Here is a 57,671-nt window from a genome sequence, read left to right on the forward strand (position 1 = left end):
TACAGTAAATTAACGCTATCTTAAATTTGTGAGTCACTTGCTTTTTTTTTATAGATGAAGTACAATCTATATATAAGATTTAAATTACATATTTACTACATCATGTCAAACATACCAAAACATATTAATTTAATAAGCCTTAATTCATTTCTATATTAATAATTTAATCATTATCTATGTTACAAGTTTATATTAAAAAAATTAAATGTTACGTTTATTTGTTGTATTTAAGGGAGGTTTTTTTATGCAAAATATAATAAGTGTAACACAAAACAAATGTAAGCAATGCTATGCATGTGTAAGGAACTGTCCAGTTAAAGCAGTGCAAATTAAAAATGGTCAAGCTGAAATACTCTATTCAAGGTGTATTAATTGTGGTAGCTGTATTAATAGTTGCCCGCAAAATGCTAAAATTGTTTTGGATAGTGAAACAAAATGTTTGGACATTTTGAAAAATAACAAGAAGGTTATTGCTTGTTTAGCACCATCTTTTGTTGTTAGTTTTCATACATTTTCATATAAAAGAGTAATAAGAGCTTTAAAAAAACTTGGATTTGATGAAGTTTGGGAAACTGCTTTTGGTGCTGAAGAAGTTTCTAATAGGATAAAACATTATATAGATGAAAATGATAAAAAAACATACATTAGTACTGCGTGTACTGCTTTTACTACTATGATAGAAAAACATTATCCTGAATTAATAAAATATTTATTACCATTTGTTTCGCCAATGATAAGTGTGGGTAAAATAATAAGAAAAAAATATCCTGATACAGATACTAAGGTAGTATTTATTGGTCCTTGTGTAGCAAAAAAAGCAGAAGCTATGGAATTTCAATATGAAGGAATAATAGATTGTGTTTTGACTTTTGAAGAAATTAAAAGATTGTTTATAAAACAGAAAATAAATATAAGAGAAACTACTGAAAGTGAATTAGATGTTACAGCAAATAAAAATGGCAGACTATTTCCATTGTCAGGTGGTATGATAAAAAATGTATTTGCAAATTCTAATTCAATAGATAATCAATATATATATATTGATGAAGCAAAGGATTGTTTTGAACTAATAGATTCATTACTAAACAAGAAATTTACTTTTAAATTTATTGATGTTTTAATGTGTAAAGGATGTATTAACGGATGTAAGATTGATAGTGATTTAAGTATGTTTGAAAAAATTCATACAATAAAAAAATTTTATAATGAAAGAGAACCTGTGAATAATAGTAAATATATAGATACAGATGTGGATTATAATAGAACATTTACAAATAGAAGAAATATATTACCATATCCTTCAGAAGAAGAGATAAAAAAAGTATTAATAATGACAGATAAATATTCGCAGGAGGATGAGCTTAATTGTGGGGCATGTGGTTATAACACTTGTAGAGAAAAAGCTATTGCTGTGTTACAAGGTATTGCTGAGGTAGAAATGTGTTTACCATATTTAATTAGTAAAAAAACTAAATTGCTTAGGGAATTGTCAACGAAATTGAACGAAATTACTACTTTAAAGGAAGAACTTGAAACAATAATTGAATCATCATATGATGGAATGATGGTTACTGATGGCGAAGGTAAAATATTAAAAATAAATAAGGCATGGAAAAGGATAATTGGGTTTAATGAAAATAAAGATAATGTTTTGGACATGGAGAATAATAATATTATCTTTCCTTCAGGAACATTATTAGTATTAAAAGAAAAAAGAAGATTATCATTCATACAAAATACATTGAATGCTAGACAACATTTAGCAACTGCAACACCTATTTTTGATGAAAATGGTGTAATAACTAGAGTTGTAACCAATATAAGAGATATAGAAGAATTGAATAAACTAAGAGATCAATTATATGAAACTAAGAAATTACAGAAATATTTTTCAAATGGAAAAGATAGACAAGAATCTAATTTAGACATTGTAGGCAATAATAATTTAGTTGCTAATAGTATAGAATTTGGTAGAATACTTCAAACTGCTAGTAAAGTGGCATGTGTTGATTCTACGATATTAGTACTTGGTGAATCTGGAGTTGGTAAAGAGGTTATTGCTAAATTTATACATGGGCTAAGCAATAGAAAGAATAAATCTATGGTTAAAATAAACTGTGGTGCAATTCCTGAAAGCTTAATAGAGTCTGAATTATTTGGTTATGAGACAGGTGCATTTACAGGTGCATCAAAAAGAGGAAAGCCTGGATTAATTGAAGTAGCAGATGAAGGCACCTTATTTTTGGACGAAATAGGAGATTTGCCTCTTAATATTCAAGTGAAATTGCTAAGAGTAATTCAAGAAAAAACACTAACTAGGATAGGAGGAACTAAGGAAATAAATATAAATGTAAGAATAATAGCTGCAACTAATAAAGACCTTTTTAAAATGGTACAAGAAAGTACATTTAGATCGGATTTATACTATAGATTAAATGTTGTTCCAATCAATATACCTCCATTGCGTGATAGAATAGACGATATTTTACCATTATGCTATCATTTTTTAAATATATACAATAATAAATACAGCTGTAACAAAAATTTTACAAGTCATGCAGAGGATGCATTAAAGAATTATTGTTGGCCAGGGAATGTTAGAGAATTAGAAAATCTTATTGAAAGATTAGTAGTAACAGCTAGAAGCGATGTTATTGACAGAGACGATTTACCAGCATTTTTGTTTGCGAATAGTTCTTGTGAATATAGTAAAATAGAGGTTAATGGTATAGTTCCTTTAAAAGAAGCTACAGAACAGGTTGAAAAAATGTTAATAGAGAAAGCTTATAAAAAGTATAGAACTACATATGAGATTGCACAAGCATTAAAGGTTAATCAATCAACAATAGTAAGAAAGATACAAAAATATTTTAAACATAATGCATTTATGCATGATTAAATGCAAATAAACATTTTAGTCCATTTATTTGGGCTTTTTTTTATTCATAAAATTAGTAATAAAATTAAATTTAGTATAAGCTAGAAGCTAGTAAATAACACAATAGAGCATTAAATAATAAAAAAAATCTACAAATATAACAATAAAACCAATATATGGCACAGGTTTTGCAATTTATATATACAAATTAAAAAGGAGGTATATAGCATGTCTGTAGTTAAGTCGTATGAAGAATTAAGAAATTCAGCATTAGAAGCTATAGATAAGAAAAGACCCTCAGGCAAATTTAGAGCGGTGTTAGGATATGCAATTTGTAGTATAAGTGTAGGTGCAGATAATGTACTTTGTAGTATGCAAGAAACTGTAAAACAAGCACAGCTAGATAATATTATTATCGAAACTACAGGTTGTATTGGAATGTGCTGTAGAGAACCATTGTTAGATATATTTACTCCTGAGGGCAAACAGTACACATATGAGTATGTTAATGAAAAAATGGCTAGAGCAATAATAATATCACATAGCATGTATAATGAACCAATTAAAGAATGGTTAATAAAAGATTGAAAGGGGGATTTTTTAAATGCAATCTAAAATAGTTATGGATGCAATTAACAAAGTAGGAGATACTCAAGATAAGTTACTAGAAGTATTAATTGAGGTTCAAGCACAAGCGCCTGGTAATTATATTTCAGAGACTTCATTAAGAGATATTGCACAAGGGTTAAATATTCCATTAAGTAAAGCATACAGTGTTGCTGGTTTTTATTCTATGTTATCAACTAAAGAAAGAGGTAAATATTTAATACAAATTTGTAACAGTGGTCCGTGTTATATAAATAGAGGTAAAGCTATTGCACATGCATTTGAACAAGTATTAGGTATAAAAATGGGTGAAACTACAACTGATAAATTATTTACATTAGAATATACTAGTTGTTTTGGTGCTTGTGATGTTGCACCAGCAATAAAATTAAACGACAAAGTATATGGAAATCTAACTGTTAATAGAGCAATTCAAATTATTAATGATTTGAAAGAAGGTGAAAAGTAATGGTAAATTTATTATCTAAGCTTTGTGGTAAGATTAATCCCTTATCTATTGATGACTATGTAAATAATGAAGGATTTAAAGCAATAAAGAAAGCATTGTATGATATGAGTCCCCAACAAGTTTTAAGTGAAGTTAAAAATTCTAACCTAAGAGGTAGAGGAGGAGCAGCGTTCCCTACAGGATTAAAATGGTCTTTTACTGCATCTGAAAAATCACCTATTAAGTATGTTATATGTAATGCAGATGAAGGTGAGCCCGGAACTTTTAAAGATAGGATTTTATTAGATGGCAGTCCGTTTCAAATCATAGAGGGAATGATGATATGTGGTTATGCAGTTGGAGCAACTAAAGGATATATATATATAAGAGGAGAATACTCAAAGACTAAAGAAATGCTAATAAAAGGTATAGAAATATTAAGAGAGGCAGGTTGTTTAGGAAATAATATATTTGACTCATCATTTGATTTTGATATTGAAGTAAGATCTGGTGCAGGAGCATATGTGTGTGGTGAAGAGACTGCATTGATAGAATCGATAGAAGGTAAGCCTGGACGTACTAGATTTAAGCCTCCTTATCCACCAGTTGCAGGATTATGGAATAAACCAACGCTAGTTAATAATGTTGAAACTCTAGCGAATATACCAGTAATATTAAATTTAGGAGCAGAAGAGTTTAAACAGTATGGTACACCTTCAAGTAGTGGAACAAAACTTATATCTGTTTCAGGCAGCATTGTTAATAAAGGAGTATTTGAGATTGAGTTTGGTATAAGCATCAGAGAAATAATAAACAATCTTTGTGGAGGTATAGATACTGATAAAAAGGTTAAATTTGTACAGCTAGGAGGTTCATCAGGAGCATGTATTCCAGAAAGTATGTTGGATATAAAAATAGATTTTGATTGTTTGAAAGAAAATGGTGTTAGTTTAGGTTCAGGTGCAATGTTTATTGCTGATGAGGATGTGTGTATTGTAGATTTTCTAATGGCAACTATGGAATTCTTTAAACATGAATCCTGTGGTAAGTGTACACCATGTAGAGAGGGTAATAAACATATAGTTCGTATATTAAATAAAATAACTAAAGGTGTTGCAACTCAAAAAGATTTAGAGATATTATATGAAATATGTAATGTAATGAAAACAGCATCACTTTGCGGATTAGGTCAAGCAGCTCCAACAGCTGTTATATCTTGTTTGGAGCATTTTAGAGATGAAATAAATGAACACATTAATAAACATTGTAGAGCTGGAAATTGTTTGTTTAATAAGGGGGTGTCTGCAAATGAATAAAGTCAATTTGTTCATCGATGGTATGAAAATAAGTGTAAATGAAGGTACAACAATATTAGAAGCTGCTAAAAAAGTTAATGTTAAAATACCAACACTTTGTTATCATCCAGATCAGCATGTCAAAGGAAGTTGTCGTGTTTGTGTAGTAGAAGTAGAAGGGCAGAATACACTTGTAGCTTCATGTTGCACACCCGTTAAAGAAGGTATGGTTGTAAAAACTAACACTAAAAAGGTTCGAGAGGCAAGAAAGTCAATAGTTGAGATGATTATATCAAATCATAATGCTGAATGTTTAACATGTGTTCGTAATGGCAACTGTGAATTACAAAATTTATGTAATGAGCTTAATATTAGAACTACTAAATTAGATAAGACTGTTGAATTATTACCGATTGATGATTCTAACCCTGCAATAGTTAGAGATTTGAGTAAATGTATTAAATGCGGTAGATGTGTTGAAATTTGCCATGAAGTTCAAGGAATTGGTGCTATAGATAATGTTCATAGAAGCAGTGAAATGAGAATTGATACTCCATTTTCATTGGGGCTTGCAGATACTAAATGTGTTTACTGTGGACAGTGTGTAAGTGTGTGTCCAGTGGGAGCTTTATATGAAAAAAGTGATATTGATATTGTTTGGAGAGCTTTAGATGATGATAAAAAACATGTTGTTGTTCAAATAGCACCAGCTGTTAGAGTTGCTTTAGGTGAAGAATTTGGTATGGCTCCTGGAAGTATAGTTACTGGAAAAATTGTTACTGCATTAAGACATTTGGGTTTTGATGCTGTATTTGATACTAATTTTACTGCAGATTTAACAATAATGGAAGAAGGTAATGAACTCCTTCATAGGATTCAAAATAACGGAAGGCTGCCAATGCTTACTTCATGTAGCCCAGGGTGGATTAATTTTGTGGAACAATTCTATCCAGAGTTTTTGGAGAATGTTTCTACTTGCAAATCTCCTCAACAAATGTTTGGTGCATTAGCTAAAACGTATTATCCAAATAAGAAGAATTTAGATCCTAAAGATGTTTATGTAGTTTCAATTATGCCTTGTACTGCAAAAAAAGCAGAAGCTGCAAGGAAAGAAATGAATGACAGTGGATACCAAGATGTAGATGTTGTATTAACTACTAGAGAATTTGCAAAAATGATTAAACAAGCTGGGTTAGATATAAATACATTAGTAGAAGATGAATTTGATAAACCATTAGGAATTTCAACAGGTGCAGCTGTTATATTTGGAGCATCTGGAGGAGTTATGGAAGCGGCATTAAGAACGGTTTATGAAGTTGTTACTGGAGAAGAACTTGAAAATATAGAATTTAAAGGGGTTAGAGGCTTAAAAGGTATTAAGAAGAGTACTGTAAAAGTTGGTGATTTAGATGTAAAAGTTGCTGTAGCAAATAGTTTAAGTAGTGCAAGAGAAATACTTGAATTAGTAAAATCAGGTAAAGAAGAATTTCATTTTATAGAAATTATGTGCTGCCCTGGAGGTTGCATAGGCGGCGGAGGTCAACCAATACCTGTTAATAATCAAATTAGAGAAAATAGGATAAAAGGTGTTTATAAAATTGATGATAATTCTAAGATAAGAAAATCACATAAAAACCCTGCTATTAAGGTATTATATGACGAATTTTTAGAAAAACCTTTAAGTCATGTATCTCATAAATTATTGCATACACATTATACAGATAGAAGCTGAGTTTATAAAATTTGCCCATATTAGGAAATTAAAAATTTTCTAATTTTTATATCCTTTACCTAACCTGAATTATATATGGCAGATATGAATTTAAGAAATTGTAAGCTTAGATTTAATGTTTGTCATAATAATTCAGGCTTTTTATATATAGTTATTCTAGTAAATAGATAAAAGCTCCACATATAAAATAATGGGAGCTCCTTAAAGTTGTTCAATCTAAGCTTCTGCATCAGCTGTTTGTTCTTCATTAATTTTCTTTACTTCATCAATCTTCTTTTCTTTACCCAAATACTCAGGTAGTTCCATACCAGCCATATCAAACATATCTTTCATAGGAGGAATGGATTTCATCATACCTGATAAGAAATTAGCTGTAGTTGGGGTACCATCTTTGGACATACCGTCCCATACAGTGACCTTATCAATTTTAAGGTTCTTGATAGCTTCAACTTGTGTTTCTATAAGTTTTTCCATTTTATCAGCAAGCATAAGTTTAATGGCATCGTTTGCATTACCACCAGCTGATTCAACTATTTCTTTAAAACCTGTTGCCTGTTTGCTGAGAACTTCTTCTATACCACGAGCCTGTGCTTCCATTTTAGCATAAATAGCATCAGCTTCTCCTTTTGCTTTTCTTCTAGTTCTTTCAGCTTCTGCTTCAGCTTCAATCTCAGCTTTTCTTTTATCGATTTCTGCTTGAACAATAATATCAGCTTCTTTAGTGGCCTTTTCTCTTTCTGCCCTTGCTATTTCGGCAATTTTTTCTGCTTCATAAGCTTCTTCTAAGGCACGTGCAGATTGAACTTTTTCAGCTGCAGTAGCTTTTCTAAGAGCTTCAGCTTCTTTTTCTCTTCTTTCAGCTTCTGAATTAGCTACAGTTACCTTAGCTTCATTTTCACCTTTGATAGCTATGGAATTGGCTTCAGCAACTCTTACACGTTGGTCTTTAAGAGCATTAGATTCGCCGATTGATCCATCTCTATTTTTTTCAGCAACTGATTTTTTAGCATCATTAATAGCTTTAGCAGCGGCCTCTTTACCTAGAGCAGCTATGTATCCTGATTCATCATTTATGTCTGTAACGTTAACGTTTATAAGTCTTAAACCTATTTTTTTGAGCTCTGATTCAACGTTTCTAGAAACAGCATCCAGGAACTTATCTCTATCAGTATTAATTTCTTCAATGTCCATAGTTGCAACTACTAAACGTAATTGACCAAAGATGATGTCTTTAGCTAATTCTTGAATATCGCTAAGTGGTAATCCTAAAAGACGTTCAGCTGCATTCTGCATAATACCAAGTTCTGTAGAAATTCCAACAGTAAATCGTGAAGGAACATCTACTCTAATATTTTGTTTAGATAAAGCATTAGTTAGATTAACTTCTATTGATATAGGAGTTAAATCTAAAAATTCGTAATGTTGAAAAATCGGCCATATAAAAGCAGCACCACCGTGTATACACTTAGCAGATCGTTGTCCACCTTCATTACTCTTTCCTACCTTACCATATACTACCATAATCTTGTCTGATGGACATTTTTTATAACGTGATAGTAAGGCTAATATTGTTGATAGTATTAGAATAACAACAACAATAATAGTAATCATAGTTTCATCAAATGGCATATAAATCCCCCTCTTAGAAATAATTTCAGTTATTTATTAATCATAGTCTAATTATAAAGTTAGAAATATTATTAATAAATATTTCTTTTTACAATTAAATTATAAATTAATCATAATTAGATAATATCTTTCTCAACAACTAATATACTATTGTTAGATATATCAATAACTCTAACAATAGTTCCAGTGGAAAGTTTTTGTGATTCATCAGTAATAGCATCAAGTTCTATATATCTGTCTTGAACTAAAATACTAACTTTACCAACTCCTTTTCTTTTAGAAGGTATAGTAAGATAAACTTCACATGTTTTCCCTAAAGTATTTCTTAAATCTAGTAAGCCGTTTGATTGGAGTTTAGTTATCCAGTAAAATAAAAGTGCAATACAAACCATTCCAATTACACCAGAAAAACAAGCTATAAATATAATAATTGGCTTTGATAAATTTGTATTGCACAGAGATATACCAACCCAACCAAATAAAGTGAAGAAAGCAATCAATCCTCTAATTGAAAAAAATCTTATCCCATGTGTAAAACCTGTAAGCTCATTGTCCATATCTACATCAATATCTGAATCTACATCTAAGTCTCCTTCAATATCCATATCAGTTTCTGCAGAAAATCCTATAAGTGTGAAAATTGTTTGAATAACTAATACTAAGGTTGCAGGTATAGCGATATAATAAAATAATTGCTTCAAAGTTATTGAATAAAAAATATGCATATATAAATCACCTCATTATTAATAAAAATGGTAAATTATATTCACCCTCTATATAATATAATATCTGGGTATTAATGTCAAGTAGTTAGGATATTGATTTATTTTACACAAAATGCTATACTGTATAGCATAAAAGTGAATATAATTCACCATTAATTACATTTGAACATGAGAAAGTAGAAGGAGAGGTTTTTTTGAATAGCATAGGGAAAAAAGTTAGAGAAGCACGGTTAAATAAAAAGATGACTCAATCTGAAGTTGCGGGTGATTTCATAACAAGAAATATGCTAAGCAAGATTGAAAATGATGCAGCAATGCCTTCTATAAAAACTATTGAATATTTAGCATCTGTATTAGATAAAAATGTTAGTTATTTTTTAGATGTATGTAATAATAGGTGTAATGAAAAAGAAGATATATTATATGAAAATAATATTAATCAATCAAAAATTAATAAAAAACTAATTAAAGAATTAATAATGAAGAATGATTATAAAGGAATTATTAAGGAAATTGAGAAAAATTGTATAATAAAAGGTATAGATATAGCTTTAGATATAGGAATTGTACTTCAAAAAGTCTATATAGAAGAGGCTAAAAATACACCAATACAAGAAGCTAAACAACTATATGAAAAAGCAAATGAGCTAAGCGAAAAATTATTTTATGTACCAAATGAGAACTATATAGATATTAGTATAGGATTGCTTAAGTGCAACAACTCGCAAATAGGTTATGAAAAAAATATTAATAATACTATAAGCAATTTTTCTAAATGTGATAAGATAAATATCTATAACATATTAAAAGCAGAAAAATATATTATATTATATAAAAAAATGGATAAAATAGAAAACAAACTAAAAAGGATAAGTTTAATTAAAAGTATTTTAGAAGAAGTAAAAATAGATACATTAGATGATTTTTGGGAAGGTAAATATTATTATATTATGTCAATTATTAATGAAGATGAACAGAACACTTATCAAAATATGTTATTAAAATGCGAAGAAAAATGGAGTAAAATAGGAGTTAATGAACCGTTAATAGATGTATATACTAAACTTAGTGAACATTTTTCTAAAAATAACGACTATGAAAAGGCATATTATTATTCTACAAAGGAAAAAAATTTGCTAAAGTTAAGACCAGGTAGGTATTTATAAGATGATATCGAGTTGGTATACTGGGTTTAATAGGTATCTTTAAAACAGAAGAATAAGTATAGGATCTATTATACATGAACAAGCTGGTGTTTATGTATTTGACAAATAAATTTTTTTGTTTTAAAATTGGTATATACAATATAACAATATAACATTTAAGGAGGAATATATATTTTGAAAATAATATCTAGAGAGAATCCTGTACCGCTTTACTATCAACTTAAAGAATTAATACAAGAAATGATTGAAAATGACATATATAAACCAGGCGAAATTATACCTCCGGAGAGAGAGTTATGTAAAAAGTACGGTATTAGCAGAATGACTGCCAGAAGAGCTGTAATGGCTCTTGTTAATGAAGGGGTTTTGTTTAGAGAACAAGGTAAAGGGACATTTGTATCCAAGCCTAAAAAGAAACACAATATATTCCAATTAAAGGGTTTTACCGAACAGATGGAAGAAAAGGGTTTAAAGACAAGTACTAAAGAGCTTTTATTTGAAATAAAAAAAGCTACTAAGAAGATAAAAAATGCTTTAGAGTTAACAGATGATGACGATAAGGTTATAGAAATAAAGAGGTTAAGAATATTGGAAAATGAACCTTTTCTTATTGAAACTGTATATATACCATTAAACTTGTGTCCTGATTTAACTTTGGATATGCTAGCAAATAAATCACTTTACCAACTATTTAAGGATAAATATAACTTTGTATTAGATTATGCTAAGCAGGCGATAGAACCAATCAAGGTAAATGAATACGAGAGCGAATTGTTAAATTTAGATAATGAAGCTATAGAATTATTATTTACTGGTATAACATACTTAGATTCTGGTAAACCAATAGAATATGTAAAAGCTATTTATAGAAGTGATAAATATAAATATGAGGTAGTTTTAAAAGCTTAAGGAGGTAAGTAAATGCGATGTATAGTTAACGGTAAAATTGTTTTGGAAAATATAGTTTTAGAGGACAAAGCACTATTATTTGAAGATAAAATTGTAGATATTGTGGATAAGAATAAAATAAATCCTGCATCTGTGGATATTATTGATGCAGAAGGCTGTTATGTTTCACCAGGTTTTATTGATATACATATTCATGGTTGTGGAGGAAAAGATACTATGGATGGTGATAAGTCAGCTCTTGAGGTTATTAGTAAAACTGTTATAACTTCAGGGGTAACTTCCTTTACACCAGCTACAATGACTATGGATATAGAGACTATAAATAAAGCGCTATTGACTATAAGAGATTGTGTTAATAAAGATATGGGTGGAGCTACTATACTAGGTGCTTATTTAGAAGGACCTTTTATCAGTGAAGCTTACAAAGGAGCACAAAATGCTAAGCATATTACAGCTCCTGAATATGAAATTGTTAAAGATTTTCTTGATATATTAAAGGTTATAGTAGTAGCTCCTGAATCGGATAATGAATTTAGTTTTATTAAGCAAGTTAAACGTTCAAATAATGAAATAGTTATATCAATTGGGCATTCAAGTGCATCATTTGAACAAGCTATGCAAGCAATAAAGATGGGTGTAAGCCATACAACTCATACTTTTAATGCAATGACACCACTACATCACAGAAAACCCGGAATCGTGGGTGCAGCATTCTCGACTGATGTCACAAGTGAGCTAATAGCAGACAATATACATGTTCACCCGGGATTGTATCAATTATTCTGTGATATTAAGGGAACTGACAATGTTGTTTTAATTACTGATTCTATGAGAGCTGGTGGTTTAAATGAGGGTGCATATGAATTAGGCGGACAGAAAGTTATTGTTAATAGTAATTCAGCTAGACTAGAAGATGGAACTTTAGCGGGAAGCATATTACAAATGAATAAAGCTGTAAAAAATGTATATCAAAATACTAATCTTGGCATATGTAATGTAGTAAAAATGGCTTCTTTAAATCCTGCAAGAGTTTTGGGAGTAGATAATAATAAAGGAAGTATAGGTATTGGAAAAGATGCGGATATAGTTATATTTAACGATGAGTTTAAAATACTTAATACTATTGTAGATGGTAAAACAGTTTATAGGGGCTAAAAAACAAAGGAGGACATTATAATGAAAATAATTGTTGTTGATAATTATAATGAAATGAGTAAAAAAGCTGCAAATATAATTGCAAGTTGTATTGTGCTTAAACCTAATAGTGTACTTGGATTAGCTACAGGTTCAACTCCTTTAGGTGTTTATAAGGAATTAATTAAGTTGTATGAAAATAGTGATGTAGATTTTAGTAATGTTTGTACTTTTAATCTTGATGAATACTATGGTATTACAAAAGATAATGATCAAAGCTATAGTTATTATATGAAAGAAAACTTTTTTAAGCACGTTAACTTGAAAGAAGAGAACACACATATACCTGATGGTACATGTAAAAATGTAGATACTATGTGTCAAAGTTATGAAGATATAATAAAACAACATGGTGGAATAGATGTACAAATATTAGGTATAGGACAAAATGGTCACATTGGATTTAATGAACCAGATGATAAATTTGTAGCAGATACACATTTAGTTAAGCTAAAAGAAGATACTGTTAATGCAAATTCAAGATTTTTTGAAACTATTGAAGACGTTCCGAAAGAAGCTGTTAGTATGGGTATAAAGGCAATTATGAAAGCTAAGAAAATTATATTAATAGCTAATGGTATAAATAAAGCTGAAGCAATATATAAGACCATAAAAGAAGACGTTACACCTGAAGTACCAGCTTCTATACTTCAATTTCATTCGGATGTAACTGTAATTGTTGATAAAGAAGCTGCTTCTAAATTATAAAAAAATATTTTTGCTAAGTTCTATAAATCTTAATAAATCTATTGCTCAAATAAAAATATTTTATATACAAAACTCCACTTTTATATTTTTTAAAGTGGAGTTTTGTAATATTATATTTTCTCTGACCAGAGAATAAATCTAATCTCAGCAACCTTCTTTAACAGGAAGAGAATTTTTCACCCATCCATTTAACATTCCACCCTTAAGTGAACATGCATCATAACCTAGTAATTTTAGTAGGGATACTATTTGACCAGCTGATTGACCAGAATAACAAATAACAATTATTTTCTTATCTTTTGGTAAGACATCTATGCATTCTCCAACGTCATACCAAAAAATGTTTACAGCTCCATCTACATGACCTTTTTTAAAATCCTCCTCTTTTCTAATGTCTAAAACAAACAAATCCTTCGGGTTTTGTTTGATTTTTTCATTTAAAGACTCGCACGAAATAAGATTATTACACCCTTTTTCGCAATCTTCAAAATATTTTGCAACTGCCTGATTTATGGATGTCATACTAAAAAACCTCCTTATTGAAATAATGAAACATATATATATTTCTATACAATGTAAAAAAAACCTTTAAATATCAATACAAATTTTAAAGCAACAAATAATATTGTAATAAATATTATCAAATATAAATATAAATTTACTAGACCCTGATTATTTAATATAACTCCCCATACTATGTTGTATAATTGTGAATTATGAGCAGAGAACTTAAATTTATTTTAGTTCTCTGCTTAATATCATAGATTTTAGTTCTCTACACACAGTATCTAATTTTATAAATAATCTGGGTTTAATTATTATCTGGAGATGGAGGCTAAAATATGTATTATAAACCTTGGTTTAAATTAAGTTGTCTATATGTAGGTAGTGTTGTAGGAGCTGGTTTTGCATCTGGACAAGAAATAATGCAGTTTTTTGCCATATATGGTTATAGAGGCATATTTGGTGCTATTATATCTTGTACATTATTTATGATAATAGGAAGTATTATATTGATAAAAACTTATGAGTTAAAATCAAATGATTATACTTATCTAATTAATCCAATTTTAGGACCTAAATTTATAAAAATATTTGAAATAATAGTTTTATTTTTCTTATATATTGGATACTGTGTAATGCTTGCTGGTTCAGGTGCAATAGCAGTTCGAATACTAGGCTGTAATGTTAATATTGGTATTTATATTATGTCTGTTGCAGTTTTTTTAGTAATAATTAACAACGTAGAAGGGTTAGCTACAATAAATACTGTTTTAATACCATTTTTAATTTTAGCTATAATAATTATTGCATCACTAACTATGAAATCGCAGGGTAAAATATATTTTAGTAATTTACACGGAGCAAAAGTATTTAGAAAGGATTGGTTTTTTTCTTCGATTTTATATGTAAGTTATAATAGCATACCTGCTGTAGTTGTATTATCTACAGCATTATCAATAATACCTAATAGAAAAACTGCTTTGCTTGGGGGAGTTTATGGAGGTATAATTTTATTAGTAATGAGTTTGTTCATAATTGTACCTCTATTGATATTTAGCACTGATTTATATGGAGTAGAAATTCCTATGCTTAAAATTGCAGGAAGATTAGGTAGGTTTGCCGAATATACATATAGTCTAGTATTGTTAATTGCAATGTATACAACTGCAATAGGAAATGCATTTGGATTTGTAAAAAGATGTTCACAATTATTAAATGTTAAAATATATATTGTAGCAGCTGTATTTTGTATAAGTGCAATACCATTATCAAAATTTGGTTTTATAAAACTAGTAAAGATTATGTACCCTTTGTTAGGTTACATAGCTATAGTGTTATTTATTACTATTGTTTTAAAGGATTTTTGCTTACTATTTATTAAATTTTTTAGACGATATAATAAAGCTAAGTTATAAGCATGAATTTTAAAGTTTTCGTTTACTAATAAGAGTTCTATATGATAAAGGGATAAAATATATAAATAGGATGGACGAGCTTTTGGAGGTTTTATAATGAAGAAAATAAGAAAACTTAATTATAAGTTTATAATTGTGTTAATTCTATCAATAATAATTATAATAAGTGTTTTTAAAGTAAATGTAATAAAGAGTGTTTTCAGTAATTTAGATGTAGAAATTCACCATAGTAAAAGCTTTGATTTAAAAGGTTCTAAACCTACTAAAGTACATGCTTATATAGACGGTGTAGTGTATTATTCTAATAACAAAATTTCACTTTCAAATTATTCTGGACAGGAGGTATGGAGTAAAGTTATAGCATACGCTAGTCCATTAGTTTACATGGGAGAAGATAAAATATATGTAGCTGATAGTGTTAGTGGGCAAATAAATACATTGGATACAAAAGGAGAAATAATATGGAAGTATAATCCTAAATACTCAATATCTAACATTGGCGAGGATGATGGTAATTTAATTATTCTTTCGCAGAATCTATCAGGGAAATCCAGAGTAAATATAATTAACGGAAACGGTGAAATAGTGTCAAATACTATGTTAGAAGATGGGATTGCCTTAACTGTTAGAGTATCTAATAAATATAGAGAATATGCTGTTGTATCAATAAATTTTGATAGTGAAAACATTACATGCGAAGTAAGTGTATTTGATTTCAGTGGGCAATTATTATTTATTAAACAATTTGACGGCGAATTAGTATATGATATTTGTTTTACTAATAGAGAAAAGCTTATGTATATCTCAGATAAAAGTGTTGGTCACATTGATAAACAATCTATGATTTGGAAACAAGGGTTGGAATTAGAACCATCATGTATTAACATTGATGAAAAAAAGAATAGGATATATATAGTGAATAAAAATGAACTAAAACAAATTGACTCAAATGGGAATACTTTGATAAATGCAAAACTAGATAAAGAATTTAGTAAAATATACAAAAAAGACCAATATGTATATTTGATAGATAGTAACAGCTTTTTAGTACTAGATGATTTAGGTGAAATTAAAACAAAATATAAACATAATAGTGAGATTTTAAATTTTGAACTAGTAAAAGATAATATAATACTTTTATCAGGGAATAAATGTACTATTTTAGAATATAAGTACGTTGAAAAATAGGGGGATTTGAAGTGAATATTTTGGATATAATTATAATACTTTTTTTCCTTTATGAACTTATAGTAGGGTTTTGTAAAGGTTTCGTTTCATCAGTTTTTAAGCTGGGCGGATTTATTTTAGCTATAGTTTTAACAAAACGATATTATTCCAAGGTAGCTGTATTAATATCTAAAAACACTAAAGTTTTAGAAGCTATAAATAGGTTTGCAACTGAAAAAGCAAATGCATTATTAGCTAAGGTAAGTAACCCTAATAATGTTAATGGTATATTAGAAAATATGAAATTGCCTTCACAAGTTAAAGAAGCTATAGCAAATAACAGTGGAGGTATAGGACAAGAAGCCATTGATCCTAGCTATATGCTATCATCAGTGTTTACTAATTTGATAATTAATATCTTGAGTATACTATTAGTTTTTATAATAATTAAGCTTATTATTTATATAATTTATGAAATAATAGAAAAATTCGTTGAAATACCTGGCATAAAGCAATTAAATAAAGTATTAGGTATGTTGTTAGGGCTTGTTAAAGGAATATTAATAGTATCTTTTATATTTGTAATTCTTTCACCGATTATATCGTTTACACCTGACGGGTTTATTTCAAAATTAACTGAGGGTTCTAAATTAGCTAGCTTTTTTTATTCAAATAATGTAATATTGTATATAATAGATGATTTACATATTGCTAAATTTGTTAGTTATTTAAGTTAGTAATATTATCTATATTATTCATATAACTTTGTTTAAATAATACTTAAGCGATATATGAACAATAGTTTATTATTTAGATATCTTATTTATCACAAAAAAAAGAAATTGATATTATCAATTTCTTTTAAAGGGTTGTATTGCAAAATGAAAAAATATTATAATTTTACATTTATATAAAGATAAAATATAATTGCATAATCCGAATTATCCATAAAAAATGATACATAACACATACTGATAATGTTAGGCGCATTAACTAAGCATGTCCAAATTTCATGAATAATAAGGATTAAAGAATCAATAGGATTTATATTATCAGCATAAAAATATGCTGTTATTTTTTTTAGCATAAAACGTAAATCTAAATATTGAAGCAATATCTAAAATTAAGAGGGGCAATATCGTAAAGGGTTATTGCCCCTTCTTTCAGTAATCAAAGTTATACTTGTTTATGTTCGGTTTTATACAGTTGCGTATATAGTCATATTATTAATATTGATATATGGACCTGTTCCTGTTTACACATTTGTGAATTTATTCAATATAAATTTCAACTTTTTTTTCGTTTTCGTCATCCCAATATTCAAGTATTTTTCCCTTTTTATCTTTTTCAGCTGCTTGTATAATCTTGTTTATATCTATTACATGTTTTGTTCCACATATATTTGATATATATTTTGATATAAATTTTGTACTTATATCAAGTATAGTTAATGGTATATTAGCATTTGATTTAAGTTTTTTATCTTTATTATAGACATTTATTTTTAATGTCTTGAACTCTTTATGTTCTTTATAATAATTTGTATTTAATGCTTCTAATAAGTCTAATCCATCAGATGAAGAAATCTTTCCATCTTCTATCATTTTAAGAATTTGAATTTTTTCGTCTCTATAATTTTTTGACATCTAGTTCCACCTCTTTACTTATACTAATAGAGGCATTAGAGGTTACAGCATTTATTTCAATATCAGGAGATTGTGTATCATTACTTATTGCTATAACTTTCATATTTTTATTTTTTATTTCATTGTTTTTATATACTAAACTAGGAATATCTAAAGTTATGTTCCCATTTGTAGTAACAGCTTCTATGCTATATGTTTTTGAAGTATCTTCAAGTAAAACATTTATTGTAGCATTACTACTGTAAAGATTCAAACACTTTAATTTATTTGTACTAATATTATTAGCCCATATTTTTGCATTAGAAGTTTTTGCTTTAATAGTTTGAGCGTCTAAATCCTTTAATCTAATTGAGCTGTTAGTAGTTAATAAACTTAATACATCGGAAACAATATGATCACAAAGTATAGAACCATTTTTAGTAACAGCATCTATATTACCTATATTACTTTGAATAAAATCAATACTTGAGTTAGTAGTTATAGTTTCTAATTCTTGAATAGTACAGCTATTGATTAGAATTTTTGAATTCTTATTGTATATATTAGCTTTATTGCATGTACAAGCATTCAGTTTTATTGGTGAATTTTTAGTTTCACAGAATAAGTTAGCACATTTAACATTACTCAATGTATTTTTACCATTTTTATTATTGATATAAATTCTTTCAAAGTTTTTATTTGGTAACATAATATCTAAACTTGTACTTATGTTTTTAGTATATTTAGGTGCTATAGTTATTTTATTATTGTTTTCTTGTATGTCATAAAATTCATTTGAAGGTTCTATATGATTTTTTTTATATTGACATTCTGCATCAATTTTAATATAGTCTTCATCCCATGTTTTTATAGTTACCTGGCCATTTATAGCAGAGAAGTCCAATATTATTTGTGCTGCATTTTCAATTTTTTTGGTTATAGTTTGTGTTTTCATATCATATGAACCAAATAAATTAGAAAAGCTGTCATTTGAAATAAAATTATCAAGTTTATTTAGAAGTTTGTCAGCAAAAACTGTAGCTCCTTCTGCCAAATCTTCACCAAATTTTCCAACTTTGGTACCTATTTCTTCACCTAGTTTTTCTAGTTTTTCTAAATTTGCTAGTTTTTCAATCTTTTCTTCCCATTCATCATAAATGGTTTTGTTTTTTTGGTTACTTTTTTTAGATTTGTTTTTATCTAAGTTAATTTTATAGGTATTTGATTCGCCTATTTCATTTTCATCTAAAGCTTCTAAAAGTTTAGCAGCTTCTTCGTTAGTAATTTTTCCAGATTCCAACATAGATAAAATCATTAATCTTTCATCTTTCATAATTATCCTCCCTATATAATATTATTCCTTAAGAAGTTTTACAGCTTCATCTGCACTTATTTCTCCGGCACTTAACTTAGCAAGAACGTCTTTTCTATCAACCTTTGGTGTATATTTTGCTGTGTAACCTAAGGCTTCAATAACATTTTCTAGTTTATTTCTTACAGTTGGATAAGAAATACCTAGTTCTTTTTCAATTTCTTTAATGTTACCACGGTTCTTTATAAATACTTCAACAAAATGTTTTTGATCAGGATTCAATTTGCAAAATTTGCATAATGAAAAGCTTCCTTCAATAGAGGTATCACAGTTATCACAGTGTAGTTTAGTAACATATAATTCGCTATCACAAACAGGGCATCTTCCAATTACTTCATTTTTCACAGTTAAAAACCTCCTTTTTATAATACATAGGAAATTACATTATCAAAATTGTGTTAAGCTATAATTTCCTAATGTGAATGGCAAAATTTTATATAAATCATAAATTATTTTCATTATTGACTATTAAATATTATTATCTTATGTTTTTATTTCTATAGAATTTATTACAAAAAAGATTTCAAGTTTATACATTAATAAAGTTTATAATTTACTATGCATTATGAAAAAATAAATCTATATATTAAAAAAATAGTCATATAAATTTTAAATTAATTAATATCTGCTTTTATAATATTACTAAAAATAAAAATTGTCAATAAATAAATTAATATTTTTAAAATTTATTTATAATAAATTAATTATATTTATATTTTGATTTAGCTTAATAGATAAAATTAATATATATGATGCATAATATAGATAATATTTTAATAAGTTTAAAGAAAATGAATGTTTCTGTTATCCTATAATAGGAGATTACTGCTTATTAATTAAAATAAGAGGAGATGATTAAATGAATAAGACAGTAGATGCAAGAGGATTAGGTTGTCCAAAACCTGTTATAATGACAAAAAAAGCTATAGATGAAGTAATTAGTGGAAGGATAGATATTATAATAGATAATGCTATTGCTAAAGAGAATGTTATTAAGTTAGTTAAAAAACAAAAACTAGAATATTCTGTAGATGAAAAAAATAACGAATATATAATATCGATAGTCAAAGAAGGCAGCTTCAATGAAAAAGATGATGCTCAGAAAAATTCAAATATACAGGAAAATCTTGTAGTGTCTATTAGTAATGATGTAATGGGACAAGGAGAGAGAGAATTAGGAGAAATCCTAATAAAAGGTTTTATATATACTTTAACTGAATCTCTACCATTTCCTTCAGCAGTTATTTTTTTCAATAATGGTGTAAGACTAACATGCGAGGGATCAAAGTCAATAGAAGATCTAAAGATTTTAGAAGATGCAGGTGTAAGTATACTATCTTGTGGAACATGTTTAGACTATTATGGGTTAAAAGATAAATTAAAAGTTGGTGGAGTAAGTAACATGTATACTATAGTAGATACATTAAAAAATGCTGATAGGATTATAAACATATAATATGACAATGGTTTATTTAACCCTGATTATTCAACTTTATATGAATAATCAGGGTTAAATTTATATTACATAACATATAATAGCTTTGAAATTAGGTAATATTATAATATAATTTTATTATACTTGATTAATTATGTATTAAACGAGTTGAAAACGTAGTGATACATCAATAATTATACAAATTAATAAAATAGTTTATAAAAGGAAGGTAATAAATTTGAAAAATGAGATTTATGGAGTTATTGCATTTAATTCTACACATCATGCTATAAAGGGAGAGAAGTTATTAAAAAATGTTGAAAATATTATTACTATACCTACACCTAGAGAAATAACAGCTAGTTGTGGTTTAGCTTTAAAATTTCCTTTGGAGAATATTGCTATTATAGTTAAAACGATAGCTAAAGAAGATTTAGACATTATGGGTATTTATAAAATTAAAAGAGAAGGTTTCAATAAAACTGCTGAGAAAATAAGTATTAAGGAGGAAAATATTGATTATGAATAGTATTATGAATAGTATTAATAGTAGGCTTGGCAAAGTTAACATATTAAACTTAGAAATAACGCTAATAGATATAGTAGAAAAACTAATTACTACGCTAATATTATTTATATTGATAAAAATCAGTATTAGAGCAATAAATAAGTTGATTGATAAATTTTTCAATGGACAGAGAAAACTTAAATATAAAATAGATGATAAAAAATCTACTACCTTTTCTTCTATACTTAAAAGCATAGTTAGATATACCATTTATTTCATAGGTGGTATAAATATACTTGATATTTATAATATTAAAACAGCTCCAGTATTAGCAACAGCTGGTATTGGTGGATTGGCAATTGGTTTTGGTGCACAAAATCTTGTGAAAGATATAATAACTGGATTTTTTATATTATTAGAAAATCAATATTCAGTTGGGGATTATATTAAAATAGATTCATATGAAGGTATAGTTGAGGAGATGACTATCAGAGCTACCAAAATTAGATCATTTGAAGGTGATTTACACGTTATACCAAATGGTAAAATAGAAATAGTTACTAATAAATCAAGAGGAGCTTCAAGAGCTTGGGTTGATGTCTCAATTGCTTATGAAGAAGATGTTGATAATGCAATAAAAGTTTTAAAAGAAATATGTAGTAAAATAACTAAAGAAAATGTAAACATAATAGAAGGACCGACAGTTCTTGGTGTTTCAAACCTTGGAGAATCAGATGTTGTCATATCTATAATAGCAAAAACAAAATCAATGCAGCATTGGTCTGTTGAAAGAGATTTAAGGAAATTAATAAAAAATGAATTTGATAATAGAGGAATAGAAATACCTTATCCTAAAAGAGTTATAGTAAATGAAAATGATAAATAGTAAACTAAGCTAACCTTAAAAAGCATTAATAAATATTAGGTATAAAAAATTAATAATGGAGGAAAGTTATGAAATATAATGTAGGAGATATAGTTAAACTTAAAAAAGGGCATCCTTGCGGAGAAAATAAATGGGAAATTATGCGTGTTGGGATAGATTTTAGGATAAAATGCCTAGGTTGTTCTAGACAAGTATGGTTAACAAGAAAAGATTTCGAAAAAAGAGTTAAAAAAATATTAGAAAAAAAGCTAGATGATTAAAAAAAATTAACAATTTACCAATAGCTCTAATCAGCTCCATAAAACCCATTATATACATTGAAAAATTTGTAAAACTCAAACAAAAGTAGTAAACTATATATGTATATATATGAAAATTATGGAGGTGCAATAATGGGGTTTAAGTATGCTAAGAGAATGGAAAATATTAAAGCTTCAGAAATTAGAGAGTTATTAAAATTAACTCAAAGGCCAGAGATTATATCTTTTGCAGGTGGTCTTCCGGCTCCTGAACTGTTTCCTGTAGACGATTTTAGAAAAGTTTCTGACAAAGTTCTGGCTGAAAAAGGAAGAATTGCATTACAATATGGTCCAACAGAAGGATATAATCCTTTAAGAGAAAAAATAGCTAGTAGGATGACTAAAGTAGGTGTTAAGGCAGATTTTAATGATATTTTAATAATCAGTGGTTCTCAACAAGGATTAGATTTTACAGGTAAGATATTCCTTGACAAAGATGATATTGTATTATGCGAAAGCCCTAGTTATCTTGGTGCTATTAATGCATTCAAAGCATATCAACCAAAATTTATAGAAGTACCTACAGATGATAATGGTATGAAAATGAACGAGCTAGAAGAGATAATCATCAATAATGACAAAATAAAATTCATATATGTTATACCTGACTTCCAGAATCCATCAGGAAGAACATGGTCATTAGAAAGAAGAAAGAAATTATTAGAACTATCAGAAAAATATAATATACCAATTGTAGAAGATAATCCTTATGGTGAATTGAGATATGATGGAAAGATTCCACCAGCGATTAAAGGACTTGATACGAAGGGAAATGTAATATTCTTGGGAACGTTTTCAAAGATATTTAGTCCAGGAATTAGACTAGGTTGGGTGTGTGCAAGTGAAGAAGCTTTAAATAAATATATATTAGTTAAACAAGGAGCAGATTTACAAGCAAGCACTATATCACAACTTCAATTAAATCAGTATATCGAGGAATATAGCTTAGATGAACATGTAGATAAAATTAAAAATATTTATAGAAGAAGAAGAGATTTAATGATTGATACAATGAAAAAAGAATTTCCTCAAGATGTTAAATTTACAATACCAGAGGGAGGATTATTCACTTGGGTAGAGCTTCCAGAACATGTTAACACTAGAGAATTAGCAAAGAAAGCTATTGATAATAATGTTGCGTTTGTACCAGGAGGATCTTTTTACCCTAATGCTGGAAATGAAAATGCATTTAGATTAAATTATTCTAACATGGATGAAGAAAGAATAGTTAAAGGCATAAAAATATTAGCAAAAGTTATAGAGGAAGCGTTACAGTGTGAAAAAAGTATGTAACTTTATGTAATATATGAGAAGAAGAAGACTAAATGAGTAAGCGGTTCACATATAAATAAAGATTTAGTTTTCTGCTTTAAATTAAAATATTATACTGTAAAAATGTACTTGAATTTGGTTTTCTTAAATGATATAATTAGATGATATATTTTGTCCTTGCCCATTTATTGGGCCTTTAGTCCAAAAGGAGGTGAATTAAATGAAAAAATATGAAGCTGTATTTATTTTTAGATCAAACTTAGAAGAAGCTGATAGAGTAGCATTATTTGATAAATTAAAGGGAATAATTGAAACTGATGGTTCTGTTAGTAAAGTAGATGAGTGGGGTTTAAGAAAACTTGCTTACGAAATTAAAGATCAGAGAGAAGGTTACTATATATTAATTAATTTCGAAGCTAGCCATAAAAGCATACAAGAATTAGACAGAATAACAAAGATTTCTGAACCAGTTTTAAGACATTTAATAGTAAGAGTTGAAGAATAAAAAAGGTGGTCAAACTGTATGAATAGTGTATTTTTAATTGGAAGATTAACAGCTGACCCTGAATTGAGATTTTTGCCTGGTAATGGAACTGCTGTAGCTAGATTTTCTTTAGCTGTTGATAAAGACTTATCAAAAGAGAAAAAAGCTGAGGCAGAAAGGTTGGGTAGACCTACTGCTGACTTTCCAAGAATTACTGTTTGGGGAAGACAGGCTGAAAATTGTGCTAATTATCTTTCTAAAGGAAGAATGGTTGCTATACAAGGTAGAATACAAACTGGATCCTATCAAAATGCACAAGGACAGAAAGTATACACTACTGATGTAGTTGCTGAAAGAGTACAATTTTTAGAATGGGGAGACAGTAATAGAGCGGTAGATAGGAATAGACCACAACAACAGCCACAGCAGAATGATTTTGATGCTACAGGTGGGTTTCAGCCAATAGACGATGAAGATATACCATTTTAGCTAGGTAAGGAGGGAAATCATGGCTAAAAAGAATTTTAGAAGAAAGAAAAAAGTTTGTAACTTTTGTGTAGATAAAGTTGATAATGTTGATTATAAAGACATTAATAAGCTTAAAAAGTATATTACTGAAAGAGGAAAGATATTACCTAGAAGAATAACTGGAACTTGTGCAAAACATCAAAGACAAGTTACAAAAGCTATAAAAAGAGCAAGAATAATAGCTTTATTACCATACACAGCAGAATAAAGTGAGATAAGAGAAGTTGAGACATACTTCTCTTTTTTTATAACACATAGAAGGAACAAATAGACAAATATTAGAAAAGAAAAAAAATAATGTTATGGTTTTCATCAAAAATCAGTAAATGAAAAAATATTAGATTATAGTATTATTATATTATTATTCTTACAACTAGTATTTGGGTTATACATATTTATAAGTGAATTATAGAATAAACAATTATGTTAAATTATTTGACATACCAATCAAACCTATGTAGAATTTTAATAGGTCATGCTTAGATATATTATGTAATTAGTAATAATAAAGAGTGTAATATTTATACTGGATTAATTTTATTAATTAAATTATAATTTGGTATAATATACTGGGGGGAGAAATAATGAAAAATGATGTTGACATTACTAAAAACATAAAAGTGATTGAATGGTTGAAATGTGAATTATTGGCATCTGTATCTTCATTGTTTGATTTATTAGTACATGAAGTGCAACAAAGTCAGGAGGTAATAATTGATGTTTTAGCGAATATAATTTTTGTGACTTATTTGTTAGGTAAAAGACTAGGTATATCATTTGAAAAAATAGATGCAAAGATACAAAGTAAAATAAAACTCAAAATTGTAGAAGAACATAAAATTGAAAAATGGTACGGTGATTTAAGTTTTTTATTAGAACATTTTAAAAGAAAAAGAAATTGAGGTGAGTTTCTTGAAACTAAAGAAAGAAACAAATAAAATAACACAAACTGCGGTTATAGCTTCTATAGCTATAGTATTAACTTTAGTATTTATGTACAGTTTTCCAATCTTATTAGTATTATTCCCAACAATATTTATTGTTTTAGGAGTTAAAACTGATATTAAACATTGTATATTATCATTAATAACTACATCCTTAATCATAGGTTTTTTTACTGATGTATTTACAGCACTAAGTATGTTTATCCAATTTGGTATACTATCAATAGTCATTGTATACATGATAAATAAGAAATTCAAACCTATAGAAATTATTATAGGAGGCACGATAGTATTTTTATTATCTACATCTATAATAATCACTGGCATAGGTTATATATCAGGGGTAGGTTTTGTTGATCAAGTTGAGATGATATTGAAAGAGGCATCTGAAATACAAATGCAAGTGTTACCTAAGATGAATATGACAGATATAACAACAAACCAATTAGAAAACATTATAAAAACCATGACAGAATTTACAGTGCTAATTATACCAGTGATGATTGTAGCTTTCTCATTAATATGCACATATATTAATTATTGGGCATCATTAGCAATGTTGAAAAGACTAGGTTTTATGAATATAACTATACCCAAATTCCATAAATTTAGACTACCTGATAACGTTATATTTGGTACATTAATAATATTTTTACTATCTTTAGCCATAAGATATCTAGAGATATTTTATTATGATACTATTTTTCTAAATGTTATAATATTAATTGCTTTATTTTATTTCATTCAAGGTTTGGCAGTAATAATGTATTTTTTAAATAAACTAAAAGTAAATAAATTTTTAAGAGTTATAGTATTAATAATAGTATTAATTAATATGAGCATTAATGCATTTATAGCTTTACTTGGTTTTTTAGATGCATTATTTGACTTTAGAAAGATTAAGAGGGAAGCTAAATTATAGGAGGAAAATAATGTCAAACAAATTCAATGTTAAAGACCTCATCGTAGATACTAAAATATATTTACTGATAATTGGGCTTTTAACGTGTATATTAGCATTTTATGAACCTAAAATAACAGTAATTATGTTATTCATCTTAGGGTATTTAATATATTATTATAAAAAAAATATACATCTAAGAAAACTTGAATGGACCAGTTATATTCAAAAACTTACAGATGACTTTGATTATGCTACAAGAGATTCATTATTTAACTTACCTTTACCACTTGTTATATTAAGCAAAGAAGGAAGTATACTGTGGTATAATCCTAAATTTATGGATATAATTGAGCAAAAACATTTTCTAGGAGAAAACATAAAACAGATAATTCCAAATATAAGCATAGATGACGTTTTAAATTTAGAAAAAATGAGTTCTACAGAAGCAAGTATAGGAAAAAGAGACTACAAAATATTATATAATGTAGTAAATACAAGTGAAGAAACTAATACAAATAATGCTAACTACATTATAATGCTTTATCTTGTTGACAATACAAGTTTTTCTATTCTAAAGCAGAAATATTTAGATGAAAAAACAAGCGTATGTCTTATAGAAGTGGATAATTACGATGAAGTCAGAAAAAAAACAGAAAGTTCAAGAGTTCCAGTAGTATTTGCTGAAGTTGACAAAATACTAAATGAATTTGCAAAAAGTATTGATGGCTTTATAAGGAAATATGAGCAAGACAAGTATATTATAGTATTTGAAAATAGATTTTTAAAAATATTGGAGGATGCCAAATTTGATGTATTAGATAATATTAGAAGCATAGATCAAGGTAATGAAATGCCAATTACTCTAAGTATAGGAGTTGGAGTGTTTGGTAAGAATCCAGCACAAATGTATGAATATGCTAGAGCAGCTATAGATATAGCTTTAGGTAGAGGCGGAGATCAAGCAGTTATAAAGAAAATTGAACGCCTAAGTTTTTATGGAGGAAAGAGTAAAGCAGTTGAAAAAAGAACTAAAGTCAGAGCTAGAGTTATATCTCATGCTTTGAGACAATTGATAGATCAGTCTGATAAAGTATTTATAATGGGACATAAAAATGGTGATATGGATAGTTTTGGTGCAGCTATAGGTATTGCTAATGCGGTAAGAAGCAGGGGAAAAAAAGCATATATAGTTTTAGACGACGTAAATCCACAAATAAAAAACATATACAATAGATTATATAATGAAAAGCCTGATTATTTTGATGATGTAATTACATCAAGCCAATCATATTTAAAGGCTACAGAGGACTCATTATGCGTGGTAGTAGATATTCATAGACCCAAATCTACAGAGGCTCCTAAATTACTTGAGATTATTGGTAAAGTTGTGTTGATAGATCACCATAGACGAGGCGTAGAATTTATTGACAACCCAATATTAACATATCTTGAACCATATGCATCATCATCATGTGAACTTGTTACTGAAATATTAGCCTATATGGATAATAAGATTCATTTGGATAAGTTTGAGGCAGAGGCATTATTAGCAGGTATAGCTGTTGATACAAAGAATTTTACTTTTAAAACTGGCGTGAGGACATTTGAAGCAGCTTCTCTTTTAAGACGTTATGGAGCGGATACTACTTCAGTTAAACAACTATTTCAAGATGATTTAGAGACATTTATAATGAAAGCTGATGTTGTTAAAAGAGCTCGTATAATAAACAATGAAATAGCAATTTCTTCATTTGATGAAGATGTAGATGATTACATTCTTATAGCAGCTCAAGCTGCTGATGATTTACTCAATATCAACGGGATTACAACATCTTTTGTTTTAGCTATAAAAGATAATAAAATACACATTAGTGGAAGATCACTGGGAAAAATCAATGTACAATTAGTATTAGAAAAACTAGGAGGAGGGGGACATTTGGCAGTAGCAGGTGCACAGCTATATGATGTAACCCTAAACCAAGCGGAAGCTTTAGTAGAAAAAGCAGTGACAGAATATTTAGAGGAAGGTGAAGAATAATGAAGGTAATATTATTAGCAGATGTTAAAGGACTAGGTAAAAAAGGAGATATTATAAAAGCTAAAGATGGTTATGCTAGAAACTATTTATTTCCTAAGCAATTAGCCAAAGAAGCAACAACAGGTAATATTAAAGTACTTAGTCAACAAAAACAATCAAAATTACACAAAGAGCAAGAAACTTTAAAACAAGCAGAAGACTTAGCGGATAAAATATCAAAGCTAACTGTTATAATGAAAAGTAAAGCAGGCGAAAAGGGAAGATTATTTGGATCCATAACCACAAAAGATGTATCTGATTTATTATATGAGCAGCATAAAATTAAGATAGATAAGAAAAAAATAGTTATGAAAGATAATATAAAAACTTTAGGGTCTACTTATGTTGAGATTAAAATTCATCCAAAAGTTAAAGCTAAGCTTCAAATAGACGTAGTGAAGCTCTAAACACTTATTATATATTTGTGTAAGTAATTATTTAGGTTCTCTACTTAACTTTTACAATATGTTATTCAAAGTTATATAAATTATTAGGGTTTTATTTCTGTGAATAATATGGTTTATGAATATCAAGAAGACACTGTTAAGGTGCGATAGAAAGTTTATTGCTTCGATAGACGCAGAGTTTTATTTGAAGCATTGATGTCTTATTTGATAAACTTTTTAATTAGTTTAAAGATTTGATGGGGATGATAAAATGGACGTTACAAATGATATGCTAAAAATTCCACCTAATAACCTAGAAGCAGAGCAGTCTGTTTTAGGTGCTATGATTTTAGATAAGGACGCATTGATAACAGCAATAGAACGGTTGAGTGGAGATGATTTTTACAAAGAAGCGAATAAGGAAATATTTGAATCAATATATAGCTTATATAATAAAAATGAGCCAGTAGACTTAATAACTTTAGCAGAAGAATTAACTAAGAGAGATATATTAGAAGCAGTTGGTGGTATAACTTATTTAGCTAATTTAGCAGACGGAGTATCTACGACTGCAAATATAAAAATTTATTGTGAAATTGTTGAAGAAAAGTCTATACTTAGAAGGCTTATAAAAGCATCTAATGAAATTATTGCTGAAGGATATAAGGACGAGCTAGAGTTAGATAATATAATAGATCAAGCAGAAAAGAGAATATTTGATATAACTCAAAGAAAAAGCAGTGAAGGTTTTATAACTATTAATAAAGCTCTTATGGATACACTAAATAAAATAGAAGAAATGTCTCAAACAGGTGGAGGAATAACTGGTTTACCTACAGGGTTTGTAGACTTGGATAGAAAAACATCAGGTTTGCAAAAATCAGATTTAATATTAGTAGCAGCTAGACCTTCTATGGGTAAGTCAGCTTTTACTGTTAATGTAGCACAAAATTGTGCGTTAAGATATGGTGCTTCAGTAGCTATATTTAGTCTGGAGATGTCTATAGGACAAATAGTTCAACGTATGCTAAGTGCAGAATCCCATGTAGAGTTACAAAAAATCATATCTGGTGACTTAAATGATGAAGAATGGAGTAGATTAGGCAGATCAATGGGACCATTAGGATCAGCAAAAATATTTATTGATGATACTGCTGGAATTACACTTAATGATATGAAGGCTAAATGTAGAAAACTAAAGATAGAACAAGGATTAGATTTAGTTATGATAGATTATCTTCAGTTAATGAATGGTGATGGCAGATCTGAAAATAGGCAACAAGAAATATCAGCAATATCTAGAGGACTAAAAGGTATGGCTAGAGAATTGGATATTCCTATAATTGCATTATCACAATTATCTCGTGCTCCAGAGTTAAGAGCAGATCATAGACCTATATTATCAGATCTAAGAGAATCAGGTGCTATAGAGCAAGATGCGGATGTTGTTATGATGCTATACAGAGATGAATATTATAATAAAGATACAGAGAAAAAAAATATTGGAGAAATCATTATTACAAAACAACGTAATGGTCCTACGGGAACAGTTGATTTAGTATTCATGGGTAAATACACTAAGTTTTTAAATATGGAGAGACCTAGTTAGATAAAAATAATAGTTTTTTTAAAACATATCAACTAGGGTTTAAAGATTAGGTAATAGGGTATAACTAACTTTGTATAGAAAAAGTTAGGAGGAGTATAAATGAATAATAGAATTCTTAACATAAAAAAGGATGTTAAGTGGATAGGTGTATTAGATCCTTCTTTAGTAACATTCGATGTTGTAATGGAAACTAAATATGGAACAACGTATAACTCTTATTTCATTGATGCTGATAAAAAAACTATAGTTGAAACAAGCAAAGAAACTTTTAAAGATGAATACATTCAAAAAGTAAAAAAGGTAGTAAATCCAGATGATATAGAATATATTGTTTTAGATCACACAGAACCTGATCATTCTAGCAATCTTAAACATTTATTAAGGATAGCGCCTAACGCGACTGTAGTCGCTTCAAAATCAGCTATAAATTTTTTAAAATACATGGTTGATATTGACTTTAAGTATAAAATAGTAAAAGATGGAGATACATTAGATTTAGGGAATAAAACTTTAAAATTTATATCAGCACCTTTTTTGCATTGGCCAGATTCAATGTATACTTATTTAATAGAAGATAAAGTGTTATTTACGTGTGATTCATTTGGATGTCATTTTTGTGACGAGAGGATGTTTGATGACTTAGTAGATAATTTTGATGAAGCATTTAAATATTATTTTGATGTAATTTTAAAACCATTTAGTAACTATATGCTTAGTGCTATAGATAAAATAAAAGATTTAGATATAGAAGTTATATGTCCAGGGCATGGACCAATACTAAGATCAAAACCACAAAAGTATATTCAGATGTCTAAAGACCTTTGTAGAGTAAAGGAAAAATTAAAGCAACATAAAATTTTTATACCATATGTATCAGCATATGGATATACTGGGAAAATGGCACAAGAAATTGCTAATGAAATAAAAATTGTTGATAATAATATAGAAGTAGATGTTTGTGATATTGAAAATATAGATTTATTTGAGCTAGAAGAAAAAATCGAAACTTCAACAGCTTTGTTAATCGGATGCCCAACAATAAATCAAAATATACTCCTTCCAATATATAAATTATTTGCAGTACTAAATCCTATTACAAATAGAAGTAAAGCTGCTGCAGCATTTGGTTCATACGGCTGGAGTGGAGAAGCAATAAATATAATGGAAGATAACCTAAAGAATCACAAGCTTAAGATAGCAGTACCGGGGCTAAAGGCTGCTTTTTTACCAAATGAAAATTCTTTAGAAAAATGTAGAATATTTGCTAAAGATTTTGTGGATTTTTTAAAAAAATAATCACAGGTAATTTGTGTTGAAAATGTGGATAAATTTTATGTTATTTTGAACTTATAAAAATAAATATTAATGTTTTTTAAAACAGTGTATTTTACAGGGATAAAAAATCATGTGCTTTTTTGAAAAAAAAAGAGCACTTTTTTTATCCACAAAAACAGAGGATAACTTGTGGATAAGTTGTGAGTGTAACAATTTAAAAATTAAAATACTTAGCTCAAGACTAGTTAAATCAACGAATTCAATAAAAATAAAAATAGACTAAATTGTTTCTTAAATTGTGGATATTATAATTATAAATAGTTTATTTAAAAAAAATATTCATACGAATATTTTGAGATGTATCAATATAATAATTCGTATTTAATTGACTTTTTTATTATATTTTGATATTATGAGAAAGGGAATGTTCGCTTTAGAATCAATATAAATATTTCATATAATTTATTAAAAATAATTAAATCTGATTATTTATACAACGTTGAGTAATATGCTGTAAGTCCTTAATTATAAAAAACCTAAAATTTAGTTTAGTGTGGATGGTTTATCCAGACGTAACCATAAGGATGCAATATAATATTTAATTTACTATGAATAATCTAGGTTAAAATAAAGGAGAGATGAATATGTCTACTCTTGTTGTTTTAGGAGCTCAATGGGGAGATGAAGGAAAAGGTAAAATAACAGATTACTTATCAAAAAAAGCAGATGTTGTAGTAAGATACCAAGGTGGAGACAATGCTGGTCACACAGTAGAAATTGGAGATAAGAAGTACAAATTACACTTAATACCATCTGGCATTTTTTATGAAGACAAAACTTCAGTTATAGGAAATGGAGTAGTTGTGAATCCTAAATCTTTATTAAAAGAAATTAAGTATTTAAATGACTTAGGAATAAAAACAGATAATTTAAAAATCAGCGACAGAGCACATATAATTTTTCCATATCATTTAAAACTTGATGAATTAGAGGAAAAAAAGAGAGGCAAACAAAAAATAGGTACTACAGTAAAAGGAATAGGACCTTGTTATAAAGATAAGGTTGAGAGAAGTGGTATCAGAATGTGTGATATATTCTTCAAAGAATATTTTGAAGATAAGCTAAGAAGTAATATTAAAGCTAAAAACGAAATAATAGAAAAACTATATAATGAAGAACCTTTAAACGAAGACGAAATTGTAAAAGAGTATTTAGAATATGCTGAGGTTATTAAACCTTATATAATTAATACTACTGCATTTATTAATAAAAGTGTTAAACAGGGTAAAAAAGTTCTATTTGAAGGAGCTCAAGGGACACTATTAGATATTGATTATGGAACATATCCATTTCTAACATCTTCTCATCCGATATCAGGTGGTGTAGCGATTGGTTCAGGAATAAGTCCATTCGATTTAAAAAAGGCAATAGGAGTTGTAAAGGCATATACAACCAGAGTTGGAAAAGGACCTTTCCCAACAGAACTTTTTGATGAGACTGGTGATTGGATAAGGGAAAGAGGTTTCGAATACGGAACAACAACCGGAAGAGCTAGAAGATGTGGTTGGTTAGATATAGTTATGTTAAAATATTCTTGTGCTATTAATGGTTTTTCAGGAATAGCTTTAACAAAACTTGATACATTAGCTGATTTAAAAGAATTGAAAATATGTACAAAATATAAATTAAACGATAAATACATTGAAGATTTTCCAGCAAGTTTAAATTTATTAGCTCAATGTGAGCCAGTATATGAGACGCTACAAGGCTGGAAGCTTGAAGAAATTGAGGGAGTTAGAACTTATGATGAACTTCCTGAAAATGCTAAGAAGTATATAGAGAAGATTGAAGAACTAACAGAAACAAAAATTCAGTTAGTATCTATAGGTCCAAAGAGAAGTGAGACAATAATAAGAGAAGAAATATTATAACAAGGCTCAAGATATCCCCCAACTTCTATAGGTGGCGGGTACCGAATAGATTTAACAAGCGGTGTGTATATTTTCCGCCTCGTTGAAACGGTGTGTTGCAATTACTATGTAATTGCTTCCGTTGTTATAACATACAAAAACCAGCAATTTTCAATGCTGGTTTTTATATTCTCATAAAAATTTTTTGATAAAACCAAAATACTAAGATTTACATATATTAGATATAATATAGATTATTTCGACTATTTACAAAGAATTTAAGGTGTTTTAATTAAAATATATATTTTTTAAGAAAAACTGTTGACATAATAATAGCTATCATGTAAAATACTAAGAGTAGTCATTCGACCCATTAGCTCAGTTGGCAGAGCACCTGACTTTTAATCAGGGTGTCCGGCGTTCGAGTCGCCGATGGGTCACCATTTTTAAGGCCCTATGGTCAAGCGGTTAAGACACCGCCCTTTCACGGCGGTAACCCGGGTTCGAGTCCCGGTAGGGTCACCAAATTCAAATAAGTTAAGGGCGCATAGCTCAGTTGGGAGAGCACCTGCCTTACAAGCAGGGGGTCATAGGTTCGAGCCCTATTGTGCCCACCATAAAAAAATCAGCAATTATTTGCTGATTTTTTTAATCTATATAATTAGAAATTTAAAACTGTTGATAAATTATATTTTTTCAATAAAACATTAATATTAATCTATTCTTCCCATCTTAAATCGTTACCATAAAATTTTAGCTCAATAAATTTACCAAATATTCTTGAAAAGAATCTATCAGAATACATTTGAGAAAGTTCTCTAGGATGATGGTTAGTAGATATAATAGTTTTTTTACCAGTAATTAATCTAGAATTTAATATATTGAAAATTTCAGTATTAGTAAAAGCTGTAGTTAATTCAGTGCCTAAATCATCTATAATTAATAAATCAGCATTAAATAATAAATTATAAGCTAGTTGATATGAATTGTCTTTGGCATTATCTTTAAACTTATATGTTCTAATAATATCTAAAATTTTAAATGCAGTTTGATATAAGACTATTTTACCCTTATCAAGTAAGCTTTTAGCTATACAATTACACATAAATGTTTTACCTAAGCCTGTAGTACCATAAAAAAGTAAATTCTCTTCATTGTCTACATCAAAATTAATAACAAAGCCTTCACATACATTTGCTACGAATTTCATATTTTCTTTTGGAGTAAGTTGTTCATCTTCATAAATTTCATCAGAAAACAAATCAATATTAAAGGTTTGAAAATTTTCTTTAGAAAGTATATGCTCTAAATTAGACATCTTATAAGCAATACTAATAAGTGCTTGTTTAAAGCAGCTACACTTTTGGCCGTTTTCGGTATATCCTGTATCCTTACATTTTTCACAATCATATTCTATATCTGTATAGTTAATTGGAATATTGTTTTCTGTCATTAGTATAGCTTTTTCTTGTTTTAATTTTTTAGTTTTTAATTTTAATTCTTCTAGTTCATTTTCAAGATTAGCTGAGTTTTTTAGAATTTCCTTTGATGTTAATATACCTAGTGAAGTAATTTCTTTATTTATTTCTTTAATTCTAGGTACTAGTGAATAAACCTCTTGAATTCTTTTGTTTTGCTCATATTTTTTTCTATCCAATTTTAATTCATAATTTCTTAATATTTCTTTTATAATTTGTTCATTCATAAATATTTACCCTCCCTTATACATTATTTTTGTATAAGTTGTTTAGACCTTTTTGTTGAAGTTTTTTTTGTAAATTTTTATTTAGCTTTTCTTCAAGCTCTTTGTCAGAATATTTTGTAGTTGTATGTTTAAAATTATGAAACTTTGTTTTAAACATATCTTTTTTAATATTTGAATTAGGAGAGCTTTGTTTATTCTGTTTAGTAGTTCTTTTTTCATTAAATTGTTTTTGGTTATTTTCAACAGCTTCAACTGTTTTTAAATTGGTTTTATGCCATTTAGTTAGTATACCATCTAAATATCTAAAATTTGGTTCTGCAATTTTAAGAGTTTCATTACATGCTATCAATATAACATCTAAGCTGAAATTCCATTCATCAACCCATTTGTTAATAAGGTTTTTAATAGGAGTTGAAAAATTACCTTTAAAGCCAATAGCCTCTTTTATTTGATTGTATAACTTATATCTAGTGTCATTTGATTCTAAATAGGCATTTAAGTTATCTATAGTTGTAAGTTTTAAATCATACCAATTTTTAAGAATGCCTTGCACATAATTTAAACTTTTTATATTCCTTTTTTCCTTAGCAAATTCAAATGCTTTTACAATTATATCAGTACTCATATTATAATTATATATCCATTCTAATATTTTTTTATATTCATTAGGTACTAATGTACGTCCTATTATATCCGTTATATTATTAAACATATTATTTACAGCGGGTGAATTTTTTAATTCTACTATATCTGATGGAGTACAAGTATAATTTGTTTTAGAAGTATCAGTTTGAGCAGGCTTTATAATCTTGTCTATATATAATTGTTTTAAGTTAACAAACTCAACAGTATAATTATTATCATTAGAGTCAGCAGTATAGTGTTTTTTTATTATACCCTTTTCTTCCCAAAAGTCCCAAGCTTTTAATACATCATCCAAACTAGTTCTTAAATTTTTTGCAATTGTTTGATTAGATACTATTATATTGTTATCCTTATTGTTTGCATATTTAAAGCCAAGTAAATAAACTTTAACATCAGTGCCATTTGCCATTGGCATAAAATCGTCTATGAATATATTTTCAACTGTAGTATTTCCTAAATCTATTTCAGTTGTACCTAAAAAGAAATTCAATTAAATCCACCTTCCACTTAGTAACATTCTTTAATATATTATAACATACAGCACGTAATGTTTTATGTAGTGTTTAATAAATTTAATAATACCTTAAATTAGATGTTTTTAAAATATTTGAGCCAAAAAGGTATTAATTTAATAAAAAATGAAGAAAATAATAAATGAATGTAAATAAAATTGAAAACAAATAAAATATGAAGAGAATTCTGTAAAATGCTTAGAGTTGCAAAACATGATAATTATGATATAATAGAATATGAGATTGTATTACGAAAATATTACAAAGATGTTACATGCATATTACTAAATAAGCAAAGGTAAAAAAATATAGGAGAGATTTTTTATGAATATTGATTATTCAAGAGTGGCTGATAGGTTGAAAAAACTTATTAACAGAAAAACTTGTTTGAAGCTCTCAATTTTTTTAATGATTGGAATACTGTGTGGTACTACGATTAGAGTACTGAATGATAAAAGAGAATATGACACCAGAAAAGAGCTAGAAACAAGAGCATTTAATGTAATCTTTGGGAATAAAGAAATAGGTATAGTAAGGAAACAGGAGACTGTAGTTAAATTATTAGAAGATATTCAAGATAGTATTAATAAAGACTATAATTGTGATACAGTTATTAAACAAAAATTAGAGTTTAAAAATACACACGTTGAAAGTAACGAATTAACATCAGTATCTAAATTAAAAAAATCGATACTGTCGACACTATCTTTTAATGTACATGCTTATGCGATAAAAGTTAATGGAAATAATATCGGTTTGCTAAAAACAAAGGAAGAAGCAAATAATATACTAAATAATATAAAAGAGCCATATATAGAAAGAATAGAAGCTGAAAATGGAAAACTAGAAGAAATAAACTTATTAGAAAAGATTGAGATTGTAGAACAAGAGCAACCATTAGCAAATATAATTGACTATGAAGAGCTTTTAAATTACATAAGAAAAGGAACTACTGAGGAAAAAACACATACAGTAAAAGAAGGAGAAAGCTTGTGGAGTATTTCTAAAAAATACAACATATCAGTTTCAGACTTAGAAAAAGCAAATCCTCAATTTGTTAATGGATACCTGCATATAGATGATAAATTAAGCCTAATAGTACCAAAACCATTCATTACAGTTGTAACTAAAGAACAGAAGACATTTTTAGAAAAAATAGGCTTTGAAACAGAATATGAAGAAACTTCTAGTTTATATAAGGATGAAACGCGTGTAAAAAGACGGGGTATATATGGTGAAAAAGAAGTAGTTGCACTAGTAGAAAAACAAAATGGTGTAGAAATGGGAAAAGATGTTATAAGCGAAACTATTACAGCTAATCCGAAACCACAATTAGTAGTTAGAGGAACTAAGGAAATACCGCCGTTAAAAGGTACTGGAATTTTTAAAAGACCAACAAGTGGAAGATTGACTTCTAGATATGGTCCAAGATGGGGTTCGTTTCATAAGGGTATAGACTTAGCTTCAAGGACAGGCACGCCTATTAAAGCGGCAGATGGAGGAGTTGTTACATTTGCAGGCTATAAAGGAACTTATGGGTATATGGTTGAAATAAGCCATGGTGGAGGCTATAAAACTAGGTATGCGCATTGTAGCAAAATTTATGTTAAAAAGGGAGATAAAGTATACAAAGATAAGACCATTGCAGCCGTAGGGAATACAGGTAGAAGTACGGGACCTCATGTTCATTTTGAAGTCTTAAAATATGATAAAAATCAAGATCCGTTAAAGTATATTAATAAAAAATATAGATAAAAATCTAGGATTTAAATCCTAGATTTTTTTATGAGCAGAAAATTCAAATCTTTAATTTCTATTTCTTATAAATCCCTTACTCTCAGAAGATGAAGTGAATATGAGTTTTATAATTAAAATAATTATCTTTACTATATAATGATTTGCAATAACTAAAAATGTTTTTAGTAATAATATGGAGCTATATTTAATACATATAAAAAGATAGTATAGTAAATAAGATAAAGCAATTAAATTAAATATTTTTACAATATACGCATAAAATATACCAAGATGAGTAATATTATAATTTAAATATATTATTTGGGAGAATTAAAATGAAAATAATAAATTTCAAATGGTTATTATCAGAGTTAATAGTTATTTTTATTATAGTAACTACTGTGTTGTCCTTTAAATATATAAAAGAAAAGCATGTACCATTGAGCATTATAACAAATGTATATGATATAAAAGCAGACAATATGTTAGAAACATCACGATTTGATAAAAAAAATATTTGTACAAAAGAAGAAATAAATGATTTGTTAATAGAAGAAATTTTAATGCAAAAGAAAATTAAGGAACTAATACAGGAACAAAAAGAAATAAAAAATATTGAAGTATTATTAGAAAAAAACGAGGAAAAGTTTATAATACCAACTAATGGACAACTTACTTCCAGGTATGGTCCAAGGCAAGGATCTTTTCATACAGGTATAGACTTAGCTTCTAGGGTAGGAACTCCAATTAAAGCTTCAGCTACTGGAATAGTTGTATTTGCTGGATATAAAGGAAGTTATGGCTATATGGTTGAAATATGCCATAGTGATGGTTATAATACTAGATATGCACATTGCAGCAAACTTTATGTTAAAGTTGGTGAAAAGGTTTATAAAAATAAAAAAATAGGAGCTGTTGGGAATACTGGTAGAAGTACAGGACCACATGTTCATTTTGAAATATTAAAGTATGGAAAACATCAAAATCCATTGCAATATATTGAATAGAACTAAATAAGGGTGGCTTAAATTAAGAATTTTTTCGTTATTGAAAGATTTTACGATTAATAACGTACAAAAAGTATGCTCATATCAGTAAACAAATAACCAAATTTTAATTTGGTTATTTGTTTACTCAGAGTAAGAGTGAGAGTGAGTTTACAAGTTAAAAAGATATTTATTCATATTAAAATACCCAAAAAGATTTATTCAAAATATATAGAGATAGTACCTTTTTGAAAAAAGGTACTCTTACTCGATTATTATTAAATTTGTAGCTAGCTGTGGTTAATAATATCTATTACAACAGCAACAACTTAATATTAGGAATAGTAAAATAACTATTAGTGTTATTTCTATTACAATTTTATCGTCTTTTCTAGAATATGAATAATCAATGTCCGGAACAGTTGACGAATCTTTATTAAATAGATTCTTTAAGTTTATTAACCCAGTTCCTTGATTATTCCGTGAATCTTTTAATGATATACATGAGTATTTTAACATATTTTTAACCTTCTGAGGAGATAAATGGCCTTCCTTTTGATATAGTAAGGCACATGCTCCAGCAACAGATGGTGAAGCCATAGATGTACCACTTAGAGATACATAAGAGGAAGTGTTTTTACTAGATAATGACGATATATCAACACCAGGAGCTACAACATCAGGTTTATTTAAGCCATCATTTGTTGGACCTCTACTGGAAAATGAAGCAATAAAATCATCATTAATTTCTTTAGTCTTATTATCATCTACAGCACCAACACTTATTACTGATGGAGTATTAGCGGGGGATAATATAGTTTTTTTTGAAGGACCACTGTTGCCAGCTGCTACTACAACAGTTATTCCAGCTCTAACCGCTTGAGCGGCAGCTAAGGATAGAGGATCTTTTTTATATGAGTTGTTAGTAGGTGTTCCTAACGAAAGATTTAAGACTTTTGTATTATATACATTTTTTGTATCAATGACATATTGTATTGAACTTAAGATATCTGATGTAGTTCCGCTTCCATTTTCATCAAGTGCTTTTATACCAAGTATATTTGCTTTATGAGCAATACCTGCGTATCTCCCTCTTGAAGAATAGCCGTTACCAGCTATAATACCAGCAACATGAGTACCATGACCATTGTCGTCATATGGTTTTGTTTTATTGTTTATATAATCTTTAAAACCAACAATCCTATTTTGGGGTTTAACAAGGTCCATATGAGGTGAAACTCCTGTATCTATTACGGCAACAGTGATACCTTCTCCGGTATAACCTAAATTATGAGCATATTGGCTATCTACAGATGCTCTAGCAATATCCATAAGTGCAAAAACTTTAGCATCATAATATATATACTCTATATTAGGATTTTTTGATAAATTTTCAATAGTATCTAAATTCATACTACAAGCTATTGAATTAACAATAGGAAGACTATGTTTTATCTTACCAGACATGTTTAGTATCATATTGCTAACACTGTTAAGGTCATTATCTTTAAATCTAATAATTACAGGTAGTTTCCCTTTTGATTTAGATTTAATTTTTGTACTTACTACTGAGTCCAACTTAGATGGTCTATTTTTGAACATATAAATCACCTTCCTATGATTTAATTTATGCATAAGAAAGTACATATGTTATTAAAATCTACATATATGTAGTTAATTTATTTGCAAAATTGTGGGAAAATCAAAATATATATTTTGTTATTGAATTAAGCGGCTAAAAAATTAGTATAGTAACTATTCTACCTTGTGTCATTTCTAGATAAAGTGTGTTGATTTATTTTTTGATTATAAATTGTTATAATAATAGTAGACTATACTTTTTAGTTAATAAAGATGTATAATGATATTAAAAATAATATTCTATTAATGTAAACATGTAATTAAATACTACATATAAGCAATGAAAACTTTTGTTAAAAGATTTAAATTAAGTTAACATCTAAAGAATAGGGGTGAAATTATGGACAATAAGGAAGCTTTAAAAGCATTAGAACCAAAAGAGGTTTTCAATTACTTCTATGAAATATCAAATATACCGAGGGGATCAGGAAACGAAAAACAAATCAGTGATTACTTAATGAAATTTGCAGAAAAACATAATCTAGAAGCTAGACAAGATAAAGCTTTGAACGTAGTAATAAAAAAAGATGGAACTAAGGGGTATAAACATTTACCTGCTGTTATTTTGCAAGGACATATGGATATGGTATGTGAAAAAAACGAATCATATATTCATGATTTCTTAAGAGATCCAATTAAATTAAAGCTAGAGGGTGAATATCTAACAGCAGAAGGAACAACACTAGGGGCAGATAATGGCATAGCAGTGGCATATTGTTTAGCTATATTAGCTGCAAAAGATATTCCACATCCACCATTGGAAGTAATAATAACTTCTGAGGAAGAAATTGGATTAAAGGGTGCGGCTAAATTAAAAACGTTTGATATTGAAGGAAAGTATTTAATAAATATTGATGCTGAGGATGAAGGTGTATTTTTTTCAAGTTGTGCAGGAGGAGCAAGAACTATAATAGATTTACCAATACATTGGGAAATAGAGCCTGAAGAATACGATAAATATTCTTTAATGATTACAGGATTAAAAGGTGGACACTCAGGAGGCGAAATAAACAAAAATAGAGGTAATTCTAATAAATTAATAGGACGTATTTTAAATCAGTTAAAGAAAACATGTGATATTAAATTAGCATATATAAGTGGTGGATTAAAAGAAAATGCAATACCTAGAGAAGCAAAGGCTAAATTGTTAGTAAACAAAAAAAATAATATATTGTTTAAAAAACAAATAGATCAGATATCAACTGCTATAAAAAATGAATTGGCTTTGTCAGATCCGAACTTTAACATAGACGTAGAAATATCAAATGATAGTGAAAAAAGAATGTTTTCGGATGAAACAACAGACAATGTTATTAGTATATTGATGAATATTCCTTATGGAGTACAGACTATGAGTATGGATATAGAAGGATTAGTTGAAAGCTCAACAAATATTGGTGTAGTACAGGTTGATAAAGATTCAATAAAATTTAAAAGTGCTACTAGAAGTTCAGTAGGAAGTTTAAAACAGTATATATTAGAGCAAATAGAAACATTAGCTAAAAGTAATAATGCTAAATTTGAGCTTGTATCTTCATATCCAGAGTGGAAATATAATAGGCATTCAAAGCTTAGGGAGTTATTTATAAAAGTATATAAAGAAGAATATAATAAAAAACCTGAAATAGCAGCAATACATGCAGGTTTAGAATGTGGATTACTAAGTGAAAAGTTAGAAAATGTAGATATGATTGCTATAGGACCAAATATGCATGACGTACATACTCCAGATGAAAGATTAAATATCAAGTCAACAAAAAGGACATGGGAATTTATATTACAGATTTTAAAGGAAATAAAACAAATATAATTTTTAACCCTAAATAGTATTTAATTTTTTATATAATAATTTGGGTTTAATTAGATAGTAAAAAAGTGCTTAGTTAAAAAATCAAAACATCTATTATAAATTTGGTTTTGTGTTGATATACATAAATCTATAATAGGTGTTTTTGTATTTTTGAAATTAATTATTCCCAGTGAACATATTATTATAGAAAAGTATGTATATTTCATAAACTTTCCAAATATATTTACATAAATGGACGAATTTAGGGTGATTCAAATGAGTAACTATTTAAGAAAAAAAAAGGTTTCAGTGTTTATTCCAGCTCATAATGAACAAGAAATAATAAGTAAAACTTTGATGAGCATCTTTTCTCAAACAGTAAAGCCCAATAAAGTTGTTATTATATGTGATAACTGTACTGATAATACAATACCTATTATTAATGAATTCAAAAAAACTACCAAAGAAAACGTTATGATATTTGAGACAAAAAATAATACTGGAAGAAAAGCTGGCGCATTAAATCAAGCTTTTGATAAATTAAAATTAAAGGATTACGTTCTAGTCATGGATGCAGATACTTTACTTGATAAAAATGCATTAAAATTTGGAATTAAAATGCTTTCAAAAGACAAAAGATTAGCTGCTGTATGCTCTAGAGCAGGAATAATACCATATGATGGGAAATCGTTCTGGAAAAAAATACTTTGGACAATACAACATATTGAATATGGTCAATTTGATAGTCATAGAGTTGAAACTAAAGGAAAGATAAAAGTTGCTCATGGTATGGCAACATTATTTAGAGTTGATGCATTAAAATCTGTTCCTATTTATAGAAAAAAAGCACTAAATATTAATAGTCGTATTTATTTAGAAAATAGCCTAGTAGAAGATTATGAAATGACTTTGTGTCTAAAACATAATTGGAGAGTAGCAACCTGTATGAGTATGTTTGCGTGGACAGATGTTCCATTGAGCATTAAAGAATTATGGATACAAAGATTGCGTTGGCTTCGAGGTGGAGTAGATGCTTTAAGAGTTCATTATTGGAATAGAGTTACAGTTTGTGAAATATTAAACCACTGGTTATTTATTTTTTTAATGACGCTTAGAATAGTTGCGTTAGTATTTCTAGTTTATTACTTATTCATCTATGGATTTCAAGGGATTAAACCAGCTATATTAATAGTACTTTTATTAGCTTATTTAGATTCAGTTTATAGATTAAAGTACGTTCAAGATAAAACACTAATTGATTATATTATAAAGCTTCTAATAATACCAGAAATAATCTATGGATGGTTTCAAGCAATAATATTGGTTTTCAGTTATGTATTAAGTTTTTGCAATATAAAGCAAAGGTGGTGAATTCAATGTATGGACCTGACATTCCAAAAACAGGAGTCCCATTTTTAATGCTCGGAGTACATTCTTTTTATAAAGTAACTCTCCTAATGCTGTTAGTTGTAACACTATCAATAATAATATATAGATTTCTTCGATTATTAGTAAAGGAAGGAAAAATAAAAAAAATATCCATATTTATAATAACATTTTTATTAATGTTACTTTTATTTGTATTAATTAAATATGAAAATGAGGCTCAAATAAATAACAAAATTGAGCGGTCAGAAGATATTTTAATAGAATATAAAAATACATTGAATAATATTCAAAATCATAAAAACTTAATTAAAGAAGATATCTCTAATCAACATACATCTATAGAGAATGCCCAATTAACTGAAAAAAAGATTTATCCTAAAACAGGGGAAGTTATAGGAGTAATAAATATAGATCAAATTTCATTAGAATTACCAATAATAGAAGATTCAAATGATAAGAATCTCTGGCTAGGAGCAAGCCATATAAGAGGGACGCCACTTTATTGGGAAAAAGGAAACTCTTTTTTGGCAGCTCATAGGCTAAGAACATATGGTAAACTGTTTAATAGGCTTCACGAACTTAATATTGGTGATGAAGTTACAGTTTCTAACCCTAATGATGATTTTACTTATGTAGTTTATGATATAGAGGTGATTTCTCCTGATAATAAAAAATGTTTTACAAAAAATAAAGGAGAATACAATCTATCATTAGTAACATGCACAAAGAATGGAAAAGAAAGGTTAGTGGTCTACTGTCGAAGAATTAGAAAGCAAATTAAATCAAATAGAGCTTCCTTATAGAAATCAAGTTTTAAAAGATAGTACCTTAGATAGCAAGGTATTATCTTTTAGTATTTAAAAAGAAAAATTACTTTCATTATTTAGTTAGAAAGGTGTTTTTAAATTTGATAAAATGTACCTATTTATACAAAGGTTATATTAATAATAAAATATAATAGAGATTATTTAGAAATAGTGGTATAATTTAAACAAAATAAAGATTTGTATAAGTGTTGAACAGGGAGGCAATTATGAAAAGAAAAGTTGGATTAGTATTACTAATCGTTATTTTAATGTTAGGAAGTACATCTATTGGAGCAAATTACAGCCAAGAAATCAAAGCATTGTTAACAAATACAAATGTATTATTAGACTCAAACCCTATGGTTTTATCAAAACAACCTATATCTTATGATGGTACACTTTACATACCCGTAAATGATATGGCAAAATATATAAATTATGAGGCTGTATGGATAGAACAATCTAATACTGTGTATTTATTTAAAAAAGCTGGTCAAGGAAGCTTTTTAGATATGAATAATCCAAATACAAATAATACTACAAATGATTTTATAAAAACATTAAACAATAATTATGAATTATATGATGATGGAGCATATGATTTAGAGTTTAAATATGAGATTAAAAATTATGAAAATTATGCTAAAGTAAAAGGCTTGGGGCAAAATTTTGACAAAGATACGTCAAAATGGAAAAAAAGAGATAAGAATGATTTTCAAGATTTCATCGAAAACTTATTAAAAATAGTAGCTAAAGAGTATGAAAAAGACACAAAAATATATATATATGATGATGATAATGACGTAGCCGGTGAATATGAATATGATTATAGTTCATCAAAATTTAAGGTGTTAAGTGAGAAGGGAAATTACTCTACAGAAAAAGAAGCTGAAGATTCATTAGAAGATTATTATGAGGTATATGAAGGCGATGAGAAAGATTTAGAGTTCAAATATGATGTTGATGAATATTCTTCGTACATAAAAGTTAAGATGGAAGGTAAAAACTTTGATAAAAACGATGATGGTTGGGAAGATAGAGGGATTAGTGATTTTAAAGATTTTGTAGAAGAATTTGCAGAACAAATATCAGAAAGCTTTGAAAAAGATGTAAAAATCTATGTTTATGACGAAGACGATGATTTAGTTGTAAAATATAAATATGTTGAAGATGATGAAGAGTTAGAAAATTATTGATAATTAAATAGTAAAAAATCTTGGTGCTAGAGGCATAATAAATTTTCCTTAGTTTATTAGGAAAGTCGATTTATGCCTTTAGCAATAGATAAAAAAGATTGACATTAGATAAGGAATTAAATATAATTCTGCGATAAACTATTTTAGTATTATTATATATTGGGTAGTTTAAAATGAAATATATTACAATTTGATGTAATATATAAATTGGAAATGAAGTTCAAAGAATATTATGATATAATAAGTATGATTATTATACAAATGAGCAATCAATGTAAAATATTTCTTATTAATATATAAATAACCATATAAATACAATATTTGATTAGCTGTTTTCACTAAAACAGCATTTTGATTTTAAGGATATTAAATTTTTTTAGATGTAGGGATTAATAGATGTATAAAGAGGTGAAAAGAGTGAGTAAAAAGATTTTAGTTGTTGATGATGAGAAGCCAATAGCGGATATTTTGAGATTTAATCTAGAAAAAGAGGGTTATGATGTTAGCTTGGCTTATGATGGAGATGAGGCTGTAAAAAAGGCTTTTATGTATGAACCTGATTTGATGTTGTTAGATGTTATGCTGCCTAATAAGGATGGTTTTCAGGTTTTAAAAGAAATAAGACAGAAGCTAAATACTCCAATACTAATGCTTACTGCAAAAGAGGAAGAAGTAGATAAAATATTAGGTTTAGAATTAGGTGCTGATGATTATATAACAAAACCTTTTAGTATGAGAGAATTGTTGGCAAGAGTAAAAGCTAATATAAGAAGAGGAGAATTAACCATACCATCTACTAATAAGGATATTATTGTTTCGGGTGATTTAGTAATTGATTTAAACAAGTATGAAGTATTGAAAAGAGAAAAAGTTGTTGAATTGACATTAAGAGAATTTGAATTATTAAAATTCTTATGTATGAGGACAGAGCAAGTTTTTTCTAGAGAACAGTTATTAGAAGAAGTTTGGGGATATGAATACTATGGAGATATCAGAACTGTAGATGTAACAGTAAGAAGACTAAGACAAAAAATAGAAGATAATTCAAGCAATGCTAAATATATAATTACAAAGCGAGGAGTAGGGTACTATTTTAGGAGGAACTAATAATGTTTAAAAGCATAAGATGGAAATTTACAACAATATATTTCTTGTTGGTTTTTATAGCTATGCTTATTGTAGGTGTATTTATAATTAAACAATTTGAAAAGCTACAAATAGACCAGACTACTAAAACAATGAGTGGGTATGTAGACAGACTTGCAAACACATCACCAGCAATCAAATCTGAAAAATGGGAAGAAAATATAGATCAGAATACATTTAATAATTGGCCATTACCAATTAATTATAGAATCTATATTATAGAAAATGGTGAATATCCTAAAATTGTAGGAACTAATCCATGGGATAATAGTCTCATTGGTAAAAATGTTTTTGAATTTAAAGAGATTTACTCTCCTTATATATTGGAAGCGTTAAATAATAAACAAATGGGGGATATTCCCCCAGTAACCCAAAAAGAAAGTTCTAGAGAAAATCATTTTACATATCCTGTATCAAACGAGGATGGAGAGGTAATAGGAATTATATATGTAGCCTGTGAATTAACTGACATTGATGATATGTTAAATAAATCAAAGCTGATTTTTATTAGAGGAACGATAATAGCTTTATTGATAACAATTTTCTTAGGATTTTTAATTGCTAAGAGTGTAACAGTGCCGATAAATGATGTAACAATTAAAGCCAAACAAATGGCAAAAGGAAATTTCGATCAAAGAGTTGACGTTAAGTCAAATGATGAGATAGGTCAACTAGCTATGATGTTTAATACATTAACTGCAAAGTTAAAAAATACATTGGCAGAAATATATAGAGAAAAAAGCAAAATGGATACAATATTTAATTATATGGCTGACGGAATAATAGCTTGTGATATAGATGGCAATATACTTCATGCTAACCCAATTGCCTTAGATATATTAAAAACAAGTTTTGACGCATTAATAGATGTTGACTATGATTATACTATATCTACACTGGATAATAAATTGACACTAGAATATATGAAAAAAAATAATAGCTGGAAAGGCAATGAATTAATAAATATAGGTAATTCATCCTATTTAGCTAAATATGCTCCGTTTAAGAGTGATAATGAAGAAATTGGAGGAGTTATAGTAGTATTTCAAGATGTAACAGAGCAACAAAAACTTGAAAAGATGAGAAGAGAATTTGTTGCTAATGTTTCACATGAGCTTAAGACACCAATTACAACTATAAAAAGTTATACTGAAACAATAATAGATGGAGCAATAGACGAAAAAGAACTTTCATTAAGATTTCTAGATATAGTAAACAGTGAATGTGATAGAATGACTAGGATAGTTAGAGATTTGTTACAATTATCAAATATGGATTATAAACATATAAAATGGAAATTCATGAACATATCTGTTAAAAGCTTATTAGATACAGCAATAATGAAGCTTAAAATAGCAGCAGAAGAAAAACAGCAGACAATTAATTTGAGTATAGAACAGAATATACCGAATATATATGCGGATAAGGATGGAATTGAGCAGGTAGTATTAAACATACTAAGTAATGCAATCAAATATACTCCTAAACAGGGAGAAATATCTATAAAAGCATTTCAAAATATGAATAATATATATATAACGATTAAAGATAATGGCATTGGTATTCCAAAGGAAGACTTAAATAGAATATTTGAGAGATTCTATAGAGTTGATAAAGCTAGGTCTAGAGAAATGGGAGGAACAGGACTTGGTTTAGCTATCGCAAAACAAATTATACAAGCACATAAAGGCACCATAGAAATTGATAGTGAATATAATAAAGGAACAGAGGTAAAAATAATATTACTGGTAGAAGAAAATACAGCACAATAAACATGACGTATTATGTAATTCTTTTTTAATTACATTGTAATCTAATTGTAATATTACTATTATATAATTAAAGTGTAAAATTGCAGTCATTGTGTTGAGGAGGAAAAAGGTATGTTCAGAAAGATGTTTATAGGAATGTGTTTTATTATACTTTTAATTGCTGGTGGTTCTGTAGCATATGCAGACGTAACAACTACGCCTAGCATGCCAGAACAATCTAAAATAGGAAAAGCAGTAAAAACAGAAAATGATAAGTTAATAGAAAATATAGAAATAACATCTCCTGAAGATAATTTGATTACTTCTGAAAAATGCATATTAGTTTCTGGAAAAGCTAAAGAAGGACTAAAAGTTCTAATAGAAGCTTATCGTCTAGAAGGTAAAGATATGAAAACTGATATTGAAGATTTTCTTCATCTTAAAGTTATGGATGATTTAAATAATGAGCAAGATGAACTTATAGAAGAAAAGACTCCTCTGAAGCAAAATATTGTTGGAGAGGCAGTCGAGAATGAATCAACACAAGATAAGGATGATTATGAAGAAAGAGATTTGAATTTTAATGATGATGATATACAAATAGATAAGAATAATGATAACGATAAAAATGAAGATTCAAACGACGAAGAAGAAACAAAAATTATAATATTTGATGCTGACAATAATGAGTTGAATTTAGATAATTTAGAAAACAAAGACGAAGTATTACAAAACTTAGAAACTGCAAAAAAGATATTAGCAAAAGAGATAGATGTTAAAGAACTTGGCATATTTACTGAAGAAATCAATGTTGAGACAGGTAATATTAGAATTCTTATATTTATTAGGGATAAAGAAGGCAATGTAAAAAAAGCTTTTATTAAAAACATTATAGTTGCAGATCAAGAAAAGGCAAAAGAATATTTAGAAAATATAAAAACAACAAGTATTTTAGATTTAGAAGAGCCTCAGCAAAATTATAATAGTGATGATGTAGAAGAGGGAAAAAGCAATGTAGATGAAATAGACTATGAGAATAATCCAGATGTAGAAAAATAGTCTTGGAGATGACTGGGATGAAATTAGAGCATATAAAAACGTGCATTTTAACAGTATTATTTATAGTTAGTATACTACTCTGTCAGAAACTTATGACAGGGATTTCTTTTAATACGAATTTTCTATTTAATCCTAAAACAACTGTAGCAAGTATTAAATATAAGGAAGCTGATTTTATAGCGCCAGAGAAATATATTGTAAACTATTCTGAACAAAACCATAAAGTAATATATTCAAACGAAAAATATAAATTGTGGGAACTGTCACAAACAGCTTTAACAAAATTCTTACAGGATAAAGATATTATCATTGAGGATCAAGGTGCCTTTAATGGTGAAATAATATCTGAAATGTATGTTCAAAAGTCTTTATTAATAAAACTTGATCAAGAAATGGACTTTAGATTTATAAATAGTCTGCTTGATATTCAAAACGGTAATAAAATATATAAGAAAATAAAAAGTATAGACACAATATACTTCTATTTAGGTACAGATGAATACATGATGCTGGCAAACAATTCACAGTATATTAAAATAAAGAGTGATAACTATAAATTAAGAGAACTTTCTAGAGTTATAGATGCAATTAAGTCAGATGAAGAACTCACGAAATATTATCCGGGAGATGCTATTTTATTTATAGGTGAGGAAAAAAGAGATGTTTTTGTTCCTGTAAATATAACTAAAAAAATTAGTAACCCTTATGTCATCGATTATATTTCACAAAATGAAACAGAAGAAATCATTAATCAGTTTTTTGATAAAGATATTAACTATGTAAGAAAAATAGTTCAAGGAGACGATACAAGAATATATATGTATGCTCAAGACAGCTTAGTAGTAAAAGGCAATGGTGTAATAGAATATTATGGTAATTTAAAGGAAACAGTATTTGAGAGTGATTTATATGTAAGTTTTTCAAGTGCAATTAATTTTATAGCTAGAAAAACAAAATTTATAGAAGAGATTTATTTAAAAAGCATAGAAGATGTAAAAGACGGCGAAAGTGAAGGATATAAATTTGGATTTTCTTACAAAATAAATCACAAACCTGTTGAATTGTCGGTGAAATCAAAAAATTTAAATTATCCTATTGAAGTGGTTGTTTATGGAGATAAAGTAATACAGTACAAATCATGTTTAAGAGAAGTTGGACCTAATACAAAGCCATTTAAAATAATGAGTCCCAAAGAGGTTATAGAAACAAATTTTAATTACATTTTTAGTGATTTTCAAAATAATGATAGTAATGAAGAAGTCATGAACAAAGAAGAATTTTTAAAAAATATAAATAATATATATTTTAAGTATTATGATTTAATAGAAGAGAATCCTTTAGGGAGACTCACGGCTGCATGGGTCATGGAAATAGGAAATAACATATATGTATATGATGCTAAAAATGGAAAATTAATAGAGAAGAATTTAAGTGTACACTAAAGCTATTTTATAAAATAAATATAAAAATATCATTTTCAAAAAATTATTTTTTATATTAAATACTCTTTATTAATGGAACTAATTTTTGGAAGGAGTAGGTAGCAATCACAAACTTATTCAAAGAATAAGTAAGAGATTCACATATAATCACAGATTTTAGTACTCTGACATGTTTATAAGACATCTATTAAATTCTTGACGTACCAGATGGGTATGCCTTCGAATTCACTACACGCCTTATAATCAAAAATTATACAACATATGAATAATGGGATAATCCTTATAAATAAAAATTTTTGGCATACATTCAACAATTGTATGAACATAGTATGTGTTAAATTGGATGGTGGTAGAATGAATTGGTCAAAAGCAAAAAACATACTTATAGTAGCATTTATAGCAACTAATTTATTTCTATTATATGAAATTTTTGTTGAAAGTGATGAAAATAAAGATATTACAATAAGCAATGAATTCATAAATAAGGTTGTGGAGATTCTTGATACAAAGAATATATCAATAAATTGTTCAATTCCAAAAGAGAAACCATCTAAATCACTACTAACAGTAAGATATCAAGTATATAATTCACAAACAAGCAGAAATAATTTGGCAGATAAGTTTTTGAAGAATTATGTAATAATTAATGATTATAAAAATAATGCATTAATATATAAAGATACGGGTAAAACATTAACTATAAAAAATAACAATGAAATAACATATAAAAACTATGAAAATAATAAATTTGAAGTAACTAACTTTGACAAGCAAGAATTAGAAAATATATGTACTGAATTCCTTGAAGAAAAAGAATTCAGTACTGATGACTATAAACTAACTAATTTTTCAAAACAAGGTGATAAATACATTTTGCAATATACAAAGTTTCATGAAGATATATTAATTGAAGAATCATATATGATATTTGAAATAGGGAAAAATGGTATACAAACGTTTAAAAGAAAATGGTTAGATATTGTAAAAACAAAAAAAAGCCAAATTGTTATAAGGTCTGCTCCAGATGTATTACTAAGGCTACTATCTAGAGAAGATATATATGGAAAATCTATTGAGGACATAGATATTTGTTATTATTTTTCTTCATACAAGGCGTCTTCGAATTATTATCAATATGCTATAGAAGGAGATGCAGTACCTGCATGGAGAATACAAATGAAAGATGGCCAAGTAATAGTTTTAGAAGAATACTAAAAACGTCCTCATATAACAAATACTATATAAATAATAGAAAAAGCAAGTCTTAAAATCTATACTAATAACTAGCCTATAGTATAGATTAAAAAACACGCCCTTATATTTCATAATTATAGATTAGCTATTTAAAAATTGCAAAAAATTATATATAATATAATAAGGATAACTTATTTATAGATAGAAATTTAGATATTATAAAAATATACAATACAAAAAACAAAATTTAAAAAAGAGGGGTGAGTTCAGACTGAGATTATTCAGTTAAACGTATGAATAAATTAGTTATAGAAGGTGGAATAAAACTAAACGGAGAAGTCAAAGTTAGTGGGTTTAAAAACGCAGCACTTCCAATTATATCAGCATCACTATTAGCTGCAGATAAATGTGTAATAGAAAATATTCCTATGATTAAGGATGTATATATATTAAAAGAGATAATGGAGAGTATGGGCGCAGATGTTCAATTGAGTAATGATGGAGTTATGACAATAGACACCAAAAATGTAGAAAATTGCATTACTCCATATGAGTTGGCTAAGCAGTTAAGAGGATCATATTATTTAGCTGGAGCAGCATTAGGAAGATTCCATAAGGGAGAAGTAACATATCCTGGTGGATGTGATATAGGTACTAGACCTATAGATCAGCATATAAAAGGTTTTGAATCATTAGGAGCAGAAGTAAAAATAAATCATGGAATAATTAATTGTAAAGCCAAAGAGTTAAAGGGTTCAAAAATATATTTAGATTTAGTAAGCGTAGGAGCAACCATAAATATTATGCTTGCATCAGTATTGGCAGAGGGACAAACTATAATAGAAAATGCTGCAAAAGAGCCTCATATAGTTGATACTGCTAACTTTTTAAATTCTATGGGAGCGAATATTAGAGGAGCAGGTACAGATGTTATAAGAATAAATGGAGTTGAAAAATTGCATGGGTGTACATACAGTGTAATTCCAGACCAAATAGAAGCAGGAACTTATATGATGGCGGCTGTAGCAACAGGTGGAGATGTAGTTGTAAGTAATGTTATACCAAAACATTTAGAAGCCGTTATAGCAAAGCTTAGAGAAATGGGTGCAGAAATTACTGAGTATGATAATTCTGTAAGGGTAAACGCTTCAAAAGAGCTTAAAAGCATAAATGTGAAAACACTTCCTTATCCGGGATTCCCAACAGATTTGCAACAGCCAATAGCTGTATTATTGTCAATAACAAAAGGCACTAGTATAATTACTGAAAGCGTTTTTGAGGGAAGATTTAAGTATGTAGATGAGCTTAAACGGATGGGAGCAAATATAAAAGTAGATGGTAGAACAGCTGTTATTAAAGGAATAGATAAGCTAAGTGGCGCAAAAATAACAGCCACTGATTTAAGAGCTGGTGCTGCATTTGTTATAGCAGGGTTAATAGCTGATGGCATTACAGAAATAGATAATGTAGAACATATAGATAGAGGCTATCAGTCAATGGAAACTAAAATGAAAAACTTAGGAGCAAAAATTACAAGAATATAGAGACCGAGAAATTCTCGGTCTAAGTTTTTTAATCAGATAACACAAATCTTGATTTTGCGTGAGACGTTTATTCATGAGTAGAGAACAGAAATTTTTAATTTCTTGTAAGTGTAAGTTCATTTACTCCTAGCAATGAAGTGAGTAGGAGTTTCATTATTTAAGTTAAGACTGTTAAGAAACATGAACTTCTTTGAGACATGCTGAAGATTAATAAGTGTAGTGTATGTAGAATAGGGAAGGATTTTTAAATGAAATTTAGGTTTGTTAGCAGTTTGAAACCGAGAAATCTCGGTTTTTTTAAAATCTATAAGAGAATTGCAAATCTTATAGTTGTAGATAAATATTTTTTTCGTTAATAGATTTCTAAAATCAACATTTGAAATCTTAAAAGGAAGACTTTTTATTAATAAGTATTTTATCAAAATGTGGAGGAAAATTAATGGCGTTTAGATTTTGTTCATTAGCAAGTGGAAGCAGTGGAAATTGTCAATATATAGAAACGGAAAAAGTTAGAATTCTAATAGATGCAGGCATGAGTGGAAAAAAAATACAACAAGCATTAGAATTAATAGAAGTAGATCCAAAAACAATTAATTATATATTAGTAACGCACGAACATTCAGACCATACAAAAGGCGTAGGCATATTATCAAGAAGGTTTAATTTACCGATTTATGCAAATACTAATACATGGGAGAGTATGAAAAAAGATATTGGCAAAGTTAAAGAAGAAAACATCTTGACTTTTAAGACAGAGGAACATTTTGAGATAGCAGATTTAGGGATAGAACCCTTTGGAATATATCATGATGCTATAGAGCCAGTAGGATATTGCATACATTACAAAAACTCAAAGATAAGTTTATTGACTGATACAGGATGTGTAGACGAAAATATAAAAAAGAAAATAGGAAATTCAGATTTATTATTAATAGAATCAAACCATAACATAGAAATGGTTAAAACGGGAAGGTATCCATGGCCGCTTAAAAAAAGAATACTTGGAGATTTAGGGCATCTATCCAATGAAGCAGCAGGTGAAATTATATCAGATGTATATACTGATGATATGAAGGTTGTATTATTAGCGCACTTAAGTCAGGAAAACAACTTTCCAGAGCTTGCTTATACAACAGTGAGTAATATTATAACAGAATCAGGTATAGACTTACAAAAAGATGTAAAGCTTGATATGACCTATAGACATAAACCATCAAAAGTATATACTTTATAAAATAATAAGCATGTTTCTGAGTGTATGAAAATAGTAATTTTCATACACTCAGGTTTTGAACTGATAATATAACTAACATAAAAGTAGTAACTAAAGAAGTATAAAAACCTAAGCGTAGATCAGGTATTATAATATATAGGCTATATGTTTATGAATTCGCATTAAAATATCCAAAATTAAAAATAATTAGCTTGATGACTTTTAGTTATTGAGCTTTTATCATATAATAAAAGAAGAATAATAAAATTGGAGATGATGAAAGATGTACGTAGTATGTAACGAACATTTAAACATTGCAATAGATGAATTTTTAGAAGTATATGATCAATGCCCTGATTTTTATGAATTAGAAAAAATATCATTTACAGATTGGACTAGTCCAAATATATGTGATTACTGTGATAAAAAACCTAAATATCTTGTGGTTTAGATATAAAGGGAGATAATACAAAATGAAGATAACAATAATAGCAGTAGGAAAGATAAAAGAAAAATATTTAACTCAAGGAATAAAAGAATACTCAAAGAGATTGTCTAAATATTGTAAACTAGAAATCATTGAAGTAAACGACGAAAAAGCTCCAGAGAATCTAAGCTTAACTGATATGGAGATTATAAAAAATAAAGAAGGAGAAAAAATACTAAAAAGATTAAATATTGATTCTTACATAATACCACTTTGCATAGAAGGAAAACAGCTTTCATCAGTTGAGTTTTCTAAGCAGGTGGACAAGGTTTTATTACAAGGAAACAGCCACATAACATTTATAATAGGAGGTTCACTAGGATTATCAAAACAAATAACAGACATTAGCAACCTAAAACTATCTTTTTCAAAAATGACCTTTCCTCATCAGTTGATGAGGCTAATTTTGCTTGAACAGATTTATAGAGGATTTAGAATTAGGTTGGGTGAACCGTACCATAAATAAGTGCGGTATTAAATTTTGAACATATTTTCTATGAAGAGATATAATAATTCTCCATCTCATTAATCATGAGATGGAGAATTTAGTAATTTTCACACAGTTTTTGTTATATTATAAGGAAATCGATATATAATTATAGATTGTATTACGATAGAGTTTAGTAAAATGTATTTTCTAACTATTTTTACAGTAGTCAAGGGGGACTTCTTGTACGAACTTATTATAAATCTCACAAAGAAGTTGATAATCATCTTTCCTTACACTAAAGTTTGACTTAACTGCATTACGTTGTAACTTAGAAAGTAAAGTTAGCCATTCAGTTTTAGATTTCTTCCCACCACTTATTTTCTGTTGAGAGTCTAAAGTAAAAAGCCCTTCAAATAAATTTGACCAATTTCTTCCGTATAGAACTATTAGTCGTAAATCCGATAAAGTAATAGAATCCCAAAAGTCAGATTTTTTACCTGTCTCATATTCATATTCACTTAAAGCTTTATTTACTCTAGTATAGACCGGTTTTGGTATCGCATTAGTCCAGTTATCCTTATATTTATTTTGAATAGCATTTTTTAATATTTGTTTAACTGAGTTTGATATTTCTCTTATCATCATTATGGATTCATTATTATATTCTTTACTATGATCTTCCCAATACTTCTTTAAACCTTCTGGTTCAAATTCATTACGCTCATAATTAATTGCTTTTTCTAAACAACGACAAGAGTATATTGGTCCATTACCTCCATATGTTTTTCTAATATTATCACGTTGCTCATCATCAATATTTTCATAAAATCTAATGATGGGATCAAGATAATACTGTGCTCTATCAGCCATAACTTCAGGCTTATCTTTAAGTGGGTTTATCTCATTTATTTTTATTAAATGCTCTGTAATACTATTAATAGTCCGAATGACCCCACCAATACCATTATTAGTTACTAAAATTCCCTGTTCATCCTTACCAAGGTGCCATTCTTTATTTAAATTTTCTTTGATATATGACAAACATATTTGCAGATAAGAGTACAAAAGATCAAATGTGATATTATTATCATCTAGATCAAAATTACCTC

52 protein-coding genes and 3 tRNA genes (1 of these 55 running past the window's edge) are annotated in these 57,671 nt (G+C 28.0%); 45 read left to right on the plus strand and 10 right to left on the minus strand.

All coding sequences use genetic code 11. The features are described 5' to 3' along the window. Positions 1-244 precede the first annotated feature (244 nt). The 5 genes from AYC61_RS18775 to AYC61_RS18795 all read left to right on the plus strand — a co-directional run bounded on the left by AYC61_RS18775 (position 245) and on the right by AYC61_RS18795 (position 6,959). Positions 245-2,899 carry a sigma 54-interacting transcriptional regulator gene (locus AYC61_RS18775; RefSeq protein ID WP_066506739.1) on the plus strand — a complete coding sequence of 885 codons (2,655 nt, stop codon included), beginning with the start codon at positions 245-247 and terminating at the stop codon, positions 2,897-2,899. A gap of 207 nt (positions 2,900-3,106) precedes the next feature. Then, complete coding sequence (locus AYC61_RS18780) at positions 3,107-3,466, plus strand: (2Fe-2S) ferredoxin domain-containing protein (protein ID WP_066506740.1); 360 nt, start codon at positions 3,107-3,109, stop codon at positions 3,464-3,466. A 16-nt stretch (positions 3,467-3,482) separates the two neighbouring features. Beyond that, positions 3,483-3,953 (plus strand): NADH-quinone oxidoreductase subunit NuoE family protein, encoded by a 471-nt coding sequence (locus tag AYC61_RS18785; RefSeq protein WP_066506741.1) that lies wholly within the window; start codon positions 3,483-3,485, stop codon positions 3,951-3,953. After that, a complete protein-coding gene (nuoF, locus tag AYC61_RS18790) occupies positions 3,953-5,248 on the plus strand; it encodes an NADH-quinone oxidoreductase subunit NuoF (protein ID WP_066506743.1) in 1,296 nt (431 codons plus the stop codon). The genes AYC61_RS18785 and nuoF overlap by 1 nt, the downstream gene beginning before the upstream one ends. Further along, positions 5,241-6,959, plus strand: coding sequence for an NADH-dependent [FeFe] hydrogenase, group A6 (locus tag AYC61_RS18795; RefSeq protein WP_066506745.1), 1,719 nt, complete (start codon positions 5,241-5,243; stop codon positions 6,957-6,959). The genes nuoF and AYC61_RS18795 overlap by 8 nt, the downstream gene beginning before the upstream one ends. Before the next feature lie 216 nt (positions 6,960-7,175). Here the strand turns inward: AYC61_RS18795 and AYC61_RS18800 are convergent, their stop codons facing one another. Both AYC61_RS18800 and AYC61_RS18805 read right to left on the minus strand, forming a co-directional pair. Then, on the minus strand, positions 7,176-8,588 hold the full coding sequence (locus AYC61_RS18800) for a flotillin family protein (protein WP_066506749.1): 1,413 nt from the start codon (positions 8,586-8,588) through the stop codon (positions 7,176-7,178). A gap of 116 nt (positions 8,589-8,704) precedes the next feature. Beyond that, positions 8,705-9,313, minus strand: a complete 609-nt coding sequence (locus AYC61_RS18805; protein WP_066506751.1) for a hypothetical protein — start codon at positions 9,311-9,313, stop codon at positions 8,705-8,707. 194 nt (positions 9,314-9,507) lie between these two features. Between AYC61_RS18805 and AYC61_RS18810 the strand changes: the two genes are divergently transcribed. The 4 genes from AYC61_RS18810 to nagB all read left to right on the plus strand — a co-directional run bounded on the left by AYC61_RS18810 (position 9,508) and on the right by nagB (position 13,290). Continuing rightward, the gene (locus AYC61_RS18810; protein ID WP_066506753.1) at positions 9,508-10,479 is read left to right on the plus strand and encodes a helix-turn-helix domain-containing protein; all 972 of its coding nucleotides are present in this window, start codon (positions 9,508-9,510) and stop codon (positions 10,477-10,479) included. A gap of 171 nt (positions 10,480-10,650) precedes the next feature. Then, positions 10,651-11,388, plus strand: coding sequence for a GntR family transcriptional regulator (locus tag AYC61_RS18815; RefSeq protein WP_202906877.1), 738 nt, complete (start codon positions 10,651-10,653; stop codon positions 11,386-11,388). A gap of 12 nt (positions 11,389-11,400) precedes the next feature. After that, positions 11,401-12,543, plus strand: coding sequence for an N-acetylglucosamine-6-phosphate deacetylase (gene nagA, locus AYC61_RS18820; protein ID WP_066506757.1), 1,143 nt, complete (start codon positions 11,401-11,403; stop codon positions 12,541-12,543). A 21-nt stretch (positions 12,544-12,564) separates the two neighbouring features. Next, positions 12,565-13,290, plus strand: coding sequence for a glucosamine-6-phosphate deaminase (gene nagB, locus AYC61_RS18825; protein ID WP_066506762.1), 726 nt, complete (start codon positions 12,565-12,567; stop codon positions 13,288-13,290). Positions 13,291-13,434: 144 nt separating this feature from the next. Here nagB and AYC61_RS18830 read toward each other — a convergent pair whose 3' ends face one another. Beyond that, positions 13,435-13,812: a rhodanese-like domain-containing protein gene (locus AYC61_RS18830; protein WP_066506764.1), complete on the minus strand. Its 378-nt coding sequence runs from the start codon at positions 13,810-13,812 to the stop codon at positions 13,435-13,437. A gap of 320 nt (positions 13,813-14,132) precedes the next feature. Here AYC61_RS18830 and AYC61_RS18835 point away from each other — a divergent pair, with 320 nt between their 5' ends. The 3 genes from AYC61_RS18835 (at position 14,133) to AYC61_RS18845 (ending at position 17,113) form a co-directional block, all read left to right on the plus strand. Then, positions 14,133-15,209 (plus strand): YkvI family membrane protein, encoded by a 1,077-nt coding sequence (locus AYC61_RS18835; RefSeq protein ID WP_066506766.1) that lies wholly within the window; start codon positions 14,133-14,135, stop codon positions 15,207-15,209. A 96-nt stretch (positions 15,210-15,305) separates the two neighbouring features. Further along, the gene (locus AYC61_RS18840; RefSeq protein ID WP_066506768.1) at positions 15,306-16,397 is read left to right on the plus strand and encodes a DUF5711 family protein; all 1,092 of its coding nucleotides are present in this window, start codon (positions 15,306-15,308) and stop codon (positions 16,395-16,397) included. 11 nt (positions 16,398-16,408) lie between these two features. Then, positions 16,409-17,113: a CvpA family protein gene (locus AYC61_RS18845; RefSeq protein ID WP_066506774.1), complete on the plus strand. Its 705-nt coding sequence runs from the start codon at positions 16,409-16,411 to the stop codon at positions 17,111-17,113. Between the two features lie 534 nt (positions 17,114-17,647). Here AYC61_RS18845 and AYC61_RS18850 read toward each other — a convergent pair. Genes AYC61_RS18850 through AYC61_RS18860 form a run of 3 tightly spaced genes read right to left on the minus strand, consistent with a single transcriptional unit; the run spans position 17,648 to position 19,718 of the window. After that, entirely contained in the window at positions 17,648-18,022 is a 375-nt protein-coding gene (locus AYC61_RS18850; RefSeq protein WP_066506775.1) for an SHOCT-like domain-containing protein, read from the minus strand. Further along, complete coding sequence (locus tag AYC61_RS18855; protein WP_066506776.1) at positions 18,006-19,334, minus strand: SHOCT-like domain-containing protein; 1,329 nt, start codon at positions 19,332-19,334, stop codon at positions 18,006-18,008. Before AYC61_RS18855 ends, AYC61_RS18850 begins: the two co-directional genes overlap by 17 nt. 21 nt (positions 19,335-19,355) lie before the next feature. After that, a complete protein-coding gene (locus AYC61_RS18860; RefSeq protein ID WP_066506780.1) occupies positions 19,356-19,718 on the minus strand; it encodes a DUF2089 domain-containing protein in 363 nt (120 codons plus the stop codon). A 514-nt stretch (positions 19,719-20,232) separates the two neighbouring features. Between AYC61_RS18860 and yedF the strand changes: the two genes are divergently transcribed. From yedF to AYC61_RS18950, 18 genes are all read left to right on the plus strand, one after another. After that, on the plus strand, positions 20,233-20,829 hold the full coding sequence (gene yedF / locus AYC61_RS18865; protein ID WP_066506783.1) for a sulfurtransferase-like selenium metabolism protein YedF: 597 nt from the start codon (positions 20,233-20,235) through the stop codon (positions 20,827-20,829). Between the two features lie 217 nt (positions 20,830-21,046). Continuing rightward, the gene (locus tag AYC61_RS18870; RefSeq protein ID WP_066506786.1) at positions 21,047-21,337 is read left to right on the plus strand and encodes a putative Se/S carrier protein; all 291 of its coding nucleotides are present in this window, start codon (positions 21,047-21,049) and stop codon (positions 21,335-21,337) included. After that, positions 21,330-22,202 (plus strand): mechanosensitive ion channel family protein, encoded by an 873-nt coding sequence (locus AYC61_RS18875; RefSeq protein ID WP_066506935.1) that lies wholly within the window; start codon positions 21,330-21,332, stop codon positions 22,200-22,202. Before AYC61_RS18870 ends, AYC61_RS18875 begins: the two co-directional genes overlap by 8 nt. Before the next feature lie 68 nt (positions 22,203-22,270). Beyond that, positions 22,271-22,462, plus strand: coding sequence for a DUF951 domain-containing protein (locus tag AYC61_RS18880; RefSeq protein ID WP_066506790.1), 192 nt, complete (start codon positions 22,271-22,273; stop codon positions 22,460-22,462). Positions 22,463-22,594: 132 nt separating this feature from the next. Continuing rightward, positions 22,595-23,794 (plus strand): aminotransferase-like domain-containing protein, encoded by a 1,200-nt coding sequence (locus tag AYC61_RS18885; protein WP_066506793.1) that lies wholly within the window; start codon positions 22,595-22,597, stop codon positions 23,792-23,794. Positions 23,795-23,993: 199 nt separating this feature from the next. Then, on the plus strand, positions 23,994-24,278 hold the full coding sequence (gene rpsF / locus AYC61_RS18890) for a 30S ribosomal protein S6 (protein WP_066506795.1): 285 nt from the start codon (positions 23,994-23,996) through the stop codon (positions 24,276-24,278). 18 nt (positions 24,279-24,296) lie between these two features. Beyond that, positions 24,297-24,746 (plus strand): single-stranded DNA-binding protein, encoded by a 450-nt coding sequence (locus AYC61_RS18895; RefSeq protein WP_066506797.1) that lies wholly within the window; start codon positions 24,297-24,299, stop codon positions 24,744-24,746. A gap of 19 nt (positions 24,747-24,765) precedes the next feature. Next, positions 24,766-24,993, plus strand: a complete 228-nt coding sequence (gene rpsR / locus AYC61_RS18900) for a 30S ribosomal protein S18 (protein ID WP_066506798.1) — start codon at positions 24,766-24,768, stop codon at positions 24,991-24,993. Between the two features lie 376 nt (positions 24,994-25,369). Continuing rightward, on the plus strand, positions 25,370-25,687 hold the full coding sequence (locus AYC61_RS18905) for a MazG-like family protein (protein WP_066506803.1): 318 nt from the start codon (positions 25,370-25,372) through the stop codon (positions 25,685-25,687). A gap of 10 nt (positions 25,688-25,697) precedes the next feature. Beyond that, complete coding sequence (locus tag AYC61_RS18910) at positions 25,698-26,651, plus strand: YybS family protein (protein WP_066506806.1); 954 nt, start codon at positions 25,698-25,700, stop codon at positions 26,649-26,651. Positions 26,652-26,661: 10 nt separating this feature from the next. Further along, entirely contained in the window at positions 26,662-28,671 is a 2,010-nt protein-coding gene (locus AYC61_RS18915) for a DHH family phosphoesterase (protein ID WP_066506811.1), read from the plus strand. After that, entirely contained in the window at positions 28,671-29,117 is a 447-nt protein-coding gene (rplI, locus tag AYC61_RS18920; protein ID WP_066506812.1) for a 50S ribosomal protein L9, read from the plus strand. Before AYC61_RS18915 ends, rplI begins: the two co-directional genes overlap by 1 nt. A gap of 250 nt (positions 29,118-29,367) precedes the next feature. Then, complete coding sequence (gene dnaB, locus AYC61_RS18925; RefSeq protein ID WP_066506813.1) at positions 29,368-30,705, plus strand: replicative DNA helicase; 1,338 nt, start codon at positions 29,368-29,370, stop codon at positions 30,703-30,705. Between the two features lie 99 nt (positions 30,706-30,804). After that, a complete protein-coding gene (locus tag AYC61_RS18930) occupies positions 30,805-32,001 on the plus strand; it encodes an FprA family A-type flavoprotein (RefSeq protein WP_066506818.1) in 1,197 nt (398 codons plus the stop codon). 623 nt (positions 32,002-32,624) lie between these two features. Beyond that, positions 32,625-33,911, plus strand: a complete 1,287-nt coding sequence (locus AYC61_RS18935) for an adenylosuccinate synthase (RefSeq protein ID WP_066506823.1) — start codon at positions 32,625-32,627, stop codon at positions 33,909-33,911. Positions 33,912-34,257: 346 nt separating this feature from the next. After that, positions 34,258-34,333 (plus strand) — tRNA-Lys (locus AYC61_RS18940). Positions 34,334-34,340: 7 nt separating this feature from the next. Further along, positions 34,341-34,415 (plus strand) — tRNA-Glu (locus AYC61_RS18945). A 16-nt stretch (positions 34,416-34,431) separates the two neighbouring features. Next, positions 34,432-34,507 (plus strand) — tRNA-Val (locus tag AYC61_RS18950). Positions 34,508-34,608: 101 nt separating this feature from the next. Here the strand turns inward: AYC61_RS18950 and AYC61_RS18955 are convergent. Continuing rightward, positions 34,609-35,595, minus strand: coding sequence for an ATP-binding protein (locus AYC61_RS18955; protein ID WP_066506827.1), 987 nt, complete (start codon positions 35,593-35,595; stop codon positions 34,609-34,611). A gap of 16 nt (positions 35,596-35,611) precedes the next feature. After that, positions 35,612-36,730, minus strand: a complete 1,119-nt coding sequence (locus AYC61_RS18960; RefSeq protein ID WP_066506829.1) for a DnaD domain-containing protein — start codon at positions 36,728-36,730, stop codon at positions 35,612-35,614. Positions 36,731-37,076: 346 nt separating this feature from the next. Between AYC61_RS18960 and AYC61_RS18965 the strand changes: the two genes are divergently transcribed. Continuing rightward, complete coding sequence (locus AYC61_RS18965) at positions 37,077-38,507, plus strand: M23 family metallopeptidase (RefSeq protein WP_066506832.1); 1,431 nt, start codon at positions 37,077-37,079, stop codon at positions 38,505-38,507. Positions 38,508-38,824: 317 nt separating this feature from the next. Beyond that, positions 38,825-39,496 carry a M23 family metallopeptidase gene (locus tag AYC61_RS18970; protein ID WP_066506835.1) on the plus strand — a complete coding sequence of 224 codons (672 nt, stop codon included), beginning with the start codon at positions 38,825-38,827 and terminating at the stop codon, positions 39,494-39,496. A 279-nt stretch (positions 39,497-39,775) separates the two neighbouring features. Here the strand turns inward: AYC61_RS18970 and AYC61_RS18975 are convergent, their stop codons facing one another. Beyond that, positions 39,776-41,077: a S8 family peptidase gene (locus AYC61_RS18975; RefSeq protein ID WP_066506836.1), complete on the minus strand. Its 1,302-nt coding sequence runs from the start codon at positions 41,075-41,077 to the stop codon at positions 39,776-39,778. Between the two features lie 379 nt (positions 41,078-41,456). Between AYC61_RS18975 and AYC61_RS18980 the strand changes: the two genes are divergently transcribed. From AYC61_RS18980 to rlmH, 13 genes are all read left to right on the plus strand, one after another. Continuing rightward, entirely contained in the window at positions 41,457-42,926 is a 1,470-nt protein-coding gene (locus AYC61_RS18980) for an aminoacyl-histidine dipeptidase (protein ID WP_066506837.1), read from the plus strand. A 255-nt stretch (positions 42,927-43,181) separates the two neighbouring features. Then, positions 43,182-44,276 (plus strand): glycosyltransferase family 2 protein, encoded by a 1,095-nt coding sequence (locus tag AYC61_RS18985; protein ID WP_066506838.1) that lies wholly within the window; start codon positions 43,182-43,184, stop codon positions 44,274-44,276. A 5-nt stretch (positions 44,277-44,281) separates the two neighbouring features. After that, complete coding sequence (locus AYC61_RS18990; RefSeq protein ID WP_066506840.1) at positions 44,282-45,097, plus strand: class D sortase; 816 nt, start codon at positions 44,282-44,284, stop codon at positions 45,095-45,097. Between the two features lie 230 nt (positions 45,098-45,327). Next, a complete protein-coding gene (locus AYC61_RS18995) occupies positions 45,328-46,296 on the plus strand; it encodes a hypothetical protein (RefSeq protein WP_066506848.1) in 969 nt (322 codons plus the stop codon). Positions 46,297-46,713: 417 nt separating this feature from the next. Further along, a complete protein-coding gene (locus AYC61_RS19000) occupies positions 46,714-47,403 on the plus strand; it encodes a response regulator (protein WP_066506853.1) in 690 nt (229 codons plus the stop codon). Positions 47,404-47,405: 2 nt separating this feature from the next. Continuing rightward, on the plus strand, positions 47,406-49,214 hold the full coding sequence (locus AYC61_RS19005) for an ATP-binding protein (protein WP_066506858.1): 1,809 nt from the start codon (positions 47,406-47,408) through the stop codon (positions 49,212-49,214). A gap of 111 nt (positions 49,215-49,325) precedes the next feature. After that, on the plus strand, positions 49,326-50,252 hold the full coding sequence (locus AYC61_RS19010) for a hypothetical protein (RefSeq protein WP_066506860.1): 927 nt from the start codon (positions 49,326-49,328) through the stop codon (positions 50,250-50,252). A 17-nt stretch (positions 50,253-50,269) separates the two neighbouring features. Next, the gene (locus AYC61_RS19015) at positions 50,270-51,694 is read left to right on the plus strand and encodes a hypothetical protein (RefSeq protein WP_066506863.1); all 1,425 of its coding nucleotides are present in this window, start codon (positions 50,270-50,272) and stop codon (positions 51,692-51,694) included. A gap of 318 nt (positions 51,695-52,012) precedes the next feature. After that, positions 52,013-52,909 (plus strand): two-component system regulatory protein YycI, encoded by an 897-nt coding sequence (yycI, locus tag AYC61_RS19020; protein WP_162265489.1) that lies wholly within the window; start codon positions 52,013-52,015, stop codon positions 52,907-52,909. 272 nt (positions 52,910-53,181) lie between these two features. Then, positions 53,182-54,432 carry a UDP-N-acetylglucosamine 1-carboxyvinyltransferase gene (locus AYC61_RS19025; protein WP_066506871.1) on the plus strand — a complete coding sequence of 417 codons (1,251 nt, stop codon included), beginning with the start codon at positions 53,182-53,184 and terminating at the stop codon, positions 54,430-54,432. Positions 54,433-54,871: 439 nt separating this feature from the next. Further along, a complete protein-coding gene (locus AYC61_RS19030) occupies positions 54,872-55,666 on the plus strand; it encodes an MBL fold metallo-hydrolase (RefSeq protein WP_066506875.1) in 795 nt (264 codons plus the stop codon). Positions 55,667-55,928: 262 nt separating this feature from the next. After that, positions 55,929-56,096: a CxxH/CxxC protein gene (locus tag AYC61_RS20835; RefSeq protein WP_082760071.1), complete on the plus strand. Its 168-nt coding sequence runs from the start codon at positions 55,929-55,931 to the stop codon at positions 56,094-56,096. 22 nt (positions 56,097-56,118) lie between these two features. Next, positions 56,119-56,598 (plus strand): 23S rRNA (pseudouridine(1915)-N(3))-methyltransferase RlmH, encoded by a 480-nt coding sequence (gene rlmH, locus AYC61_RS19035; RefSeq protein WP_066506879.1) that lies wholly within the window; start codon positions 56,119-56,121, stop codon positions 56,596-56,598. A 171-nt stretch (positions 56,599-56,769) separates the two neighbouring features. Here the strand turns inward: rlmH and AYC61_RS19040 are convergent, their stop codons facing one another. Beyond that, positions 56,770-57,671, minus strand: the 3' end of a protein-coding gene (locus AYC61_RS19040) for a DGQHR domain-containing protein (protein ID WP_066506883.1). Its footprint extends 1,402 nt past the window's final position; the window shows 902 of its 2,304 coding nt (coding positions 1,403-2,304); the start codon falls outside the window, past its right edge; the stop codon is at positions 56,770-56,772.

This window comes from Abyssisolibacter fermentans (genome assembly GCF_001559865.1).
Taxonomy (GTDB): Bacteria; Bacillota; Clostridia; order Tissierellales; family MCWD3; genus Abyssisolibacter; species Abyssisolibacter fermentans.

Excerpts from the sequence above, each read along its gene's own strand:
- AYC61_RS18955 (WP_066506827.1), bottom strand. The coding sequence starts at position 35,595 with ATGAATGAACAAATTATAAAAGAAATATTAAGAAATTATGAATTAAAA.
- AYC61_RS18975 (WP_066506836.1), bottom strand. The coding sequence starts at position 41,077 with ATGTTCAAAAATAGACCATCTAAGTTGGACTCAGTAGTAAGTACAAAA.
- AYC61_RS18840 (WP_066506768.1), top strand. The coding sequence starts at position 15,306 with ATGAAGAAAATAAGAAAACTTAATTATAAGTTTATAATTGTGTTAATT.
- rplI (WP_066506812.1), top strand. The coding sequence starts at position 28,671 with ATGAAGGTAATATTATTAGCAGATGTTAAAGGACTAGGTAAAAAAGGA.
- AYC61_RS18905 (WP_066506803.1), top strand. The coding sequence starts at position 25,370 with ATGAAAAATGATGTTGACATTACTAAAAACATAAAAGTGATTGAATGG.
- AYC61_RS18850 (WP_066506775.1), bottom strand. The coding sequence starts at position 18,022 with ATGTCAAAAAATTATAGAGACGAAAAAATTCAAATTCTTAAAATGATA.
- AYC61_RS18970 (WP_066506835.1), top strand. The coding sequence starts at position 38,825 with ATGAAAATAATAAATTTCAAATGGTTATTATCAGAGTTAATAGTTATT.
- yycI (WP_162265489.1), top strand. The coding sequence starts at position 52,013 with ATGAACATAGTATGTGTTAAATTGGATGGTGGTAGAATGAATTGGTCA.
- AYC61_RS18835 (WP_066506766.1), top strand. The coding sequence starts at position 14,133 with ATGTATTATAAACCTTGGTTTAAATTAAGTTGTCTATATGTAGGTAGT.
- AYC61_RS18805 (WP_066506751.1), bottom strand. The coding sequence starts at position 9,313 with ATGCATATTTTTTATTCAATAACTTTGAAGCAATTATTTTATTATATC.
- AYC61_RS18785 (WP_066506741.1), top strand. The coding sequence starts at position 3,483 with ATGCAATCTAAAATAGTTATGGATGCAATTAACAAAGTAGGAGATACT.
- dnaB (WP_066506813.1), top strand. The coding sequence starts at position 29,368 with ATGGACGTTACAAATGATATGCTAAAAATTCCACCTAATAACCTAGAA.
- AYC61_RS18855 (WP_066506776.1), bottom strand. The coding sequence starts at position 19,334 with ATGAAAGATGAAAGATTAATGATTTTATCTATGTTGGAATCTGGAAAA.
- AYC61_RS18895 (WP_066506797.1), top strand. The coding sequence starts at position 24,297 with ATGAATAGTGTATTTTTAATTGGAAGATTAACAGCTGACCCTGAATTG.
- nuoF (WP_066506743.1), top strand. The coding sequence starts at position 3,953 with ATGGTAAATTTATTATCTAAGCTTTGTGGTAAGATTAATCCCTTATCT.
- AYC61_RS18780 (WP_066506740.1), top strand. The coding sequence starts at position 3,107 with ATGTCTGTAGTTAAGTCGTATGAAGAATTAAGAAATTCAGCATTAGAA.
- AYC61_RS18795 (WP_066506745.1), top strand. The coding sequence starts at position 5,241 with ATGAATAAAGTCAATTTGTTCATCGATGGTATGAAAATAAGTGTAAAT.
- rpsF (WP_066506795.1), top strand. The coding sequence starts at position 23,994 with ATGAAAAAATATGAAGCTGTATTTATTTTTAGATCAAACTTAGAAGAA.
- AYC61_RS18885 (WP_066506793.1), top strand. The coding sequence starts at position 22,595 with ATGGGGTTTAAGTATGCTAAGAGAATGGAAAATATTAAAGCTTCAGAA.
- nagB (WP_066506762.1), top strand. The coding sequence starts at position 12,565 with ATGAAAATAATTGTTGTTGATAATTATAATGAAATGAGTAAAAAAGCT.
- AYC61_RS18775 (WP_066506739.1), top strand. The coding sequence starts at position 245 with ATGCAAAATATAATAAGTGTAACACAAAACAAATGTAAGCAATGCTAT.
- rlmH (WP_066506879.1), top strand. The coding sequence starts at position 56,119 with ATGAAGATAACAATAATAGCAGTAGGAAAGATAAAAGAAAAATATTTA.
- AYC61_RS18990 (WP_066506840.1), top strand. The coding sequence starts at position 44,282 with ATGTATGGACCTGACATTCCAAAAACAGGAGTCCCATTTTTAATGCTC.
- AYC61_RS18875 (WP_066506935.1), top strand. The coding sequence starts at position 21,330 with ATGAATAGTATTATGAATAGTATTAATAGTAGGCTTGGCAAAGTTAAC.
- AYC61_RS18985 (WP_066506838.1), top strand. The coding sequence starts at position 43,182 with ATGAGTAACTATTTAAGAAAAAAAAAGGTTTCAGTGTTTATTCCAGCT.
- AYC61_RS18800 (WP_066506749.1), bottom strand. The coding sequence starts at position 8,588 with ATGCCATTTGATGAAACTATGATTACTATTATTGTTGTTGTTATTCTA.
- AYC61_RS18830 (WP_066506764.1), bottom strand. The coding sequence starts at position 13,812 with ATGACATCCATAAATCAGGCAGTTGCAAAATATTTTGAAGATTGCGAA.
- rpsR (WP_066506798.1), top strand. The coding sequence starts at position 24,766 with ATGGCTAAAAAGAATTTTAGAAGAAAGAAAAAAGTTTGTAACTTTTGT.
- AYC61_RS18930 (WP_066506818.1), top strand. The coding sequence starts at position 30,805 with ATGAATAATAGAATTCTTAACATAAAAAAGGATGTTAAGTGGATAGGT.
- AYC61_RS19005 (WP_066506858.1), top strand. The coding sequence starts at position 47,406 with ATGTTTAAAAGCATAAGATGGAAATTTACAACAATATATTTCTTGTTG.
- AYC61_RS18965 (WP_066506832.1), top strand. The coding sequence starts at position 37,077 with ATGAATATTGATTATTCAAGAGTGGCTGATAGGTTGAAAAAACTTATT.
- AYC61_RS19015 (WP_066506863.1), top strand. The coding sequence starts at position 50,270 with ATGAAATTAGAGCATATAAAAACGTGCATTTTAACAGTATTATTTATA.
- AYC61_RS18935 (WP_066506823.1), top strand. The coding sequence starts at position 32,625 with ATGTCTACTCTTGTTGTTTTAGGAGCTCAATGGGGAGATGAAGGAAAA.
- AYC61_RS18980 (WP_066506837.1), top strand. The coding sequence starts at position 41,457 with ATGGACAATAAGGAAGCTTTAAAAGCATTAGAACCAAAAGAGGTTTTC.
- AYC61_RS18995 (WP_066506848.1), top strand. The coding sequence starts at position 45,328 with ATGAAAAGAAAAGTTGGATTAGTATTACTAATCGTTATTTTAATGTTA.
- yedF (WP_066506783.1), top strand. The coding sequence starts at position 20,233 with ATGAATAAGACAGTAGATGCAAGAGGATTAGGTTGTCCAAAACCTGTT.
- nagA (WP_066506757.1), top strand. The coding sequence starts at position 11,401 with ATGCGATGTATAGTTAACGGTAAAATTGTTTTGGAAAATATAGTTTTA.
- AYC61_RS20835 (WP_082760071.1), top strand. The coding sequence starts at position 55,929 with ATGTACGTAGTATGTAACGAACATTTAAACATTGCAATAGATGAATTT.
- AYC61_RS18915 (WP_066506811.1), top strand. The coding sequence starts at position 26,662 with ATGTCAAACAAATTCAATGTTAAAGACCTCATCGTAGATACTAAAATA.
- AYC61_RS19030 (WP_066506875.1), top strand. The coding sequence starts at position 54,872 with ATGGCGTTTAGATTTTGTTCATTAGCAAGTGGAAGCAGTGGAAATTGT.
- AYC61_RS18880 (WP_066506790.1), top strand. The coding sequence starts at position 22,271 with ATGAAATATAATGTAGGAGATATAGTTAAACTTAAAAAAGGGCATCCT.
- AYC61_RS19025 (WP_066506871.1), top strand. The coding sequence starts at position 53,182 with ATGAATAAATTAGTTATAGAAGGTGGAATAAAACTAAACGGAGAAGTC.
- AYC61_RS19010 (WP_066506860.1), top strand. The coding sequence starts at position 49,326 with ATGTTCAGAAAGATGTTTATAGGAATGTGTTTTATTATACTTTTAATT.